Below are 55,180 nucleotides of genomic sequence, written 5' to 3' on the forward strand. Positions count from 1 at the left end.
CATGCTGGACACGCTATCGCGCGGCGCGTGCGCCGCGGGCGCTCAGCGCTCCAGCCGCAAAAACCGGTAGCGGACGCCGGTGCGGGACGTGTGCCAGCCGGTGTCCGGGTCGGATGCCACGGTCTGCCAGCCGTCGACATCCGGCGCGGTCGTGTCGCCGGCGACGTCGATGTCGAGCTCGGTGACCTCGAGGCGGTCCGCGCGTCTCATCGTCTCGCGGAAGATCTGTCCGCCGCCGATCACCCACGTCCACTCGGTCTGGGCGTCGGCCGCGAGGGCGAGGGCCTCGTCGAGGGATGCCGCGCGCTCAGCGCCGGCTTCGGCCCAGTCGTCGTTGCGGGTGACGACGATATTGCGCCGGCCGGGGAGGGGACGGAACCGGTCCGGGAAGGAGTCCCAGGTCCGCCGGCCCATCACGACCGGGGTGCCCATCGTGAGCTGCTTGAAGTGCGCCATGTCCTCGGGGACGTGCCACGGCATTCCCCCGTCGGCGCCGATGATGCCGCCGGAGGCCTGCGCCCAGATGAGTCCGATGCGCATGTCAGACGGCGACGGCGCCGCGGATCGTGGGGTGATGCTGGTAGTCCTCGAGAACGAAGTCGTCGTACTCGTAGTCGAAGATCGACGCCGGCGTGCGGGCCATCCGCAGCGTCGGGTACGGGTACGGGTCGCGGCTCAGCTGCTCGCGCACCTGCTCCCGGTGGTTGTCATAGATGTGGCAGTCGCCGCCGGTCCAGACGAACTCTCCGGGCTGAAGTCCCGTCTGCTGCGCGACCATGAGCGTGAGCAGCGCGTAGGAGGCGATGTTGAACGGGACGCCGAGGAAAAGGTCGGCACTGCGCTGGTACAGCTGGCACGAGAGCCGGCCGTCGGCGACGTAGAACTGGAACAGCGCGTGGCACGGCGCGAGCGCCATCTGCGGGATGTCGGCGGGGTTCCACGCCGACACGATGAGCCGCCGCGAGTCGGGGGTGTCGCGGATCTGCGCGATCACCTGCGCTATCTGGTCGATGCTTTCGCCGTTCGGGGACGGCCACGACCGCCACTGCACGCCGTACACGGGACCGAGCTCGCCCGCGGCATCCGCCCACTCATCCCAGATGGTGACGCCGCGCTCCTGCAGCCAGCGCACGTTCGACTCGCCGCGCAGGAACCACAGCAGCTCCAGGGCCAGCGAGCGGAAGTGGACGCGCTTGGTCGTGATCAGCGGAAACGACGCGGCCAGGTCGAACCGGATCTGGCGGCCGAACGCGCTGGTGGTGCCCGTCCCGGTGCGGTCGCTCTTGTGCGTGCCGTGCTCCAGCACGTCGCGCAGCAGGTCCTCATAGGGCGTGGGGATGCTCACACCGTCACGATACCGTCGACATACTCCGTCATCTCGACCCGCGCCGGGCGCGGCGCCGCTACCGTGGCTGAATGCCCGCCTGGATCGCCGTGCTCGCCGTCACCGGCCTCATCGCGGTGACGCTCGCGGCCGGGTGGGCGCTGCACCGCCGGGACGGGCGCGCCCGCACGGTGGACGCGGATGCCGCGGAGCCGACGCTCGTGGATTCGCAGCTGCGGGGCGCGAACGCCACGCTCGTGCAGTTCAGCACCCAGTTCTGCACGCGGTGCCCGCACGTGCGCCGGATGTTGGGCGCCATCGCGGATGCGACGGACGGCGTGGCGTTCGCCGAGATCGACCTCACCCACCGGCCGGACCTGGCCCGGCGCCTGCACATCCTGCAGACGCCGACCGTGTTCGTGCTCGACGGTGACGCGTACGTGCGCACCCGTTTCACCGGCGCACCCACACCCCGCGCGGTCACGGCCGCGCTCGACCGTGTGATCGGAGATCCCGCCCGTGTCTGACATCCCTGGCATCGACCCGCGCGGCCCGCGGTTCGGCGCGACGATCACCTCGGTGCTGCTGCTCGTGACGGTGGGCCTGGGCCTGACCGCGCTGCCGGGAGCGACGCTGTCGGCGCGCGTGACCGATCCGGCGTTCCTGCTGCTCGCGGCGGTGGCGCTCCTGTTCCTGTGGGGCGTCGCGTCGCCGCGCACGGCGCCGTGGGGCGTGCTGTACCGGCGGCTCGTGCAGCCGCGGCTGAGCCGGCCCGACGAGCTCGAGGACCCGCGCCCGCCGCGGTTCGCGCAGGGCGTGGGCCTGTTCGTCAGCGTGGTGGGGCTCGTGCTGCAGGTGGCCGGTGTGCCGTGGGCGCTGCCGATCGCGGCGGCCGCCGCGTTCGTCGCCGCGTTCCTCAACGCGGCGTTCGGCTTCTGCCTGGGCTGCCAGATGTATCTGCTCCTGCAGCGCGCCGGTGTGATCGGCCGCGCGACCGCGTAGGCGCCGCGGCGTCTCGCTGCACCTCACTTCGCGGTCCCGACATGCCGCATCCCCGCGCCGAAGCGACACCACGGGACGGCGAGTTCCGGCAGTGGCGGCAGCCGCGGGCCAGCGCCCGCGACGTCGGCCCCGCCGAGGGGCGAGGATGCCGATTAGGCTGAGCGGACACCGACGAGGGAGCAGATATGAGCGTCACGAGTGAAGCCACCGCCCAGTGGAAGGGAACACTTTTCGAGGGATCCGGGCAGGTGAGCCTCACGAGCTCCGGCCAGGGGCCGTACCCGGTGAACTGGAAGGCGCGCAGCGAGGGGTCCGACTCGGTGACCACCCCCGAGGAGCTCATCGCCGCCGCGCACGCCGCCTGCTACTGCATGGCGTTCTCGAACGCCCTGACGCAGAACGGCACCCCGCCGCAGAGCCTGGAGGCATCGGCATCCGTCACCTTCACGCCGGGCACCGGGATCACCGGAAGTCACCTGAACGTGTCGGCCGTGGTCCCGGGCATCGAGGAGGAGGACTTCGACCGCATCGCCGAGGAGGCGAAGGCCGGATGCCCCGTCTCGAAGGCGCTGGCCGGGATCGAGATCACCCTCGAGGCGTCGCTTGCCTGATGCCCCGTCGAGACCCCGCCGCGTCGTCGTGGCGGGGGCTTCCGGCCTCATCGGGCGTCACCTCGCGGCGTCCCTCCGAGCCGACGGCGTCACGGTCACCCGGCTCGTGCGCCACCCGGCACAGGAGCCGGACGAGGTCGAGTGGCTCACGGACGACCGGCCGCTGGATCCCGCCGTCCTGGACGGTGCCGACGCCGTCGTGGGGCTGAACGGCGCGAGCATCGGGCGGATGCCGTGGACCCGGCGTTACCGCAGCACGCTGCTGTGGTCGCGGATCACGCCCACCCGCACGCTGGCCGACGCCATCCGGCGGCTCGGCGAGCGCGCCCCGGCGTTCCTGAGCGCCTCGGCCGTCGGCTACTACGGCACCGCCCCAGGCCGGCGGCTGACCGAGCAGTCTCCCCGCGGCGACACGTTCCTGGCCGACCTGTGCGGCGAGTGGGAGCGCGCGGCACGCCGCGCCGGCGACCGCGCACGCGTCGTGCATCTGCGCACGGCGCCGGTGGTGCATCCGCGGGGCGTTCTCGCGCCGATGATGCTGCTCACGCGGCTGGGGCTGGCGGGGCCCATCGGGGGCGGCACGCAGGTGTGGCCGTGGATCTCGCTGGAGGACGAGGTGCGCGCTATCCGGCACGTGATGGATGCCGACATCGACGGCCCGGTGAACCTGGCCGGCCCGGCCCGGGCGACCGCGAACGACCTCGGCTTCGCGCTCGCGGTGCGGATGAACCGTCCGTACCTGCTGCGAGCTCCGCGGTGGGCGCTGCGGCTCGCACTCGGCGCCGACGCCGCGGACGCGGTGCTGCTCGCGGACGCCCACGTGGTGCCCCGCGTGCTGGAATCCCACGGTTTCGCGTTCCGGCATCCGAGTGTCGAGGCGGCGATCACCGCCGCGGTGCCGGGTCACGACCGGGAGCGGTCTCCGGCTTCGAGCCGCAGCGACTGACGGACGGCGCTACGCGCGCGCCGGCGGTCGCCGGCGGCGTCGTACGCGAGACCCAGCCGGTACCACGCCCGCCAGTCGTCCGGATGCTCCTGCACGTCGGCGCGGTAGCGGGGGAACACGGTGTCGGCGTCCCCGCGGACCACCCGTCCGCTGGGGTGGACGGCGACGTCGTCGTCGGGCAGGCCCCCCTCGGACTCGAGGCGCTTACCCACGCGTTCGGCGCGGACCCCGAACCAGATCTCCCGGCCCACGGCCCATGCCGCCACGAGCGGGATGACGATCAGCGCCGCCCCCATCGCTATCGCGACGGCCCGGCCGCTCGTCAGCAGAAGCCACGCCCACTGGGCGATCACCACGATGTACAGCACGAGGACGGCCGCGATAAGGGCGACCGAGACGCGCGTCTTCATGCCGACGGCGCCGTGCCGGGCGAGCGGATCCCGATGTCGAGGAAGCTGTCCAGGCCGACGACCACGCCCCGGGCGCCCACGGCGTGCCGCAGTGCGAGCCGGATGCCGGGGGCGTACGCGGCGGCGGCCTCGACGGTGTCGTGCACGATCGAGAGGGACTCGCCGGCGCCGGACAGGATGACCTCCTGCCGCGCGACGACTCCCGGTCGGCGCAGCGAGTGCACCGGCACGGACGCCACCTGCTGCCCGCGGGCCCGCTGGTCCACGTGCGGGGCGAGGACAGGACCCTGCGCGGTGCGCGCGGCGGCGATCATCTCCGCGGTGTGCACGGCCGTGCCGCTGGGCGAATCCACTTTGCTGTCGCGGTGGGCCTCGACGATCTCGACGGACGGGAAGAACGGCGCGGCGGCCGCGGCCAGGGCGGAACCGATCACCGATCCCAGCGAGAAGTTCGGGATGAAGACGGCGCCGGTGCCGGCGGCATCCACGAGCGGGCGGACCAGCGCTATCCGCTCGGACGACCAGCCGGACGTGCCGACGAGGATGTTGATGCCGCGTTCCACCGTCGCGCGCACGACGTCCACCGACACGGCCGGGGTGGAGGCATCCACGACCAGATCGGCGCCGTCGATGAGCGCTATGTCGTCGCGGGAAGACAGGGTGGCATGGACGACGTAGTCGGGTTCGGCCTCGACGACGGACGTGATGACACCGCCGAGCTTGCCGGTGCCGCCCACGATCGCCACACGTGTCGTCATGCGTCAAGCCTACGGCGCGCACCGTCGACCGCGGTGCACCGTAGGCTCGTCACATGGTGTCGCTGTCCCCCGTACCCGTCGACGATCCCGTGGCCCGAGCACTGCTCGACGAGTATGTGGCGATGCGGGCGGCGGCGTTCCCGGGGACGTACACGCCGGCGCACCCGCCGCGCGCGATGTTCGAGCCGCCGAACGGGGTGTTCCTCGTGGTCCGCGGCGACGACGAGGAGCCGGTGGGATGCGGCGGCATCCGGCGCCTCCCGGACGGGCCGGCCGGCATCCGCTACGAGGTCAAGCACCTGTTCCTGGAGCCCGCAACCCGCGGCCGCGGGTGGGGGCGCCTGCTGCTGGATGAACTCGAACGCTACGCGCGGGGGTGGGGAGCGGTCGAGCTCGTGCTCGACACCCACCACACGCTGGAGGCCGCGGGTGGCCTGTACGCGTCATCCGGGTTCGTCACGATCGAGCCGTACAACGACAACCCCAACGCGACGCGCTGGTACGGGAAGACGTTGTAGCTCAGCACTCGACCCAGAACACCCGAATGTCCGTCCCGGGGTGCCGCATCGCGGTGCTCATGCGGCACGACGGGACGGGAACTCCGTATCGCGGACCGGCAGATGCTCAGACCGGCAGCGGCTCGGGCAGGCCGGTCTGCAACTCGAACGGCAGGTGGGCGAGGTCGTTGTGGGTGACCAGGCTCCACGGGCGGCCGTTCTTCTGCGCGATGACGGTGAGCCCGCAGTGCGCCTGGTTCAGCGTCATCCAGCGCCACTCCGGCATCTGCAGCACCTCGCGCACGAACCAGCTGATCACGAAGTTGTGCGTGATCAGCAGCTCGTGGACCTCGCCGGGCTTGCGCACCAGGAACGCGCTGACGGCGTCGCTCATCTGGGCGCGGCCGGCCTCGATCTCGGCCTCGGTCACCGAGCCGAAGAACGGCTCGTACACCGCGGGCGTCTCGTCGGTCATCCCGGTCGGCACGCAGTCGAACAGGAGCGCAGAGGGCTGAGGATCGACGGACGGAAGCCGGTCGGCGACCGCGCGTGCGGTCTCGGCCGCCCGCTCGAGAGGAGAATGCCAGACCGCCGACAGCGGCAGTCCCGACAGCCGGTCGGCCAGCGCCTCGGCCTGCCGTCGGCCGCGCGCCGACAGCGGTCCGTCGGCCACTCCCTGTTCGGCGTCCTGGTGCTCACCGTGCCGCACGAGGTAGATGTAATGCGTCACGCCGTCTCTCTCTTCATCGGGAGCTTGCAAGGCCCACGGGCCCTGCTTCCACCCTATGCGAGGTTGGCGGCTGCGGCGCCGCGACGAGCGGATCCGTTCAGTCGGCGGCGCGAGAGATCTCGGCCAGCTGGGCGCGGCTGAGCCGGATGCCGACACCCTGCACCAGCTCGTCCACGTGCGCGGGAGCGAAAGCGTTCACGATGGGCGCGGTCACTATCCGCTGGGCGAGCAGCCATGCGACCGCGACCGCCGCCTGCGGCACCCCCAGCTCGGCACCGATGGCGTCCAGGGCCCGCAGGGTGCGGCCGCCGCGCTTGTTCATGCTCGAGGCGAGCTGCCGTCCGCGCACGGAGCGCCCGACATCGGTGCGCGTTCGATGGCGGCCGGCGAGGAAGCCGTGCTCTAGCGCGTGCGACGGCGTCACCGCCATCTGCTGCGCGCTCGCGACGAGGCGCAGGTCGCCGGTGAAATCCTGCCGGCGCAGCATGTTGTACGGCACGTCGAGCACCGTGATCCGCGGGTAGCCGGCGGACGCGAGGATGCGGGCTTCCACCAGCTGCTCCGCGGTGAACCCGTATGCCCCGATGGCACGCGCCTTGCCCGCCTCCACCAGCCACTCTGCGGTGGCCAGCGTGTCCTCCACGGCGGCGAGTCCGTCCGACGCGTTCAGGTAGAGCACGTCGATCCGGTCGGTGCCCAGACGGGTCAGGGATGCCTCGACCGCCCGGACGAGGTTGACCGGGTCCATTCCGGGGTTGTCCGGGTGCGCGCCGACGCGGATCGCGAGGACCATCTCGTCGCGGATGCCGCGGGTGCGCAGCCACTCGCCGATGATGTGCTCGCTGCGACCGCCGGCGAAGCTGTCGGACGTGTGCACCGCGTTGCCCCCGCGCGCCCGGTACGCGTCCAGGATCGAGTGACTGGCCGGAAGGTCGACGGTCCACCCGAACTCCGCGCCCCCCAGAAGGAGCGGGAACGCCGACAGCCCGGTCTCGCCGAGACCGATGCGGACCTGCGCGCCGACCGGTTCGCCCTGCACGGGGATCGGTGCGGACGGATGCGCCGAGGCGAGGGCTTGTCCCGGCTCGGTCGACGCCCGGCGCTCGCTGTGCGCCAGGATCTCGGACCCGTCGCCGATGGCCATCCTCGTCCCCCTCACGAATCGTCCCGATCCGCGGTTTCGCTGCGCGCCCCCGGCGCGTACTTCGAGGGTAGGTCACCCCTGCGACATCCCCAGACCGGGAGGCAACCGTCCGATAAACATTGCATAACTGTTTGATCACAGCTCGGCCCAGGCCTCGCACCGGGCCGCCCGGAAACGACGGATGCCCGCCCCGCGAGGGGACGGGCATCCGATCGGACCTGGCTCAGGCGTCGGCGGGAGCCTCGGCGGGCGTCTCCTGGTCGGCGGCCTCCTCGAGGACCGGCTCCAGCGACAGCTTGCCGCGGTCGTCGATCTTCGTGATGCGCACCAGCACCTTCTGGCCGACCGAGAGCACGTCGTCGACGTTCTCCACGCGCTTGCCGCCGGTGAGCTTGCGGACCTCGCTGACGTGCAGCAGTCCGTCCTTGCCCGGCAGCAGCGAGATGAACGCGCCGAACGTCGCGATCTTCACCACGGTGCCGAGGAACTGCTCGCCGACCTCCGGGTTCGTCGGGTTCGCTATGGCGTTCACCTGGGCGCGCGCGGCCTCCGCCGACGGGCCGTCGACGGCGCCGATGTAGACGGTGCCGTCCTCCTCGATGGAGATGTCGGCGCCGGTCTCGTCCTGGATCGCGTTGATCGTCTTGCCCTTCGGACCGATCAGCTCGCCGATCTTGTCGACGGGGATCTGCACGCTGATCACGCGGGGCGCGGTCGGGGCCATCTCGTCGGGCGCGTCGATCGCGGCGTTCAGCACGCCGAGGATCGTGATGCGGGCGTCGTGCGCCTGCTTCAGCGCGGCCGACAGCACCGACGACGGGATGCCGTCGAGCTTCGTGTCCAGCTGGATCGCGGTGACGAACTCGCTCGTGCCGGCGACCTTGAAGTCCATGTCGCCGAGGGCGTCCTCGGCTCCCAGGATGTCGGTCAGCGCCGCGTAACGGGTCTCGCCGTCCACCGTGTCGGAGACCAGGCCCATCGCGATGCCGGCGACCGGCGCGCGCAGCGGCACACCGGCGTTCAGCAGCGACAGCGTGGACGCGCAGACCGAGCCCATCGACGTCGAGCCGTTGGACCCGAGCGCCTCGGACACCTGACGGATGGCGTACGGGAACTCCTCACGCCCCGGCAGCACCGGCACCAGCGCCCGCTCGGCGAGGAACCCGTGGCCGATCTCGCGGCGCTTGGGGCTGCCGACCCGGCCGGTCTCACCGGTCGAGTAGGGCGGGAAGTTGTAGTGGTGGATGTACCGCTTGTGCGTGACCGGCGACAGCGAATCGATCTGCTGCTCCATCTTCAGCATGTTCAGCGTGGTGACACCCAGGATCTGGGTCTCGCCGCGCTGGAAGATGGCCGAGCCGTGCACGCGCGGGATGACCTGCACCTCGGCGTCCAGCGGACGGATGTCGGCAAGGCCGCGCCCGTCGATGCGCACACCGTCGGCGAGGATGCGCCCGCGGACGATCTTCTTCGTGACGGCCTTGTACGCGGCCGAGAACTCGGACGCGGCGATCTCGTCGAGCGTGCCGTCCGCGATCGCGGCCGACAGCTCGTCCTTCACACGGTCCTTGATCGCGTCGTCGGCATCCTGCCGCTCGATCTTGTCGGCGATCTGGTACACGCCCACCAGCTCGTCGTGGGCGCGCTGCGCGACGAAGTCGTACGTCGCCTGCGAGTAGGGAAGGAAGACCGGGTAGGACTGGATCTCCTTCGCGGCGGTGCGCGCCACGACGTTCTGCGCCGCGACGAGCTCCTTGATGAACGGCTTGGCAGCCTCCAGGCCGCCGGCGACGACCTCTTCGGACGGCTTGGTGGCGCCGCCCTTGATGAGGTTCCAGCTGTGCTCGGTGGCTTCGGCCTCGACCATCATGATCGCGACATCCCCGTCCGGAAGCACGCGGCCGGCGACGACGAGGTCGAACACGGCATCCTCGAGGAGCTTCGCGTTCGGGAACGCGACCCACTGGTCCGCGTGCTCGCCGTGACCGGGGACCAGCGCCAGGCGCACGCCCGCGATCGGGCCGGAGAACGGCAGACCGGAGATCTGCGTGGACAGTGACGCCGCGTTGATCGCGAGCGCGTCGTAGAACTCGCCCGGTGCTATCGACAGCACCGTGATGACGATCTGCACCTCGTTGCGAAGTCCCGTCACGAACGACGGACGCAGCGGGCGGTCGATCAGGCGGCACACCAGGATGGCGTCGGTCGAGGGGCGGCCCTCGCGGCGGAAGAACGAACCGGGGATCTTTCCGGCGGCGTAGGAGCGCTCTTCGACGTCGACGGTCAGCGGGAAGAAGTCAAAGCCTTCGCGGGGGTGCTTGCCGGCGCTGGTGGCCGACAGCAGCATGGTCTCGTCGTCCAGGTAAGCGGCGACGGAACCCTGCGACTGCTGGGCGAGGCGTCCGGTCTCGAACCGGACGGTGCGGGTGCCGAAGCGGCCGTTGTCCAAAACGGCCTCGGCGGCAGTGATCTCAGGACCTTCCAAGAGGTCTCTCCTTCTTTGTTTAGACTCGCCCGCGCGTTTCGCGCACGAGTGAAGCGAAGGAGCGGGAACGGGCAGATATCAGCGCGCGCCGACGCCATGACGTGCACAGCGTCGCCGCGAGGGCCGCTAGCGCTGGTCACCAGTAGAAGATCACCCTCCACGCGGAGAGGAACCCACCACAGGAGACCAGCTTTCCGCCGGCCTGCTCCGTGAGCTCGATGTTCGATTGAACGGATGCCGTATGGCAGCCTTCACGAGCCTATCAGGGGTTCCTGATTTAGCATCCTCTCCACGGGATGGCGGGTGTCCCGCACCTCGCCTAGGGTGGGGGCATGAGCGACGATGACACCGCGCAGTCCGCGGCATCCGATGAGATGAAGCGCAAGTTCCGCGACGCGCTCGAGAAGAAGAACGCCCGCCAGCGCGACGGCCAGAAGCACCTGGACGGGCAGGGCGCCGTGCACGAGCCGCACGGGCGCGCCGGCCAGAAGCGCGAGTTCCGCCGCAAGAGCGGCTGATTCCTGCGGCGAAGGGAAAGGGGAGCACGATGAGCGATTTCCGTGATATCGACCCCGACGACGAGCGCGAGGTCCCACTCGAAGACGAAGCCGAGTTCGACCCGCCACCGGCGACGATCGATCCCGAGGAGCGCGTCGAGCAGGACGGGGACGTCGAGGACGAGATCGACGAGTTCGAGGGCGGCTTCGAAGGCTGAGACCGCCGGCGTTCACTCCTGCTTCGTGCCGCCCAGCAGCTGCGCGAACGAGTCCGCGCCGTTCAGGTAGGTCGCCGGGTCGTACGGATCGGAGCCTGTCGCTGTGTCACGCCGGGCGATGGCGTCGGCGAGCTCGGCGGCGCCCTTCTTGATCCGGGCCGGCAGCGTCGCGACCTGGTCGCCGGTGCCGCCCCAGTCTGCGCTGGCGGCGAACACCCCCGTCGAGACGGCGTCGGCGTGCAGGTAGGCGAACAGCGGGCGGATCGCGTAGTCGATGGCAAGCGAGTGCCGCGGTGTGCCGGCGGTCGCTCCGATGAGCACAGGCGTGCCGATCAGCGACTCGGTGTCCAAGACGTCCACGAACGACTTGAACAGACCGGAGTAACTCGTCGAGAAGATCGGCGTCACGGCGATGACGGCGTCGGCCGAGACCACCGTGTTGATCATCGACTCGAGCCCGGCAGGCGCGAACCCCGTGAGCATGGCGTTCGTGATGTCGTGCGCGTAGTCGCGCAGCTCGAACGCATCGACGGACGCCGGGATGCCGCGCTCGGCCAGCTCGGCCACGACCGCCGCGCCCAGTCTGTCCGCGAGCATCCGGGTCGACGACGGGGTGGACAGGCCGGCGGAGACGACGGCGATCCGCCGGGCGGCGCTCATCGCCCACCGCCCAGGCCGAAGGCGGCGCCGGCGGGCGCGGGGGTGTCCTGGTACGGCGAGCCACCGGTGACGTTGTCGCCGCGGTTCGCGTTCGGGCGGGGCTCGCGCACCGGTCCGTCGCCGTAGGCTGCCGCCACGAGCGCGGTGTGGGTCGGGGCATCCGGGACCTCCGCCGGGCGATTCTTCGCGAGCTCACGCCGCAGTACCGGGACCACCTCGCCGCCGAGCAGGTCGAGCTGCTCGAGCACTGTCTTCAGCGGCAGTCCCGCGTGGTCCAGCAGGAACAGCTGCCGCTGGTAGTCGCCGAACAGATCCCGCATGCCGGCGTACCGGTCGATGACCTGCTGGGGCGAGCCGACCGTCAGCGGCGTCATCTGCGTGAAATCCTCCATCGCCGGACCGTGGCCGTAGACCGGGGCGTTGTCGAAGTACGGTCGGAACTCGTTCACCGCGTCCTGCGAGTTGCGGCGCATGAACGCCTGGCCGCCCAGGCCCACGATCGCCGTGGACGGCGCCCCGTGGCCGTAGTGCTCCCACCGCTGCCGGTACAGCTCGATAAGGCGCTGGTAGTGCTCGGCCGGCCAGAAGATGTTGTTCGCGAAGAAGCCGTCGCCGTAGTACGCCGCCTGCTCGGCGATCTCGGGAGTGCGGATCGATCCGTGCCACACGAACGGGGGCACGCCGTGAAGGGGTCGCGGCGTGGAGGTGAAGCCCTGCAGCGGCGTGCGGAATTTGCCGTCCCAGTCGACGACATCCTCCCGCCACAGCCGGTGCAGCAGCGCGTAGTTCTCGATCGCCAGCGGCAGCCCCTGACGGATGTCCTTGCCGAACCAGGGGTACACCGGGCCGGTGTTGCCACGGCCGAGCATCAGGTCCATCCGGCCGCCGGAGACGTGCTGCAGCATCGCGTAGTCCTCGGCGATCTTCACCGGGTCGTTCGTGGTGATCAGCGTCGTCGCCGTCGAGAGGATCAGCCGCTCGGTCTGCGCGGCGACCGCGGCCAGGAGCGTCGTCGGGCTCGACGACCAGAACGGCGGGTTGTGGTGTTCGCCGATCGCGAAGACATCCAGCCCCACCTCTTCGGCGTGCTTGGCGATCTGCAGGGTCGCCCGGATCCGCTCGCCCTCACTCGGGGTGATCCCGGTGGTCGGGTCCTGCGTGATGTCGCTGACCGAGAACAGTCCGAACTGCATCTCGGTGCCGGTCGTGCCGGTCTCGCTCATGGGAGTCTCGCTTTCGGGATGCCGCGACATCCGATTCTATGCAACTGAATGTATACGGTGAAACGCGCACGCGCCCGGATTATTCCCGGAACAGGCGGACCAGGTCGCGGGAGAACCGGTGCGGCGCGGTCTCCACCGGAGCATGACCGCCGGGGTACAGGGTGAGCCGCGCGCCGATGCTGTGCGCGTACGCGCGGTGCTGGGCCAGCGGCCACAGGTCGCGCCGCCCGACCGCGACGAGCTTGGGATGCCGGAGTGCGGCCAGGTCCGCGGTGACATCCGGGGTGTGCATCATGATCCTCATCACGTCGTCGACGCAGCCGCGCGGGATCCGGGCCAGGCGCTCGCGCACGAATTCGATCCGGCGGGTGGGCTCGCGGTTGAGGTTGTAGCGGATGCCCCACAGGATCAGGCCCGCGGCGCGGTGCGGGTCCATGTCGGAGAGCGGGCCGATGTGCGCGACGCCGCGGAACACCTGCCCGGTGGCCGGCGGCGACGCCAGCAGCGTGAGCGTGCGCACGAGGTCGGGCCGCGCGACGGCGACCAGCTGCGTGAGCAGCCCGCCGAAGCTGTAGCCGACGACGTGCGCGGGGGACGGGTCGGTCTGCAGCACCGCGATCAGGTCGTCCCGGTACTGGGCGAGGTCGTAGCGCTCGCGCAGCGGTCCGGCGCCATCGGACTCGTAGTGCCCGGCGAGGTCGAACGACTCGACGCGCAGCCCCTCGTCCGCCAGCAGCGGGAACACGCGGACGAAGTCCTCCTTGGACCCGACCAGGCCCGGCACCAGGACGACGCGCGGTGCACCCGCGGGGCCCAGGCGCACGCGGGCCAGCGCGCCGCTGGGCGCGTGCACGGTGTCGCGGACGGTGCCGGCGGGAAAGACGTGCCAGTCGATGTCGGCGAGCGCCAGGTCGCGGCGTGCGTCCTCGTCGGTCGTCGTCATCGCGCCTCCTCGCTGACCGAGGCTATCGCGGCGCTCCGGGTCAGCTGAACAGGCGCGCGACGCACTCTGCGTGCGCGCGGGATCGCGAAGAGCGCCCGCCCCACCTGCGCGCGGCACGACGAAGGCCGCCCCCGTCCACACGGACCCGGCGACATCGCCAGGCGATGTGCGAGCCTCCGGTGCGTGGCCGGGAACGGCCTTCAAGAAGTTCGGTGCGATTGAACGCTGGTGCGCGAGCTTATCGGCGAAGCCCCAGGCGCTCGATCAGCGAGCGGTAGCGCGCGATGTCGATGTCCTGGAGATAGCCGAGCAGACGACGGCGCTGACCGACGAGCAGGAACAGGCCACGACGCGAATGGTGGTCGTGCTTGTGCTCCTTCAGGTGCTCGGTCAGGTCCTTGATGCGCTGCGTCAGCATCGCGACCTGCACCTCAGGGGAACCGGTGTCACCCGGGTGCGTCGCGTACTCTTCGATGATCGCCTTCTTGACCTCTGCATCCAGTGCCATGTAGCGGTCCCCTTTCTCGTCGTTGCGCGGTGCCCGACGCCTTCTGCGTGAGCTCTCTTCATCCGCGGCCGATCGAACGGCAACCGAGCCAGTCTACAACATCCCCCGCCCGCCCCCGGGCCGGCGGATGCCGTCATGCGGCCGGGAACCGATAGCCTTCCCTGGTGCGGCGAGGAGTGCGGGCCCGGTGATGGCGAGACTGAGCCGCGAGCATTTCGTCGACCTGCGCCCGCTGACCACCTCCCCCGCGTTCGCGCGGATGTGGGCGGGTTCCACGCTGTCCGGCCTCGGCGGGCAGCTGACCCTCGTCGCGGTGATGCTGCAGATGTACGCGCTGACCGGCGACACCTTCGCGGTGTCGATGATCGCGGTGGCCGGTCTCGTGCCGATGATCCTTGCGGGGCTGTACGGCGGGATGCTCGCCGACGCGTTCGACCGGCGCGCCGTCGCGCTGCTCGCGGCATCCGTGACGTTCGCGTCCACGTTCGTGCTGGCCGTGCTCACCTGGGGCGGCTGGGAGACGCAGTGGTGGCTGTACGCCCTGAGCATCGTGAACGCGGCGGCGAACTCGATAGTGATGACCGCGCGGATGGCGATAGTGCCGCGGCTGCTTCCAGTGACCCTGCTGCCGGCGGCGTCGGCGCTGAACGGCATTGCGTTCGGCCTCATGGTGATGGCGGGACCGGCACTGGCCGGCGTGCTGGTGGCGACCACGGGCTACGCGTGGACGTACACGATCGACGTCGTGCTCATGACGTCCCTGTTCCTGGGGTTGTGGACGCTGCCCTCGATCCGCCCCGAGGGGACGACCGTGCGGCCCGGACTCGAGTCGCTGCGCGACGGGTGGCGGTTCCTGCGGCGCGCGTCCAACATCCGCGCCCAGTACCTGATGGACATCACCGCGATGACGTTCGGGCAGCCGCTGACCCTGTTCCCGGCGATCGGCGCGGTGCTGCTGGGCGGCGGTGCCATCACGACCGGCGTGCTCACGGCCGCGGTCGCGGCGGGCACGCTGCTGTCAAGCCTCTTCTCCGGGCCGATCGGACGCGTGCGCCACCACGGACTCGGCATCGAGCGAGCCGTTATCGCGTACGGCGCGGCGATCGCGGCGTTCGGGCTCGTCCTGGTGGCCGCGAACGCCGGCTGGTTCGCTCCCCCGCGGGCGGACGCGAACATCGCGCTGATCTGTGCGGCGGCGGTGCTCCTGGCGTGCTCCGGCGCGGCCGACAACATCAGCTCGATCTACCGGAACACGATGATGCAGTCGGCGGTGCCCGACGTCATGCGCGGCCGGCTGCAGGGCATCTTCGTCGTGGTGGTCGCCGGCGGCCCCCGGGTCGGCGCCCTGTACGCCGGAGCCCTCGCGACGTTCACCACGCTGTGGTTCCCGCCGCTGCTGGGCGGGCTCATCGTCATCGCGCTGGTGGCCACGCTCGCACGGTTGCACCCGCGGTTCCGCGCGTACGACGCGCTGAATCCCCAGCCCTGATACGACGAAAGGCGGATGCCGCAGCATCCGCCCTTCGTGTCGACGAGCCGCGAATCAGGCCTGCAGAGCGCCCTGCAGGTCGAGCTCGATCGTGACGTCCTTGCCGACCAGCACGCCGCCGGTCTCCAGCGCGGCGTTCCAGGTGAGGCCGAAGTCCTCACGGTTGATGACAGTCTTCGCCGTCGCGCCGGCCTTGTAGTTGCCGTACGGGTCGGCGCCGAACCCGCCGAAGTCGAAGTCGAAAGTGACCGGCTTGGTGACGCCGCGGATGGTGAGGTCGCCGTCGACGAGGAAGTCGCCGTCGTCGACGCGCACGCCCGTCGAGCGGAACTCCATCGTGGGGTGGTTCTCGGTGTCGAAGAAGTCGGCCGAACGCAGGTGACCATCCCGGTTCTGGTCGTTCGTGTCCAGGCTGGTGACGTCGACGCTGGCCTCGACGCGGGCCTGCAACGGGTTCTCCGGCGCGTACAGCGTGGCGCTCTTGACGCCGAACGTGCCGCGGACCTTGGAGATCATCATGTGGCGCACGCTGAAGTGGACCTCGCTGTGCGCGGGGTCGAGCACCCACGTGCCGGGCTTGTATCCTGCGATCTCGGGGGTGATCGTGGTGTCGGTCATGTCCGTCCTTCTGGGTCTGGCAGCGCCCCTGCGACGCCAACAGAGGTGTGTAACGGACCGACATCCAAGTCTATTCCTGTGAATAGGAAAAAAGATGGATGCCCCGGCGGGGCATCCATCTTCATGGTTCGGGCGCTCAGCCTACGGCGATCAAGTCGATCACGAAGATCAGGGTCTTCCCGCCCAGGAAGTGGCCGCCGGCAGGTCCGTAGGCCAAGTGCGGCGGGATCACGAGTTCGCGGCGGCCGCCGACCTTCATGCCCGGGATGCCGTCCTGCCATCCCTGGATGAGGCCGCGCAGCGGGAACTGGATGGACTCGCCGCGGTTCCACGACGAGTCGAACTCCTCGCCCGAGTCGAACTCGACGCCGAGGTAGTGCACGGTGACGGTGTCGCCGGCCTTCGCCTCGTCGCCGTCGCCGACGATGAGGTCGCGGATGACGAGGTCGGACGGTGCCGGCCCCTGGGGGGCGTCGATCTCGGGCTTCGTGCGGTTGTCTGTCATCCCCCCATCCAACCCGACGCACACGGTGCGGTCAAAGCCGGCAACCCTTGACCCGGTCGGGGGCCCGTGTCATCCTGATATCAGGTCAACTCAGCGCTCGGTAGACACGCAGGCATCGCCGCGGCACCGGGCGCTGAGTCTTGGATCGGGCGTCGCCGAAACAGGCGATGCGGCCAGAACAGGCACTTTTCCGGCGACATCCGCCTGTTCCCGCCCCATCGCCTGTTCTCGCGACGGCGGCGTCGGCGCATCGGCGCCTCCCCAGGCGGCGCTTCCGGGGCTGTTGTCCACCGATCCGCGGATCGGCGCCGGGTGAGGGGCCTCGGTGCGGGATGCTGACGCGATGTCCGGCATCCTTTTCACCGAATGGCTCGCCCACCATCACGGCATAGCGCACAGTTCCCAGGCGCGGGCGGCCGGGTTCTCATATCGCGATGTGGCCGCCGCCGTGGACCGCGGCGTGGTGCGACGGATCCGGCGCTCGTGGCTGGTCGCCGCGTCGTGCGACGAGCGGCGCCGGGCCGCTGCCGGCGTCGGCGGCCGCGTCACGTGCGTCAGCGCCGCCGAACTGCACGGGATCTGGGTCCCCGAGCACGCCGGGACGCACCTGGCGGTGCCCCACCATCAGTCCCGGATCGACACGACCGGTCCCACGTTGCACTGGGGCGCGGGTCCCGTGCCGGCCGCCGTCACCGACATCGACGATCCGCCCCTGAACATGCTGTTCCACACCGCGCGGTGCCTGGATCGCCGCGACGCCCTCGCCGTGTGGGAATCCGCGGTCCGCACGGGCCTCGTGATGCGAGAGCATCTGCCCCGCGTCCGATGGCATAGCAAGACAGCGGACGAGCTGGCCCGCGTGGTCGGCGCGCTCTCGGACTCGGGCTTGGAGACGGCTTTCATCGACGGCATCCGGCCCTACCGCCTCCCGCTGCGGCAGCAGGCGTTCGTCGCCGGGCACCGGGTCGACGTGCTGATCGGCGATCGGCTGGTCATCCAGCTCGACGGATTCCGCCACCACAGCTCCGCCGCCGACCGCCGCCGCGACATCCGTCACGATGCCGAGCTCGCGCTGCGCGGGTACACCGTGCTGCGGTTCGACTATTACCAGGTGATGTTCCTGTGGAGCGAGGTCCTTGCGACCGTGCTCGGTGCCGTCGCGCAGGGAGTGCATCTCGCCCGTTGAACGTCCCCACCGTCGCCAGAACAGGCGACGGGGCCAGAACAGGCGGATGTCGGGGAGAAGGCGCCTGTTCTGGCGCCATCGCCTGTTCTCAAGACACCGCCGGCGCGCCTCACGGGGCGAACAGGGCCTGCCGGGCGGCATGGGTGCGCGCAAGCAGCGCCTGCTGGTCGGCCGCGGCGCCCGGGTCGCGGCCGGTGGCCATCCGCTGCCGCACGGCGGCGAGCGCCGCGGCATCCGCGATGAAGTCCTTCATCACGGCGGTCCGATCACCGCGCAGCGTGCGGGCCCACGCCAGCGCCGCCCGGCGGCCTCGGGGCGTCGCGAGCATGTCCACCTCGGCGACCGTGAACCACCCGGCCGCCGCGTACTCCCCGAGACGCTTCCGGGTGAGCCGCCGCTCCTCGCGGCGCAGCAGCAGAATGCCGAGGATGAAAAGGACGAAAAGCGGCACCTGAAGCGTGACGTACAGACCGAAGAAGTCCAAGAACAGTGCGGAGCCGTTCCACAGCGCGTGCAGCAGAGCCGCCCCGGCCATTCCCAGCATCCACGTGGCCACCACGTCGCGCGCCGCCGCCCCGCGTCGGGCGGCCAGTCCCACCGCGAACCCGGTGATGCTCGCGAACATCACGTGCGCGAACGGGGAGAGGATGCCGCGCAGGATGAACGTCGTCGTGAGCTGCTGCGCGCCGCCCTCGATCATGCTCACGGCGAAGTACTGGATGTTCTCGGTGAACGCGAAGCCTGCCGCTATCAGCGCCCCGTACACGATCCCGTCCACCGGCCCGTCGAACGCGCGCCGCGCGGTGAGGAAGATCACGAGCACGCCGAGGCCCTTCGCGAACTCCTCGACCACGGGCGCCTGGACCACCGCGTGCAGCGCCTCGGCCGCGGGCGAATCGGCCGCGCCGAACAGCTCCCGCAGCACGAGGTCGACACCCAGGGCGATGCCGACCGCGGCTATGGCGCCCCACGCGAGGGCGAGGACGATGAGGCTGCGCGGTTCGGGCTCCCACCGGTCGATGAACCGGACGGCCAGGAGCACGGCCCCCAGGGGCAGCAGCGCGATGACCATGCCGGCGATCGAGGCGCCCGGCCCGAGCGCCTGGAGGAAGTAGGCGACCAGCGCGACCAGCGCCACCGCGAGGAGCGCGAACAGCCACGGCACCGCGCGGCGGCCCTTCGTCGCAAGCGGAGGAAGGGACGGTGCGGGGACCGCCGGTGCGGCGGGTGCCGCGCCGGCGGGCGCGCCGTCGCCGGCGCGCGCGAACGGCGACGGGAACGACATGGCGTTCAGCATAGGGGCCGCCGCGTGGGCACGGGACTCGACGGTAGCCTGAAAGGATGCGCTTCGCCCATGTCACCGTCCCCGGGAACCCCCATCCGATACTGGCTTTCGTGCAGGACGGGCAAGCGCATCCCGTCCGGGACATCGTGCCGGACGGACCGACGCGCCTGCAGGACCTCATCGCCGGCGGCGACCGGCTCCTGGATCGCGTGCGCGACGCGGCCGACACCGCCGCCGATGGGGTGCCGCTGGACGACGTCCGGTTCGCGTCGGCCATCCTCGACCCGCCGGTCGTGCTCGCGGTCGGCCTGAACTACGCGGCGCACGCGAGCGAGCTGAGCCTGAAGGCCGACACCGCGCCCACGGTGTTCACGCTGTGGCCGAACTCCCTGAGCGGTCACGAGGCGACCACGGCGTGGCCGCGGTCGCTGAGCGAGTCGATCGACTACGAGGCCGAGCTCGGCGTCGTGATCGGCCGCGACGCGAAGGACGTCGCCCCCGCGGACGCACTGGACCATGTCTGGGGGTACACCGTCGTGAACGACATCACCGCCCGCGACATCCAGTTCTCCGAGGCGCAGTGGTCGCGCTGCAAGTCGTTCGACGGGTTCACGCCGACGGGGCCGTTCGTGGTCACCGCCGATGAGATCCCCGACCCGCAGGACCTGCACATCTGGACGGTCGTGGACGGGCACCGGGTGCAGGATGCCTCGACCGGCCAGATGATCCGCCCGGTGTCGGCGCTCGTGTCGCACCTGTCGACGGCGGCGACCCTGCTGCCGGGAACGCTCATCTCGACGGGCTCGCCGGGCGGCGCCGGCTACTCGCGCGAGCCGCAGATCTTCCTGCGCGACCGCTCCACCGTCACCGTCGCCGTGGACGGCATCGGGGAGCTGACCACGCACTGCCGCATCCTGGACTGAGCGCGACGAAGGCGGCGGGCCGCAGCCACGCCGCCTTCGCTACGATGCGTCAGGAGCCGCTGCTGTGGAACTGCGAGCACTGGAACGGGATGCCCCAGATGGTCGTGACGCCGTTCGGGTCGGCCAGGCACGTCTGCGCGGCGCCGGCGAAGGACGCGAAGAACGCTATCGCCAGGATCAGCACGACGATCGACAGGACGGTGAGGATGGCGCCGATGATGATCGCCGCGACCGCCAGTCCGTTCTTCTGACCGGCCCGGCGACTCTGCACGAGGGCGACGATGCCGAGGATGAGACCGACCACGGCCGTGATGCTGGTGACGAATCCGAGCAGGGAGAGGATGAAGGCCACCAGGCCCATCGTCTTGCCGGGGTTCTCCGCGGCCGGCGCCTGCCCGTACGCCGGTGCCTGCGGGTACGCGGCGGGCTGGCCGTAGGCCGGTGCCTGCGCGTATGCCGGCGGCGGGGCGTACGCGGGCGCGGCGGCGGGCTGCTCGCCGGGTGTCGGCTGCGCGGGCGGTACCGGGGGCTGTGACGCCGGCGGCTGCGGATCGTTCTCGGAGTCGGGGACGTTGGTCATGGGACACCTCCGGTAGGCGGTTGAATGCCTCCACGCTAGTGGCGTCGGGTCCCCGACGGTATCCCCGTCGCCGGGGTGTCGGATCAGACCGTCTCGTCGACGACGTCCTCCGCCGCCACCACGACCGGGATCGCCGCCGTCATCGTCTCCAGGCCCGACAGGCGGGCCGGCGAGATCTGCTTCATGACCTCGTCGCGGGTCATCAGTCCCGCCTCCACCACCAGGTCGGCGATGTTGTGCCCGGTCAGCAGCGCCGTCTTGGCCAGGGCCGCCGAGGCCGCGTATCCGATGAACGGGGTCAGCGCGGTGACCACACCGACCGAGGAGCCGACCATGGCGCCCAGTCGCTCGCGGTTCGCGGTGATCCCCACGACGCAGTTCACGCGCAGGGTCCACATCGCCTGGCGCATCCAGGTGATGGACTGGAAGATCGAGTGCGCTATCACCGGCTCGAAAGCGTTCAGCTGCAGCTGGCCGCCTTCGACCGCCATCGTGACGGTGAGATCGGCTCCGGCAACCGAGAAGGCCACCTGATTGACGACCTCGGGGATCACCGGGTTGACCTTGCCGGGCATGATCGAGGACCCCGCCTGCATCGCCGGCAGGTTGATCTCGCCCAGGCCCGCCTGCGGGCCGGAGGACAGCAGCCGCAGGTCGTTGCAGATCTTGGAGAGCTTGATCGCGCTGCGCTTGAGGGATGCCGAGAACGACATGAACGAGCCGGTGTCGCTCGTGGACTCGACCAGGTCCGCCGCGGTGGCGAGGTCCAGGCCCGTGATCTCGCGCAGGTGCCGCAGCACGGCCGGTGCGTAGTCGGCGTGCGTGGTGATTCCGGTGCCGATCGCGGTGGCGCCCATGTTTATCTCGTAGAGGAGGTACGCGTTCTCGTTCAGGCGCTGCAGGTCGTAGCCGAGCGTCGTCGCGAACCCGTGGAACTCCTGGCCCAGCGTCATCGGCACGGCATCCTGCAGCTGCGTGCGGCCGACCTTGAGGATGTCGTGGAACTCGGCGGCCTTGTCCAGGAACGCGCCGCGCAGCAGGTCCAGCTCCTCGAGCAGGCTCTTCAGCGTCAGCGACAGTCCTATCTTGATCGCCGTCGGATAGACGTCGTTCGTGGACTGGCTGCGGTTCGTGTCGTCGATCGGACCGAGGAACGCGTAGTCGCCCTTCTCGCGCCCGGCCAGCTCAAGCGCGATGTTGGTGATCACCTCGTTCGCGTTCATGTTCGTCGAGGTGCCCGCACCGCCCTGGATGACGCCCACCACGAACTGGTCGTGGTACTTGCCGTCGATCACCAGCTGCGCGGCCCGGTCGATGAGGTCGGCCTTCTCGGTCGACAGCACGCCGATCTCCCCGTTCGCGCGGGCCGAGGCCTGTTTGACCATCGCGAGAGCACGCACGAAGTCGCTGTAGACGGAGATCGGCCGCTTCGCTATCGGGAAGTTCTCCAGGGCCCGGGCGGTGTGAATGCCCCAATAGGCGTCCGCCGGGATCTCCATCGAGCCGAGTGAGTCGGTCTCGGTGCGTGTGCGCATCGTTGCGTCCAATGCCATGTTCTTGCGTCCTTGTGGGTCACAGCGGAGTCGGGATGCTCCGAGCCTACCCGCCCCGCGCACCACTGCCGTTGTACACGGCGTACAGTGCGGGCGGTCGTTCTGTCCTCAGCGGCGGTCGGGTTTGCGGGAGAACGCCTCGAGGCGCTCGGCGGGGCTCAGCGCCGCCATCCGCTGCGCCCACGCTTCGTCGAAGAAGTCCGCGGTGGGCGCGTCCACGACGGGGACCACGGCGTGCGTGATGGTGTCGTCGTAGACGTGGACGAGGTGGAAGGACTGCCCGGCATCCATGCCGTTGACCCGGAGCGCGGGGCGGGCGAGGTTCATCGTGTAGCACGTGGCGGCCGCGACGCTGACGTCGACGCCGGCGAACATCCCGTGCGTGGAGTAGTGCAGGTGCCCGGCGAGGATGCCGCGCACATCGGTGCCGGCGATCGCGTCGGCCAGCCGGTCCTGATGCCTCAGTTCGAGGATGTCGAACAGCGGCAGATGGCTCGGCAGCGGCGGGTGGTGCATGGCGAGCAGGGTCCCCAGCGGCGCCGGGGTCGCCAGCACGTCGCGCAGCCACGCGAGCTGCGCGTCGTCCAGGTCGCCGTGGTGCCAGCCGGGGACGGACGTGTCCAGGGCGAGAAGGCGCAGCCCGCCGAGGTCCCATTCTCCGGTCACCGGCTCCAGCGTCGGCGCTCCGCCGAGGAGGCTCGCACGCAACTCGGGTCGTTCATCGTGGTTGCCGGCCACCCAGACCAGGGCGGCGTCCAGGCGTGCGGCCACCGGTTCGACGGCGGCCTTCAGCGCCGCGTACGCCTCCGGCTCGCCGAGGTCGGTGAGATCGCCCGTGAACAGGATGGCGTCCGGGCGCACCGCGAGATTCTCGATCGCCGCGAGGGTGCGCTGCAGGTTCGATGCGGTGTCGTAGCGGCCGCCGAGGCGCCGGTCGCCCCCGAGCAGGTGGGTGTCGCTGACGTGCACGAGAGTGCGCAGAGGCGGCGGGTACGACCCGAATCGGACGGCGGCGGCATCCATCCCCTCAGCCTAGGGGCCACCTCCTCGGTGGCGGTCAGTGGTTGAACACGATGAGCAGGATGCCGCCGAGCACGGCGAGTCCGCACAGCGTGAACGACCCGCACGCACCGATGAACGCCACCGTCTTCTGCCCGGTCGTGAGCGGGCTCTTGCGCGCGGCCTTCGCGGCCGCCTTCGCGGCGCGGGCGGACGCCTTCGGCGTGATCACGGTGATGGCGTCGGTGAACTCAGCCGGGGCGACGACCGGCACGCGCCCGGCGCGCACCAGCAGCCGCAGCCCTATCGCATACAGCCCGACCACCAGCAGCCCGCCGACCAGCGCGACCATGAACACCTGGAGGAACGCGAACCAGTCGATCGAGATGCTCATTCCGCGTCCTTCCCGGCCGACGTCGGCTGCACACTCGTGACGGACTCACCGGGGCGCCCGGCGGTGGCGGCATCCCGTCGGGTATCCGCGGTGCCGGACGTCTTGGCGCCGCTCTTCGTGGCGCCGCCCTTCGTGGCGCCGGACTTCTTCTTCTTCGCGTCGACCTTCTTCTTCGCGTCGGCCTTCTTCTGCGCACTGTCCGACTTCTTCGCGTCGGCCTTCGCCTTCGCCTTCTTCTCGGCGCGGAACCGCGTCTCCTCCTCGGCGCGGCGGCGCTCGCGCTCCCGCTCCTGCGCCTTGCGGCGGGCCTTCTCCTCGGCCTTGCGGCGCTCTTGCTCGCGGATGATCGCGCGCTGGCGGCGGGTGGGCGGCGGGTTCTTCTTGACCTTCACGGCACGGCCGGACTCGGCGACATCGCTCATGGCGTTCGACGCCGTGACCCGGGTGCTGCGCGACCGCGCGAAAAGCCCGATGATGACGGCGAGCGCGAGCAGCGCGTCCGCGAGGATGCCCCACGGTCCGAGCCACCGCACGATGAGGGCCGCGAACGCCCCGACCGCGCCGGCGGCGGGAAGGGTCAGCAGCCACCCGAGGGCGATGCGGCCAGCCATGCGCCACCGCACCTTCGAGCCGCGGCGCCCCAGTCCCGAGCCGATCACGGAACCGGAGGCGACCTGCGTGGTCGACAGCGCGAAGCCGAGGGCGCTGGAGGCCAGGATCGTCGCAGCCGTCGAGGTCTCGGCGGAGAACCCCTGCGCGGGCTTGACATCGGTCAGGCCCCGGCCGAGCGTGCGGATGATGCGCCATCCGCCCATGTAGGTGCCGAGCGCAATGGCTATGGCGCACGCGAAGATCACCCAGACCTGCGGATCGTCGTGGCTCGGGTCCTGCATCCCGCCCATGATCAGCGCGAGCGTGATGATGCCCATCGTCTTCTGCGCGTCGTTGGTGCCGTGCGCGAGAGCCACCATCGACGAGGTGAGGATCTGGCCCCACCGGAATCCGCTGCGCCCGTCGGGCTTGCCGTCGTAGCGGCGGGTGAGCGCGTACGCCATCCGGGTGATGAGGAACGCTATCAGGCCCGCGGTCAGCGGCGAGATGATTGCCGGCAGGATCACCTTGCTGAGCACGACGCCGAAGTCGACGCCGATGCCGCCGAAACCGACGAGCGTGGCGCCGATGAGGCCGCCGAACAGGGCGTGCGACGAGCTGGACGGCAGGCCCAGCAGCCACGTCAGCATATTCCAGGCGACAGCGCCGATAAGGCCCGCGAAGATCAGCGGCAGGAACGCCTCATGGCTTATCTGGTCCTCGCGGATGATCCCGTGCGAGACGGTCTTGGACACCTCCGTGGACAGGAACGCGCCGACGAGGTTCAGCATCGCCGCCAGCGCCACCGCCACCTTCGGCTTGAGCGCGCCGGTGGCGATGGGCGTCGCCATGGCGTTGGCGGTGTCGTGGAATCCGTTGGTGAAATCGAAGAACAGTGCCAGTGCGACGACCAGCACGACGATCAGGGCTGCGGTTTCCACCGTTCGCTTTCCGGGGTCGGGGAGAGGGGGATGCCGACGGGATCGGCGGTGCGAACGAAGAGTTCACGGAGCGGACCGGCCCCGGCTACCCGGGCCTGGGGAAATCCTCTCACGATCGCGCGGCATCCGAGAACCGGCGCCGTCCGGGCCCGGCGACTAGCGTGGTCTACCGTGACCGATCAGAAGGCCGCGATCGCGGCATCCTCCTCCGCACCCATCGCCGCCCGCCGTCCCGCGACGCGCACGCATCACGGCGACGCGTTCGACGACCCGTACGAGTGGCTGCGCGCGAAGGACGATCCCGAGGTCACCGCGCTGCTGACCGCCGAGAACGCGTACACCGAGGAGCGCACCGCGCACCTGGCGGGACTGCGCGAGCGGATCTTCGGCGAGATAAAGGACCGCACCCAGGAGACCGACCTGTCCGTGCCGACCCGGCGCGGCGGGTGGTGGTACTACGGACGGACCGTGGAGGGCAAGCAGTACGGCATCCAGTGCCGCGCCCCGCTCGCCGGCCCCGACGACTGGACGCCGCCGGAGCTCGCGCCGGACGTCGAGGTGCCCGGGGAGCAGGTGCTGCTGGACGCGAACGTCGAGGCGGACGGGCACGAGTTCTTCTCCCTGGGCAGCTTCGAGGTGTCCGACGACGGCGCCCTCATGCTGTACGGGGTGGATGTCGCCGGCGACGAGCGGTACACGCTGCGGGTGCGCGACCTGCACGGCGGGACGGACCTGCCCGACGTCATTCCGGACACTTTCGCGGGGGCGTCCTTCTCGCCGGACGGCCGCTTCGTCGTGTACACGACGGTGGATGACGCGTGGCGGCCGGACACGGTGTGGCTGCATGAGCTCGGCACGCCGGTGGACGCCGACGCGCAGCTGTTCCACGAACCCGACGAGCGGTTCTGGGTCGGCGCGGGGTTCACCCGCAGCGAGAAGTACCTCGTGATCGGGGTCGGCTCGTCGATCACGAGCGAGGAGTGGCTGCTGGATGCCGCGGACCTGCGGGGGCAGCCGCGTGTGGTGTGGCCGCGGGTCGAGGGCGTCGAATACGACAGCGACCATGCCGTCGTGGACGGCGAGGACGTGCTGTACATCCTGCACAACGAGGGGGCTGTGGACTTCGAGCTCGTGCGGGTCGCGGCATCCGACCCCTCCGGCGCCCGTGAGGTCGTCGTCCCGCACGAGCCCGGCCGGCGGTTGCTGGGCCTGTCCACGTTCCGGGACTGGGCGGTCCTGGGCTACCGCCGCGAGGGACTCGCGCGCCTGGGCATGTTCGACTACGCGACGGCCGCGGTGCGCGAGCTCGCGTTCGACGAGCCGCTGTACGCCGCCGGCACCGCGGGGAACCCGGAGTGGGCGCCGCCGGTGGTCCGCCTCGGCTATGCGTCGTTCGTGACCCCCGGCACCGTGTACGACTACGACGTGGCCAGCGGGCAGATGCTGCTGCGCAAACGCCAGCCGGTGCTCGGCGGGTACGATCCCGCGGACTACGACCAGGACCGGGTGTGGGCGACGGCGGCCGACGGGACCCGGGTGCCGGTGTCGCTCGTGTGGAAGCGCTCGTTCGGCCGGCCCGGCGACGCGCCGCGTCCGGTGCACCTGTACGGATACGGATCGTACGAGCACTCCATCGAGCCGGGGTTCTCGGTCGCGCGACTGAGCGAGCTGGACCGCGGAGTCGTCTTCGCGGTCGCGCACGTGCGCGGCGGCGGGGAGATGGGGCGGCAGTGGTACGAGGACGGCAAGCTGCTGCGCAAGCGCAACACGTTCACGGACTTCGTGGACTGCGCGCGGCACCTCGTGGCGGCGGGGATCACGACCCCGGACCGGATGGTGGCCGAGGGCGGGTCGGCGGGCGGTCTGCTGATGGGCGCGGTCGCGAACCTCGCACCGGAGCTGTTCGCCGGTGTGCTGGCCGACGTGCCGTTCGTGGATGCGCTGACGACGATCCTGGACCCGTCGCTGCCGCTGACGGTGATCGAGTGGGACGAGTGGGGCGACCCGCTGCACGACGCCGACGTGTACGCGTACATGAAGTCGTACACGCCGTACGAGAACGTGCGGGCGGGGGTGGCGTATCCGCGGATCCTTGCGGTCACTTCGCTCAATGACACGCGCGTGCTGTACGTGGAGCCGGCGAAGTGGGTGGCGCGGCTGCGCGAGGTCGGCGCGGACGCGCTGCTGAAGTGCGAGATGGTGGCCGGGCACGGCGGCGTCAGCGGCCGCTATAACGCGTGGCGGGAGCGTGCGTTCGAGCTCGCGTGGCTGTTCGACGTGCTCGGCGTCGCCGACGCCTGACCCACCCCGAACTCCGCGAGGCATCCCCCAACTCCGCGAGGCATCCCCGAGATCCGCGAGGCATCCCTCAAACTCGCGAGACATCCCCGAAATCCGCGAGGCAGCCTCCCCTGCCGCAGGGATGCCTCGCGAGTTTGAGGGATGCCTCGCGAGTTTGAGGGATGCCTCGCGAGTTTGAGGGATGCCTCGCGAGTTTGAGGGATGCCTCGCGCGCGAGAGAGGGGTCAGCCGAAGAGGGCGGCGGCCTCGTCGTAGCGGTAGCGCGGGACGGTGTTCAGCTCGCCGAGCGCTTCCGCGAACGGCACCCGCACGATGTCGGTGCCGCGCATCGCCAGCATCTGCCCCCATCCACCCTCCACGACCGCGTCGGCGGCGTGCAGCCCGAGCCGCGTCGCGAGGACCCGGTCGAACGCGGACGGCGAGCCGCCGCGCTGGATGTGCCCGAGGACCGTCGAGCGCGTCTCGATCCCGGTGATCCGCTCGATCTGGGGCGCGAGGACGTCGCCGATCCCGCCGAGTCGCGGCCGGTTGAACGCGTCCAGGCCCTTGTCGCTGTACGCCTCGTCCATCCCGGTCAGCGTGAACCCCTCCGACACCACGACGAGAGGGGCGCGACCGCGGTCGTGCGCCTTCGTCACGAGGTCGCAGATCTCGTCGATCGACATCGGCACCTCGGGAATGCAGATGGCATGCGCCCCGGCCGCCATTCCCGCGTGCAGCGCTATCCATCCGACGTGCCGGCCCATCACCTCGGCGATCATGCATCGCTGATGCGAGTCGCCGGTGGTGCGCAGCCGGTCCATCGCATCGGTCGCTATGTTCACGGCGGTGTCGAACCCGAACGAGTAGTCGGTGGCCCGCAGGTCGTTGTCGATCGTCTTCGGCACGCCGAGCACATTCAGGCCGTCCTTCGCCAGCCGATCCGCGGCGGCCAGAGTGCCCTCGCCGCCGATGGCGATGATGCCGTCGATCCGGTGCCCGTACAGGGTCTTGGCGATGTTCTCCGCCCCGCCGCGCGGCCCATCGTACGGGTTCGTGCGGCTCGTGCCGAGGATCGTCCCGCCCACCTTGGACAGGCCCTTGACCTCGTACCGGGTCAGCGGGAAGAAGTCGCCCTCCACGACGCCGCGCCAGCCGTCGCGGACCCCCACGAACTCGAGATCGTACGCCGTGGTGCCCTTCAGGACCGTGCCCCGGATCACCGCGTTCAGGCCCGGGCAGTCGCCACCGCTGGTCAGGATGCCGATCTTCATGCTTCGTCCTTCATCGAAAAGGGGAGGGATGTCGGCGACGCTGCCGAGATCGACACTAGCGCCGCAGCCGACGACATCCCGCCTCGACGACCGGCTACTCCGCGCCCAGCGCCTGCCGGGTCAGGTGCATGAGCGCCGCCAGCTGCACCGAGTCGCTCGAGGTCTCCTCGACCGCGGCGCCGTCCAGGGCGCGCGCGGCCAGACCCTGCTTCGAGTCGATGAGCTCGGCGATCTTCGTGTCGATCGTGTGCGCGGCGATGATCCGCCACGCGGTGACCGGCTCGTCCTGGCCGATGCGGTGCACGCGGTCGATGGCCTGCGTCTGCTCGGCGGCCGTCCAGCTGAGCTCGGCGAGCACGACGTTGGACGCGGCCTGCATGTTCAGGCCGACACCCGCCGCGGTCAGCGAGCACACCGCCATCCCCACCGAGGGGTCGTTGTTGAAAGCGTCGATGGCGTCCTGACGCGCCGGGGTGGACTGGTCCCCGCGGATCGAGACGGACTTGAGGCCGGATGCCGCGAAGTGCTGCTCCGCGGCATCCATCACGTCGATGTGCTTGGCGAAGAACACCACCTTGCCGACCGACCGGTGCAGCTGCACCGCGTAGTCGGCGGCCAGCAGCGCCTTGGCCTGGCCGATGCGACGGACCATCGTGAAGACGTTCTCGGTGCCGGCGCCGGCGGCCTTGGACTCCTCGAGCTCGTTCTGTGCGACGAGCCGCACGATGTCGTCGTCCACCTCGCCGGGGGCCAGGGCCAGGCCCCGGTCGCCGCGCGCCTGGATGATGCGGCGGTAGCGGGCCGCGAGGCGCTCGCCGAGTTCGCGCTCGGCCTGACGGATCGAGCGGCCGTATTCGTCGTCCAGCTCGACCGGGAGGTCGGCGATGAGCTTGTCGGGCAGGTCCTTCGCGACATCCTTCTTCTTGCGCCGGACGATCCCCATCGAGATCACGGCGCTGCGCGCCTCCGGGTAGAACGCCTTGTCGGCGGGGGTGAGGCCGGTCGCGTCGAGCTTGGCCATCAGCTCGGGGCCCGGCTTCTGCCCGGTCGTCCAGCCCAGGAACCGCCAGATGGCGTCGAAGTCCTCGACATCGTTGATCAGGGGCGTGCCGGTGAGGGCCAGCAGCAGCGGGTCGCGCACCTGCTCGCGGATACGGGTGGCCAGCGCGAGCACGTTCTGCGAGCGCTGCGACGTGAGGTTCTTGATGAAGTGCGCCTCGTCGACGACCATGCCCTTAAGGCCGATCTGGCCGAGCCAGGACAGGTGCCGGTCGAGGATCTCGTAGTTCACGATGAACACGTCTGCGAAAGCGTCGATGTCCTCGCCGTCGCCGGAGACGACGGTGGCGCGACGCTGCGGCGTCCACCGCTCGACCTCGCGGGCCCAGTTCATCTTCACGACGTTCGGCACGACAGCCAGCAGCGGGTACGCGCCGGCGACGGATGCCGCGAGCACCGACTCCGCCGTCTTACCCAGTCCCGGCTCGTCGGCGAGCAGGAACGTGCGGTGCCCGGCGCGCACAGACTCGAGGAACCGCGACTGGTGCCGCATGATCTCCAGGCCCTTCGGCGAGAGACGGTCGAACTCCGGCATCTCGGGCAGGTCCATCGTGGCCGCTCCCCCGCCGGCGCCGGATTCGAACGCCTTGTAGAGTGGGCCCATCAGCTCCCAGCTGTCCAGGCGCCGTCGGGGCGTGGCCCCGCCCGCGTGCAGCGCGAGGTCGGGGGCCAGGAACGGGTTCGACTCGCGGCGCGCCTCGATCTGGGCCGGGACGACCTGGCGCTCGGCCAGGGCGGCCGGCACCACGGGCGCCTGAACCGGCGCCACGTCGGTGATGATCAGCTCGTCGGGCGCGAGCTCGGCACCCGACTCGAGCAGCCAGTCGCGGCGCATGCGCTTGGCGACCGGGGAGGTGGCCTGGTCGGCCTCGAGCAGCTGGATCAGCGACGTGTCGCGCGCGGCGGTCTTCGCGAGGATCGTGGCGACCCCGTCGAGCCTCTTCAGCAGTTCGGCGCGCACGCCGTCGGCCAGGTCCGTGTCGGCCTTGACCCGGGCGCGCTCCTCGCGGACGAGGAACGCTATCACCTGGAACTTGACGCGGTTCGTGGGTCCGAGCTTGCCGCGCTGGGCCTTGGCTTCGACCTCGCGGACCTTGCGGGCGAGGATCGGGATGATGGGCGCCTCGTCCTCCCGGTGCGCCGACGACGTGCGTCGGCGTGCGGACGGCTTGGTGGCGGTCGCCGTGGTCGGCATGCTCCTCCTGAGCGTGGATGACCGGTCGGCCCGCTGGGCGCCGGATCGGTTCTGCAGCCTCCGCGGACGAGTGCAGACGGGCGCGGAGTGGGCGGGCGTGCGGCGTACCTCGCTTCAGCGAGTGCCGGTCCCCGCGTGTCATTCTAGTGCATTCCGGCCCGATTCCCCGAGCGGCGGCGCCGGATGGGGATGTGGCCCCGCCGGGTACCGGCGTAGTGTTTCGATGTGGACGACACGATGGCGGGTCCCGAGGCGCTCAGCACGCGCACGGAGCGCCTCGTGCTGTGGGTTGCGATCCTCGCCTCGTTCGTCAGCTTCCTGGACGGCACCGTCGTCAACGTCGCTCTGCCCGCGATCCAGCGGGAGCTCGGCGGCGGGCTGGTGACGCAGCAGTGGGTGGTGGATGCCTACCTCATCACGCTGGGCGCGCTGATCCTCGTGGCGGGGTCGCTCAGCGACGTGTTCGGGCGCATCGTGGTACTGCGCGTGGGCCTGGTCGGCTTCGGCATAGCGTCGGTGGCGATCGCCGCCGCGCCCGATCCGCTGCTGCTCGTGCTGTTCCGCGGCGTGCAGGGGATCGCGGGGGCGCTGCTGGTGCCCAGTTCGCTGGCCCTGATCATGTCGACGTTCCGCGGGGCCGCGCAGAGCAAGGCCATCGGCACGTGGACCGGCGCGACCACGGCGGCCCTGGTCGTCGGGCCGGTGCTGGGCGGCGTGTTCGTGGACCTCATGACGTGGCGGCTCGTGTTCCTCATCAACGTCCTGCCGATCGCCGTGACGCTGTGGCTGCTGGTCATGCTCGGTCAGCGCGACAAGCGGGATCCCGGCGCCCGGGTGGACTGGACCGGCGCCGTGCTGTGCACGGTGGGCCTGGCCGGGACTGTATTCGCGCTGATCGAGCAGGAGCGGATGGGATGGGCATCCCCCGCCATCTGGGGCACCATGACGGTCGGCTCGCTGTGCGTCATTGCGTTCGTGGTCCGGCAGCGATTCGCGGCCCGGCCGATGATGCCGCTGGGACTGTTCCGCATCCGCAACTTCTCCGCCGGAAACCTGGCGACCGCGTTCGTGTACGGCGCGCTGGCGCTGAACGGGCTCGTGCTCACGGTGTACCTGCAGCAGGGCGCCGGGCTGCCGGCGACGCTCGCGGGGCTGGCGGGTCTGCCGCTGACGATCATCATGATCCTCTTCAGCTCGTACGTGGGCGGATGGTCGGGGAAGATCGGTCCGCGCCTTTTCATGACGGTGGGTCCGCTCGTGATGGCCGGCGGCGCCGCCCTGCTGCTGACGGTGCGGGAGGACTTCAACTACTGGACGCAGGTGCTGCCGGCGGTCATCGTGTTCGGCATCGGACTGACCCTCACCGTGGCCCCGCTGACCGCGGCCATCCTCGGGGCCATCGAACCGGCGCGCTCGGGCATTGCGTCTGCCGTGAACAACGCCGTCGCGCGGGTCGCGGGGCTGATAGCGGTGGCCCTCCTCGGCGTGATCGCCGGCGGCGTGCTGAACCTGGAGGGCTTCTACCGCGCGGCGATCGTCACGGCCGCGCTGATGGCGGTCGGCGGCGTCGTGTCGTTCATCGGCATCCGCAACCCCGAAGCCGCCGACGCTTAGCGGCATCCGACATCCTCACCGCCGTGTCGAGAACAGGCGATGGGGCGAGAACAGGCGGTCTGCGCGACCGATCCGCCTGTTTTGACCCCATCGCCTGTTTTCAGGACGAGGGATGCCGGGTCAGAGCATGCTCTTGGGGTGCCACACCGTCTTTATCTCGGTGAACGCGGCGATCCGCTGCGGAGAGGGCACCGGGTCGCCGGGCACCAGGACGCGCTTGAGCGTCTCGGCGGCCCGGATCTGCAGGTCGACCCAGTCGATGCCGCCGGCGCCGGCCAGGTCCAGCGCGTTCACGTCGGCGTGGTCGGCGAGCCAGGGGGCGAGTTCGGCCGGCGACCCGGTGAGCACGTTGACGACACCGCCGGGGACGTCGCTGGTGGCGAGCACTTCGGCCAGGCTCACGGCCGACAGGGGATGCCGCTCGCTGGCGACCACCACGACGGCGTTCCCGGCCACCAGCGCCGGCGCCACCGCCGCGGACAGGCCCAGCAGTGCGGAGTCCTGCGGCGCGATGATGGCGACCACGCCGCTGGGCTCGGGGGCGGAGATGTTGAAGTAGGCGCCGGCCACCGGGTTCAGGCCCCCGGCCACCTGCGCGTATTTGTCGCACCATCCCGCGTACCAGACCCACAGGTCGATCGCCGCGTCCACCTGGGCTCCGGCGGCCGAGGCCGACACGCCCTCCTGCGCGACGATCTCGTCGGCGAACTGGCCGCGGCGGCCCTCGAGCAGCTCGGCGACCCGGTACAGCACCTGGCCGCGGTTGTACGCCGTTGCGCCGGCCCAGCCGCCCTGCGCGGCGCGGGCCGCGCGCACGGCGTCGCGGGCGTCCTTGCGCGATGCCTTCGCCGCGTTCGCGAGGAACCCTCCGGTGGCGGAGAGCACCTCGTACGTGCGGCCGGACTCGCTGCGCGGGAACGCTCCGCCGATAGCGAGCTTGTACGTCTTCGGGACCGTCAGGCGGGCGCTCATCGGGTGACCTCCTTGCGGGTCCGGCGGGCGATCGGGGTGGCGGCCTTCGGCGCGGCCAGGGCGGGCTTGAGGTACGCGGTCAGGCCGTGCCGGCCGCCCTCGCGGCCGTACCCGGACTCCTTGTACCCGCCGAACGGGCTGGACGGATCGAACCTATTGAAAGTGTTCGCCCACACGACGCCGGCGCGCAGCTTGTCGGCGACGGCGAGGATCCGCGAGCCCTTGTCGCTCCAGATGCCGGCGGACAGGCCGTACGGCGTGTTGTTGGCCTTCGCTATCGCCTCGGCGGGCGTGCGGAACGTGAGCACCGACAGCACCGGTCCGAACACCTCCTCGCGCGCTATCCGGTGGGATGCCTCGACCCGCGTGAACACGGTGGGGGCGAACCAGAACCCCTTGTCGGGGATGGCGCACTCCGCGGTCCAGCGCTGTGCGCCCTCCTGCTCGCCGACGGCGGTCAGCATCCGGATGCGCTCGAGCTGCTCGGCCGAGTTGATGGCGCCGATGTCGGTGTTCTTGTCGAGCGGATCGCCCAGCCGCAGCGTGGACAGCCGCGTCTTGAGCCGGTCGATGACCTCGTCGTGGATCGACTCCTGCACGAGCAGGCGGCTGCCCGCGCAGCACACGTGGCCCTGGTTGAAGAAGATGCCGTTGACGATGCCCTCGATCGCCTGGTCGATGGGAGCGTCGTCGAAGACGATGTTCGCGGCCTTGCCGCCCAGCTCCAGCGTCACCGACTTGCCGGTGCCGGCGACCGTGCGCGCAATCTCGCGCCCCACGGCGGTCGAGCCGGTGAACGCGACCTTGTCGACATCCGGATGCCGCACGAGCGCCGCCCCGGTCGCGCCCGCGCCGGTCACGATGTTCACGACCCCCGCGGGCAGGTCGGCCTGCTGCAGGATCTCGGCGAAGATCAACGCCGTCAGCGGCGTCGTCTCGGCGGGCTTGAGCACCACGGTGTTCCCGGCCGCGAGGGCCGGCGCGAGCTTCCACGCGAGCATCAGCAGCGGGAAGTTCCACGGGATGATCTGCCCCGCCACGCCGTGCGCGCGCGGGTCGGCGCCGAGCCCGGCGTAGTCCAGCTTGTCGGCCCAACCGGCGTAGTAGAAGAACCAGGCCGCCACCAGCGGCACGTCGACGTCGCGGCTCTCCTTGATCGGCTTGCCGTTGTCCAGGCTCTCGGCGACCGCGAGCTCACGGGCTCGCTCCTGCACGAGCCGGGCGATGCGGAAAAGGTACTTCCCGCGGTCGCGGCCGCTCATCTTGCCCCACACCTTCGTGTGGGCGCGGCGGGCGGCCGCCACGGCGGCATCCACATCCGCGTCGGAGCCGAGCGCTATCTCGGCGATCGGCGATTCGTCGGCCGGGGAGATGGTGGTGAAAGTGCCGCCGGTGCCGTCGACGAACTCACCGTCGATGAAGAGACCGTACGCGTCCTTGAGGGTCAGGATGCCGCGCGATTCCGGCGCGGGTGCGTAGTCGAGGAATCCCATGATGTCTCTCAGTCCAGGGTGACGTAGTCGGGGCCGGAGTACCGGCCGGTGGCGACCTTCTGCCGCTGCAGAAGGACGTCGTTGAGAAGGCTCGAGGCGCCGAAGCGGAAAAGGTGCGGCGCGAGCCAGTCCTCGCCGGCGGTCTCGGCGACCGTGACGAGGTACTTCACGGCGTCCTTCGAGCTGCGGATGCCGCCGGCCGGCTTCACGCCGATCCGCTCGCCGGACAGGCGGTGCCAGTCGCGGACGACCTCGAGCATCAGCAGCGTGACCGGCAGGGTGGCCGCCGGCGCCACCTTCCCGGTGGACGTCTTGATGAAGTCGCCGCCGGCGAGGATCGCCAGCCACGACGCGCGCTTGACGTTGTCGTACGTGTTCAACTCGCCGGTCTCCAGGATCACCTTCAGCGCGGCCGTGCTGCCGTCGGCGCGGCGGCAGGCCTCCTTCACCTGCACTATCTGGTCGAACACCTGCGAGTACCGGCCGGCCAGGAATGCGCCCCGGTCGATCACCATGTCGATCTCGTCGGCGCCGGCCTCCACGGCGTCCCGGGTGTCGGCGAGCTTGACCTGCAGCGAGGCGCGGCCGCTCGGGAACGCGGTGGCCACCGCGGCCACCGCGATGCCGCCGGTGTCGGGATCGCCGTGCCGGTCGCCGAGTGCCGCGACAGCGTGCGGCACCATGTCGCCGTACACGCAGACGGCCGCGACGGGCGGGCAGGTGGAATCCGCGGCATCCGGGTGCGCGGCCTTCGCGACGAGGGAGCGGACCTTGCCGGGCGTGTCGGCGCCCTCCAGGGTCGTCAGGTCGATGAGGCCGATGATGCGGTCCAGCGCCCACGCCTTCGACGTCGTCTTGATCGAGCGGGTGCCCAGGGCCGCGGCGCGCTGTTCCAGGCCGACGGCGTCGACGCCGGGCAGGCCGTGCAGGAAGCGGCGCAGCGTGGTGTTGTCGGGTGCGCCGCCGAGGACATCCACCGCCGTCCGGCGGCTCAGTTCACGGGTTGTCATGATTCCTCCAGGGACGCCGGGGCGTCGCGCACGAGCGTCGCGACGTAGGCGTCGGGTTCCAGCCCGCGACGGCGGGCCTCGTCTTCGATGCGGGCTATCGCCGCGGGCGACAGCGTGCCGGCTGCGCCGCCGCGGGGGTCGGGCAGCAGCAGGGACAGCACGGGGACGACGACGGCACCGAGCGCGGCGAGGATGGCGGCGACGCCGAGCACGCGCGGGTACACCTGGTCGTCGACGGTGTCCGATCCCCAGATCAAATACACGATCATGCCGACCACGACCGCGAACAGCGCGAGCGTGATCCACAGCCCCACCCGCACCGGCATCCGGCGGCGGTCCGACAGCAGCAGCAGCAGGCTGCCGAGCGCCAGGGCGGCGGACAGCGCGATCGCGGTGCCGGTGATCTTCCACACCGTCTCCCACGCGTCGCCGTACGGCCCGTCGTACCAGATGGTCCAGATCACGAGGGCGCCCGCGACGATCGAGACGACGACGCCCGCCATGCCGACCGGCGCCAGCACGCGGCCCAGGAGCGCCGCGCAGCACAGCACCGCCACGCTGAAAGCGCCGACGGTGGCGGTCGTGCCGATCACGCGTCCGGCGGTCTCGCCGAGGTCGCCGCCCAGGAGCACGACGATGCCGCCGGCGGCGGCCAGAGTGAACGCCACGACGATCACGGCGACGACGATCCGGCGCAGCCGGGAGACGGGAGAGCGGGGCAAGGTGACAGTGGTCATGCGTCCTCCAGGAGGGCTCGGGCGGTGGCCTCGTCGGTCACGACCACGGTACACAGGCCCGCGGTCACGACGGTGCGCGCGAGGTCGTGTTTGGCCGCGCCGGCCGTCACGAAGATGGCGGTGTCGGCTTCGCGCAGGCGCGCCAGCGGCATCCCGACGGTGCGCGCATCAAGGGCGGGATCGACGATCCCCGCCTCCGCGTCGATGTAGCGGCCCAGCACGTCGCCGACCGCGCCGCGCTGCTGCAGGCGCCGGATGTCGTCGGCGTCGAGATATCCGTTCTCGACGTGTGCCGACGTGGCGTCGCACACCCCCGCGGCGAACATGTACGCCTGCGCATGGGCGGCGGCGTCCAGCACCGCCGCGACGGTGCGGTCGGACTGGATGGCGCGCGCCGTCTCCTCCTGCTCGAGGATCGCCGGGCTCGGCAGCAGGACGGCCTGGCCGGACGCGCGCTCGGCGATGGTGGCGGCCAGGTGCGCGGCGCCGCCCGGGCGCCGGTTCACGCTGACGCCGCCGTTGACCTGCACGACGGTGACGCCGTGCGCCCACCCGGCCGGAAGGTGCTCGCCGACGGCGGTCAGCGTCCTCCCCCAGCTCACGCCGAGCGTCCGCGGGACGGGGCGCAGGGCGCGCAGGTGGTCGGCGGCGGCCTGCGCGACCCGGTCGATGCCCGCGCCGTCGTCGCCCGCAGGCACCACGACCGCGTCCGTCAGGCGCGGGTAGCGCTGGACGAGCGCGCGTTCCAGCCCGAGCCGGCGGGCGCTGGGATGCACTATCTCGATGCGCACTATCCCGCTGTCGCGGGCGCGGGTCAGAAGCCGGCCGACCTTGAACCGCGAGATGTCCAGGAGCGCCCCGATCTCGTCCTGCGTCTTGCCGGCGTCGTAGTACAGCTCGGCGACGCGGACCGACAGCAGTTCGTCGTCCACGGGTCTCCTCCTCGACGACGAGGATACGCCGCGCCGAGCATCTGTGCACGAGCGTGCACAGATGAGCACTCGGACGTGCGCGGCGTGCTCAGGTGTCAGCCGAGCAGGTCGCGCACCCGTCGCACGTCGTCGGCCATCTGCGCCGTGAGCGCGTCGACGCCGTCGAACGCCACCATGCCGCGGACCCGGTGGGTGAACTCGATCTGGACGTCGTGCCCGTACAGGTCGAGGTCGGTCTCGTCCAGCACATGCGCCTCCACGACCCGCTGGGGGACGTCGTCGAACGTGGGGTTGGTGCCCACGCTGATCGCCGCCGGGTAGCGTGTGCTGCGCGACATGCCGGAGGTCGGCCGGCCCATCCGCGGCGCCTGGTCGATGAGCCACCCGGCGTACACGCCGTCGGCCGGGACGAAGCCTTCCATCCGCGGGGACAGGTTCGCGGTCGGGAAGCCGAGTTCGCGCCCGCGCTTGAGCCCGTGCACCACTTCACCCCACACCGCATGCGGCCGTCCCAGCAGCTTCGCCGCGGTCTGCACGTCCCCGTCGGCGAGCGCCTCGCGGATCCACGTGGAGGACACCCGGCGCGCGGTCGTGATGGCGCGCACGTCGTCGATGAGATCGACCCGGTATCCGAGTCGCTCGCCCATACGCTGCAGCAGCTCCAGGTTGCCGGCGCCGCCGCGCCCGAAACGGAAGTCGCGGCCGACCATCACGGTCTGCACATGGAGGGCGTCAACGAGCACGCTCTGGACGAAGTCCTCGGCCGGCACCGCGGCCATCCGCTCATCGAAGCGGAGCATCAGCGTCGCGTCGATCCCGGTCTGCGCGAGCAGCTGCAGCTTCTGATTGATGCCGATGACGTCCTCGGGACACAGTTCGGGCCGCAGGACCGCCAGCGGGTTCCGGTCGAACGTGACCGCCACGACCTTCGCCGCGCGGTCCGCGGCGTCCACCCTCGCCCGCGCGAGCACTCCGCGGTGCCCGGCGTGGACGCCGTCGAACTTCCCGATCGCCACCACGGACGGCCCGAAACCGGCGGGCACCTCGGCGGGGTCGCGGAAAACGATCATGACACGGTGGGCGCCGCCTCGCCCGCGGCGACGGTCACGGGGCGGTGGGCGACGAGCCACCACAGACCCAGGAACGGCAGGACCAGGGGCACGAACACGTATCCGATGCCGTAGAACGACCACACCGTCGGCTCCGGGAACAGGTCCGGGCGCACAAGACTGAGCGTTCCGATCGCGAGGACGCCCACGAGTTCGAACGAGATGGCGACCCACGCGATCCGGTACCACGGGCGCGACGCCGAGAAGACCAGTGCCAGCGTCGCGAGGATGTAGACGAGAGCCGAGACGGCCGACAGCGTGAAAGCGAGCGGCGCGTGAGCGAACCGCTCGATGATCTGCACGAGGGAGCGGCCGGCGGCGGCGAGCGCGAGCACCGCGTACACGACGACGAGGACGCGACCGATACCCGTCATGCGGCGAGGGCGGGATAGCGATGACATGACACTCGATCCTACGTCGACCGCGTCGGCCTCACTCACACCATCCGTCTCATACACCTCATCCATCTCGGCAGTGGACAGACACACCAGGAAGTGACACCATTTGCAGACGGCACCCGACCGCAGTCCCTGTCCGCCCTCTCACCGAAGTGCAGCCCATGCGATCGATCCGTCCCGCCATCCCTGTCGCCCTTGCGACCGCCGCCCTCGTCGTGGCCCTGGCCCTTCCCGTCTCCCCCGCGACGGCAGCGCCCCTGGCCGCGTCGGCCGTCGAACCGACGCCGCCCGCCGCGACCGTGTTCCTGACCCCGCTGAAGGCGAAGACGTACAACGTCTCGTCGTACTACGGGCCGCGGTGCATGCCGATGGCGGGCGCGTCGACATTCCACCTCGGCCTGGATATGGCGGCGCCCGGCGGCGCGCCGATCTCCGCCGTCGCGGGCGGCGTCGTGGTGGCGACCGTCGACGGCACCGCGGCCCGGGCGGGGTACATAAAGGTGCGCCATCTGGTGGACGGGACGACGTACACGTCGATCTACTACCACATCTGGAAATCCACGACCCACGTCGTCGTCGGTCAGATTGTGACCGCCGGCCAGCGCATCAGCGAGGTGGGCACCAGCGGCGTCTCCGGCGGCAACCACCTGCACCTGGAGATCTGGGAGGGCGCGCCGGGAGCCGCGCACTCCGTCGACCCGGCGCGGTTCATGACCGCGCACGGCGTCGACCTGCACCACGGCGCGACAGCGGTCACCGCGGCGAAGACGCCGGCCACGTGCACGTACTACGCGGCGGCCCCGCTGAACTTCCGCAGCGGCCCGTCGCTGGCATCCGGCGTCATCCGCACCCTGCCCGCGCGCACCGCGGTGATCCATGTGCCCGGCGAAGAGTCGGGAGGCTTCGTGCCGGTGCGGGTTGGCGGGCAGAGCGGCTGGGTGTCGGCCCTGTACGTGTCGCCCACGCTTCCGCCGGTGGTTGTCCCTCGCCCCGCACCGGCCGCGGTGGCGGCGCACCCCCTGAAGCCGCCCACCTACCGGACGACCAGCGCGCTGAACCTGCGGAAATCCTCGTCGCTGACCGGCGCTCGGATCCTCGTGATCCCCAAGGGTGCCGACGTCGGAGCCGTGAAGGCCTCGAAGGGCGTGCGGCGGCAGGTGGTCTACAAGGGCAGGACCGGCTGGGTGCACTCCGCATACCTCGCGCGGCGGTGAGCCTGCTCAGGCGAGCTGGATCGTCCAGATCACCTGCATCCGCCACACCATCACGGCCACCGCCAGGGCGGCGATGCCCATGATCACGGTGCTCCAGCGGCTGCGCTCCAGCAGCGCCCAGACCACGCCCGCCGGCGGCAGCAGCACCGCGGAGACGAGGTACACCCAGTATTCGAGCAGGCTCCCGGTGGGCGGGTTGCCGGCCAGCGGCGCGACGACGGCGATGACGACCTGGGCTATCAGCAGCACCTCGAGCACGGCCACCGCGCCGACCGTCAGGTCGCTGGGCCGGCGCCCAGCGAGCCCGAGCACGACGCACAGCACGCCGCCGATCGCCGCGACGGCCACCGTGACGATCGTGAACCACAGGATCATGCGCTCTCCTCGGGCATGTTCATGACGCTTTTCACGTCGTCGCCGCGCCGCTCGATCACGCCGACGAGCCGGCCCTCCGGGTCGACAGCGGCGGCGCGCGGTCCGGTGAAGGCGTCCGCGAGTCCCGGGACGCGCTTGCCGTGGCGCAGGTCCCGCGCCTGGTCGGCGTCCGGGTGCACCTCGGGCATCACGAGGGCGGCGGCGCGGGCGGGGGGCAACAGCGGGGCGTGCGCGAGGTCGTCGGCGGATGCCGCGTCCGCCACCGGGAACGGGCCGATGCGGGTGCGCCGCAGGGCCGTGAGATGCCCGCCGACGCCGAGGTGCTCGCCCAGATCGCGGGCGAGCGCCCGCACGTAGGTGCCGCTGGAGCAGGTGACGGCGACGTCGACGTCGCGGCATCCGTCGCCGTCCCGGACCGCGAGCACGTCGAACGAGGAGATGACGACGTCGCGGGCCTTCAACGCGACATCCTGCCCCGCCCGCGCAAGATCGTACGCGCGGCGGCCGTCGACCTTGATCGCCGAGACACGGCTGGGCACCTGCGCGATGGGCCCGGTCAGGCCGGCGACGCCCGCGTCGATGCGCTCACGGGTGACGGCGGCGAGGGCGGATGCCGCAGCCGTGGCCGTGATCTGCCCGTCGGCGTCGTCGGTGTCGGTGGCGGCGCCGAGCCGGATAGTGGCGGTGTAGTCCTTGTCGAGCCCGACGACGAACGTGAGCAGGCGGGTCGCGGCGCCCACGCCGAGGATCAGCAGGCCCGTGGCCATCGGGTCCAGGGTGCCGGCGTGACCGATCTTCCGGGTGTCCAGCGCCCGGCGCGCGCGGGCGACGACGTCGTGACTGGTGATCCCGCCCGGCTTGTCCACGAGCAGGATGCCGTCCGGCTGCGCCATCAGCAGGAGTCCCGGAAGACCTGGACCGGATGCTGCGGATCGGTCACGTCGACCAAAGCCGACGCGCGCTGCACCGGCTGCTCGCGCAGGTAGGCGAGCTCGGTCCGGCTGTACGGCGCGTCCATCGAGCGGCCCTCGCGGGCGGCCAGGGCGCTGTCGGCGACCTCGAGCCACACCGAGAAGTGCCAGATGCCGCGCAGCGCCGGCGTGTTCAGGAACGGCCCGTCCACGACGATCACGGCGTCCTCGGGCGCCGTCACCCAGCGGGCCTCGGCGGGCCGCTCGCGGCGCGGATCCCACGCGGCCAGCTGGAAGCCCGTCGTCGCCGAGGTGTGCACGCCGCCGCGGAACGGATCGACGAGCACCCGCCGGAACGTCTCCTCGTCGAACCAGGCGGGCTCGCGGGAGTGCCCGGGGCGCGCCCTCGGCGGCAGCAGGAATCCGTCCGCGCCGGCACGGAACACGGCCGTGCCGTCCTCCGCGACGACGTCGGCGAAAGCGTCCGCGAACGCGGCAGTGGCAACGCTCGGCAGCGCGTCGACGGCCACGAGCAGGCGCCCGCCCGGATGGTTCTGCCGCAGCTGTCCGCGCAGGTCGCGCAGCAGCGTGTTGACGGGCGTGATCGGCAGGCGCATGCCTCCACTGTATTCGGACTGCATAGGGTGGATGCCGTGCCCGACCCCGATCTCGCGACGCCGCTGGTGGCCTGGTACCGTGCCGCGGCGCGGGATCTGCCGTGGCGGCGCGCGGCGTTCCACGAGCGGTACGGCGCGTGGGGTGTGCTCGTGAGCGAGTTCATGCTGCAGCAGACGCCGGCGTCCCGCGTCATCCCGCACCTGGAGGCGTGGCTGAACCGGTGGCCGACGCCCGCCGCGCTGGCCGCCGAGCCGCCGGCGGCGGCCGTGCACCAGTGGGCGAACCTCGGGTATCCGCGGCGCGCGCTGTGGCTGCACCGCGCCGCCGCGCAGATAGCCGAGCAGCACGGCGGCACGGTGCCGCGCGACGTGGATGCGCTGCGTGCGCTGTCGGGCGTCGGCGACTACACCGCCCGGGCCGTGGCGGTGTTCGCGTTCGGCGACCGGCATCCGGTCGTGGACACGAACACCCGCCGCGTCCTCGCGCGCGCCCTCGACGGACGGTCGCAGCCCGGTCCGCCGTCAGCACACGATCTGACGCGGATGGCGGGCGCCCTCCCCGCGGGCGACGCGGATGCCGCGACGACGAACGCCGCGACGATGGAGCTCGGTGCCGTGGTGTGCACGGCCCGCGCGCCGCGATGCGGCGCCTGTCCGATCGCGGATGTGTGCGCGTGGCGCGCGGCCGGGTACCCGGACACCGGCGACACGCGGCGCCGGCAGGCGCGGTACGAGGGCAGCGACCGGCAGGCGCGCGGGGCGGTGCTGGCGGTGCTGCGGGATGCCGCGGCCCACACCGTCGGCCAGGCCGACGTGATCGCGGACTGGCCGGATGCGCGTCAGCGCGATCGGGCCATCGATTCGCTGATCGCCGATGGGCTCATCGAGGCCCGGGACGGGATGCTGCGGCTCCCCCACTGAGGGGGCGCCGCGTCACTGCACGTCGTCGTATTCGCGGGGCTTCTGGTACGGGTCGGCGTCGCCGGCGTACGCGGCGCCGACGGCCAGGCCCGCCACGGCGGCGTCGCGCTCGGCCGCCTCGCGCAGCAGGTCCTCGATGTGGCCCGCGTTCTCCGGGATGGCGTCGGCGATGAACTCCAGCGTCGGGGTGAGCCGCACGCCGAGCCCGCGGCCGACTTCGCTGCGCAGCATCCCGGTGGCCGCCCGCAGCGCGTCGGCGGTGTCGTTGCGCGCCTTCTCGTCGCCGAGCACCGTGTAGAACACCGAGGCGTGCTGCAGGTCACCGGTCACGCGCACGTCGGTGATGGTGACGAACCCGAGCCGGGGGTCGCGCAGGCCCTTCTCCAGCCGCTGCGCGATAAGCACGCGGATGCGGTCGGCCAGGCGCGCCTGTCGCTCTGTAGCCATGATTCCTCCTGTGCGTGAGGGGGCGCCGGGGCGCCCCCTCACGATCCGTCAGCGGCGGGGTCAGCCGCGGGGCTTCTCCACCATCTCGATGGTCTCGATCTCGTCGCCCACCTGGATGTCGTTGTACTTGCCCAGGCCGATGCCGGCCTCGAAGTCCGTGCGCACCTCGGTGACGTCGTCCTTGAAGCGACGCAGCGACTCGATGGCCAGGCCGTCGGCGACGACCACGCCGTCGCGGATGACGCGGGCCTTCGCGTTGCGGGTGATTGTTCCCGAACGCACCAGCACACCGGCGATGTTGCCGAACTTCGAGGAGCGGAACACCTCGCGGACCTCGGCGACACCGGACTGGACCTCTTCGAACTCGGGCTTGAGCATGCCCTTCAGCGAGTTCTCGATGTCCTCCAGTGCCGAGTAGATCACCGAGTAGAACCGGATGTCGACGCCCTCGCGCTGTGCGCGCTCGCGGGCCTTCTGGTCCGGCCGGACGTTGAACCCGACGATGATCGCACTGTCGATCGTGGCCAGGTCGACATCCGACTCGGTGATGGCACCCACACCGCGGTGCAGGATCCGCAGCTGGACGGAGTCATCCACCTCGATCTTCAGCAGGGACTCCTCCAGCGCCTCGACGGCACCGGAGACGTCGCCCTTGATGATGAGGTTGAGCGACTCGACCTTGCCCTCCTCGAGAGCCTTCGTGAAGTCCTCGAGCGTGATGCGCTTGCGGGCCTTCGCGAGCTGCGCGTTGCGCTCGGCGGCCTCGCGCTTCTCGGCGATCTGGCGGGCGGTGCGGTCCTCGTCGGTCACGATGAACGTGTCGCCGGCGCGCGGCACCGAGTTCAGGCCCTGCACCTGCACCGGACGGGACGGGGCAGCCTCCTCGACCGCGTCGCCGTTCTCGTCCACCATCGCGCGGACCCGGCCGTACGCGGTGCCCGCGACGATGGCGTCGCCGACGCGCAGCGTCCCGGACTGGATCAGCACCGTGGCGACCGAGCCGCGGCCCTTGTCGAGCTTCGCCTCGATAGCGACGCCGCGGGCGTCCTTGTTCGGGTTGGCCCGCAGGTCGAGCCCGGCATCCGCGGTCAGCAGCACCGCGTCCAGGAGCTCCTGGATGCCGATGTTCTCGCGCGCCGACACGTCCACGAACATGACGTCCCCGCCGTACTCCTCGGCGACCAGCCCGTACTCGGTGAGCTGCTGGCGCACCTTGGCCGGGTTCGCGTCGGGCTTGTCGATCTTGTTCACCGCGACCACGATCGGCACGCCGGCCGCCTGGGCGTGGTTCAGAGCCTCCACCGTCTGCGGCATGATGCCGTCGTCGGCGGCGACCACGAGGATCGCTATGTCGGTCACCTGCGCGCCGCGGGCACGCATGGCGGTGAACGCCTCGTGACCGGGAGTGTCGATGAATGTGACGGCCCGCTCGATCTCGTCGTGCTCGGTCCAGATCTGGTACGCGCCGATGTGCTGCGTGATGCCGCCGGCCTCGCCCGCGACCACGTTCGTCTGCCGGATGGCGTCCAGCAGACGGGTCTTGCCGTGGTCGACGTGGCCCATGACGGTGACCACGGGGGGCCGGATCTCCAGATCCGCGTCGTCCTCTTCGGCCAGCTCCTGCTCGAGGTCCAGACCGAAGCCCTCCAGGAGCTCTTTGTCCTCGTCCTCGGGCGAGACCATCTGGACCTTGTAGCCCAGCTCCTCGCCGAGCACCTCGAACGTGGCCTCGTCCAGCGACTCGGTCGCGGTGGCCATCTCACCGAGGTTGAAAAGGATCGTCACGAGCGTGCCGGGCTGCACGGTGTAGCCCTTGAGCGCCTCGAGCTTGTCGGCGAAGTCGGAGATCGACGCGCCGCGGCGCAGCCGGATGATCTCGCCGTTGCCCTTCTGGACGTTGACGCCGCCGACGACCGGCGCCGACCGCATCTCGAATTCCTGGCGCTTCGCGCGCCTCGACTTGCGCTGCTTCGACTTGCCGCCGCCCTTGCCGAACGCGCCGGCGGTGCCGCCGCCGGGTCCGCGGCCACGGCCGCCGCCACCCGGGCGGCCGGCGAAGCCGCCCCCGGGACGACCGGCGAAACCGCCGCCGGTACCGGTACCGGTTCCGGCGCCGGCACCGGGACGACCGGGACGCTGCTGGAACGGGGCGCCGCCACCGGGACGACCGGGACGGCCGGCGCCGCCGGGACGCGCGCCGGGACGCGGAGCGCCGGGGCGCGGGGCACCCGGGCGCGGCGGCTGCGGCCGCGGCGCCTGGGGGCGCGGGATGTTGCCGGGGCTCGGGCGCTGACCCATCCCCTGCGACGGGGCGAACGGGTTGTTGCCCGGGCGGGGACCGGCCGGACGCTGGCCCATGCCCTGCGCGGACGAGAACGGGTTGTTCCCGGGGCGGGCGCCGCCCGGACGCGGGGCGGGCGCCGAACCGCTGCCGTCGGGGGCGGGCGCGGCGGATGCCGCGGCCGGCTCGGGCGCGGCGGGTGCTGCCGGGGCGGCGGGTGCTGCGGGGGCTGGGGCCTCCGCGGGCGCGCTCGCGGCCGCCGGCTTGGGCGCGGCCGGGCGCGCAGGGCCGGGCTTGGCGCCGGTGGATCCTGCACCGGCGGCCTTGGCGCCGGCGGCCTTGGCCGGTGCGCTCGCGGCGGGCTTGCCGCCGTCACCGGAGGTCTTCGCGCCGTCCGCCGCGAGGGCGGCACGGAGCTTGCGGGCCACCGGAGGTTCGATGGTCGAGGACGGGCTCTTGACGAACTCGCCGAGCTCCTTCAGCTTCGCGAGGGCGACCTTGCTGTCGACGCCGAGCTCGGAAGCAATCTCGTGCACGCGTGGTTTTGCCACAATTCTCCTGTCTGAGGTCTCCCCCAGGCAGGGCAGACCGTTACTTGCGGACGGGTCTCATTTCGAGCCGTTCACTTTGATTCCATAGCCGTTCAGCCTTTTCGCTGGATGTGCTGTTCGATGGTCTGCGTGTCAAGCGGGCCTGACACACGCAATGCGCGTACGAAGGCATGGCGCCGCATCGCGGCCTCCAGGCACTCCTGCGTGTCGTGCACCCACGCTCCCCGCCCGGGCATCACCGCACGCTCGTCAAGAACGAGCCGGGAATCGACCGCCACGACCCGGAGGAGCGTGGACCGCGGGGAGCGTCGGCGGCAGCCGACGCACGTTCGTACAGGTTCCATTCTACACCCCGGCACCGCGGCGCCCGGCCCGGTCAGGCCTCGTCGAGGACCGAGTCCGGCTGGATGTCGATCTTCGCTCCGGTGAGCTTGGCGGCCAGTCTCGCGTTCTGGCCCTCCTTGCCGATCGCCAGCGACAGCTGGTAGTCCGGCACCAGCGCGCGCACCGCCTTGGTGGTGGCATCCAGGATGAAACTGGAGGTGACCTTCGCCGGCGACAGGGCGTTGGCGACGAAGCGCGCGAGCTCCGGGTCGTAGTCGACGATGTCGATCTTCTCGCCGCTGAGCTCCTCGGTGACCGCGCGCACGCGGCGTCCCATCTCGCCGATGCACGCGCCCTTCGCGTTCACGGACGGTTCATTGGCCCGGACGGCGATCTTCGTGCGGTGGCCGGCCTCGCGGGCCAGGGAGACGATCTCGACGAGACCGGAGGCTATCTCGGGCACCTCGAGGGCGAACAGCTTGCGGACCAGGCCGGGATGCGTGCGGGACACCGTGATCGACGGGCCCTTCAGGCCCTTGGCCACGCTCGTCACGTACACGCGCAGGCGCGCGCCGTGCGCATAGTCCTCGCCGGGCACCTGCTCCTCGGGGGGCAGGATGGCCTCGACGGTGCCGAGGTCGACGTGCACCATTCGCGGATTCGGTCCCTGTTGCACAACGCCGGCGACGATGTCGCCCTCCTTGCCGCGGAACTCGCCGAGCACGGCATCGTCGGCGATGTCGCGCAGCCGCTGGCTGATCACCTGCTTCGCGGCGAACGCGGCGATGCGGCCGAAGTCCTCGGGGGTGCTCTCCTCCTCGCCGATCACCGCGCCCTCGTCGTCCAGGAGGGGGATGTACACGGCGACGTGTCCGGTCTTGCGGTCAAGGAGCGCGCGGGCGCCGTCGGGAAGGGTGCCCGCGGTGGAGGTGTGCTTGGCATAGGCGGTCAGGATCGCCTGCTCGATGATGCGCACGAGCTCGTCGAAGGGGATCTCCTTCTCGCGCTCGACCGTCCGCAGCAGTCCCAGATCGATATCCATCGCGACCTCCCATGTTCAGCTTTCGCAGGCGCGCGGGCGCGCCGACATCGTTACCACGCTACCGGATGCCGCGATGGGCAGACCTGTGAGGATGCCGGTGCGTCAGCACTGCGAGCGCGGAGGGGTGCGGTGCGCGAACAGGCCCGCGGTCCAGTCGACGAGCTTGGGCAGCAGCGGCGACGCCGGCTGCAGGATGTCCTGGTGCCCGACTGTGGAGTAGTCGATCCACTGCACGCTGTTGCCGGCCTTGCACAGCCGCTTCACGAACGCCACCTGCTGGCTGGAGGGGATCACCTGGTCGCGCTGGCCCCACGCGATCAGCAGCGGCGTGCTCCACGCGCCCCTCGCGCCGTTCTCGCCCAGCCGCCGGCCGAGCGCGCCGGCGGTCAGGTCGCCGATGTACAGGGGTCGATCCTCCGCGACACCCAGTGCCGCGACCACCGACACTATGACGCCGGGCTCGGTGGGGCAGCGCTGCGCCATCTCGCGGACGATGGCGCGGGCGCCCGGCGAGACGTAGTCGACGATGCGCACATCGGGGTACGTCTCGGAGTACGGGACGAGCACCCAGGCCGTCAGCACCGTCAGCTGGACGCTCGCGTATCCGGCGGCGAGGTCCCGCGCGAGCGCCTGCGGCTCGGCGGCCGGTGCGAGCGCGGCGGTGCCGAGGATGCGCAGGCCCGGGCTGTATGTGCGCGCGGTCTGCGCCGCCCACAGCGCCGCGTGCCCGCCCTGCGAGTGCCCCCAGACCACGACCTCGTCGGACGGCCACACGTGCGGCAGCCGCTGCGCGGCCAGGACCGCGTCCAGCGCCGAGTGCGCCTCGCCGCGGCCGATCAGGTACGGGAAGACGCCGGGGGCGCCCTGGCCGGCGTAGTCCGGGGCGACGACGATCCATCCGTGGGCGATAGCGGAATCCAGGGCGGGAATGGCCCAGCGGGTCGCCGACGCGTCGCGCAGGCTGGGCGCGCAACCGCGGGCCACCCCCGTCGTCCCGTGGTTCCAGAGCACTATCGGCATCGGCGCGAACGGCGTGGCATCCGGGATGATCACGAGCCCGCTCGCGGCGACCGGGACCCCGTGCGCATCCGTGGTGGTGTACAGGATCCGCTTGACCGCGGCTCCCGGCGGCAGCGTGCCGACGTAGTCGTCGGCGCGGATGAGCTGTCCGTGCCCGGACGGGAGGACCGCGGGCGGGTCGTAGAACGCGTCGACGACCGGGGCGCCGTCCTGCAGCCAGACGTTCAGGAACCCGCCGGCGACCGTCACGACCACGAGCAGCACCGCCAGCGCGTACCGCCCCGCGTCCAGCAGCGTGACGTGCGGGCGGCGGATCCAGGACGCGGGTCCGCCGCGATCCGGACGGCGGGCGAGCGCGGTGACGCCGCGGGCGAGCTGGACGACGCCGAACAGGAGCGTGCGCACGCCGAAGACGACGGCGACCGCGAGGACCGTGACGTCCGGCCAGGTGAGGGACAGGACGCCCAGGCCCACCTGCGCGCCGCCCCAGACCGCCGCCAGCACCCGGCTGCTGGCGCGCACCCGCTCGCCGCGCCGGCGCCGCACGACGGCCTCCGCGAGCGAGTCGACGCCGCCGAGCAGGAGCAGGATGGCGAGGATGCTGGGCAGGAGGTTCAGGCTCGCGCCGATCCAGATCAGCACCACGAGGCCCAGGGCTATCCACGCGATGCCGAACAGCCGCGTCCACCAGTCCGGGGAGCGGTGCGCAGAGACGAGCTCGAGCACGCCCGAGACGATCGCGCTGACACCGACGTAGACGCCCAGGAGCAGCAGAGAGGTCAGCGGCCGGGCGACGATGAGCACGCCGAGCACGGCGATGGCGATGCCGACGACGATCAGCAGCCGCGGTGGCGCCTGGGCGAGCAGGCGCGGGAGGACGCTCCACCTGCGTGCCTTGCCCGTCGCGACCACCGGCCCCATGATAGGTCGGTCCCGTGGACGCGGGCCAGGAGCCGGCGGCCGGTCAGGCCGCGGATGCCAGCGCGTTGATGACCCGGATCAGCCGGTGCAGGTCGCCGACCTGGAACGGGTCCATGTCCAGCATCAGCCGGGGCAGGTCCAGGCGGTCGTCATCGGCGCGCTCCGGGGACAGCGGCGCGGAGCGCTCGATCCGGCCCGAGCGCAGCAGGTGGCCGAAGCGGTCGTTCAGGGCCTGGATCTCGGCATCCGTGGGCTCGTGGCGAAGCCGCAGCACCAGGTGGTCGCCCACCCAGCGCAGCGAGTCGTAGTTGTGCCAGAAGCCGGTGATCTCGGCGACGGTCGCCTCCACCGAGTCTGTGACCAGAACCCGGTCGAGGTCGTCGGCGGCGATGTAACCGCCGGCGGCCAGGTGCTCGGTCACGAACGCCGCCAGCCCCGTCCAATATGAGCCGCCCGGCGCATCCAGCAGCACTATCGGCATCGGCTCGGCCTTGCCGGTCTGCTGCAGCGTGAGCAGCTCGAACATCTCGTCCATCGTGCCGAACCCACCGGGCAGGCACACGAACCCGCGCGACTCCTTCATCAGCATGAGCTTGCGGGTGAAGAAGTACTTCATCGCGACGTGGTTGGGCTCGGAGGCGACGATGGCGTTCGGCTTCTCCTCGAACGGCAGCCGGATCGACACGCCGATCGACAGCGTGGGGCCGGCGCCCTCGGCGGCGGCCTGCATGATGCCGGGGCCGGCGCCGGTGACCACCATCCAGCCCTGCTCCGCGAGGGCGGCCGCCACGTGCACGGCCTGCCCGTACAGCGGGTCGTGGTCCTTCGTGCGGGCCGAGCCGAACACCGTGACCTTCGGCACGTCGCGGAACGGCGCGAAAAGCTCGAACGCCGCGCGCATCTCGCCGAGGGCGGCCGAGCTGATCTTCAGGTCGAGCCGGTCGGTGTCGTCAAGGCCCAGGCCGATCCCGGTGGCGAGGATCCGTGCGACGAGGTCGCGCTGCTCGGTGATGCCGGCGGCATCCATCACCTGCCGCAGCTTCTCGGTGACCGCCGCGGGGATCCTGTGCTCAGCCATGCTTCCACCTTCCCACGCCGCGTGCGCCGCGGCCGCGCGCGCCCGCCGAACCCACCCCGTGTTGCCGAACCCACTCGCTGCAGCGCGTGGGTTCGGCAACCACGGGTGGGTTCGGCGCGGGGGTCAGGCGGTGAGGCGCGCGACGGCGTCGGGGGCGGACAGCGTCTCGCGGGCGCCGGTGCGCCGGTCCCACAGCTCGACCTGGCCGTCGGCGGCGCCGCGGCCGGACACGAGCACGCGCGGCACGCCGATGAGCTCGGCGTCGGCGAACTTCACGCCCGGCGAGACCTTCGGCCGGTCGTCGTACAGGATGTCCAGACCCGCGGACTCGAGCTGCGCGGACAGCTGCTCGGCGAGCGCGAAGGCCGCGGCATCCTTCCCCGTGGCGACCACGTGCACGTCGAACGGGGCGACCGAGGCCGGCCAGACCAGGCCCTTCGCGTCGTTGTTGAGCTCGGCGATGATAGCGAGGATGCGCGTGACGCCGATGCCGTACGAGCCCATCGTGACGGTGACGAGCTTGCCGTTCTCGTCCAGCACCTTCAGACCCAGCGCGTCCGCGTACTTGCGGCCGAGCTGGAACACGTGCCCTATCTCCATCCCGCGCGCGAGCGACACGGGGCCCGAGCCGTCGGGGGCGGGATCGCCCTCGCGCACGCTCGCGACCTCGACGACGCCGTCGGCGGTGAAGTCCCGCCCGGCCACGAGCGAGTGCACGTGCTTCTGATCGATGTTGGCGCCGGTGATCCAGCTGGTGCCGTCCACGACCCGGGGGTCCAGCAGGTATCGGATGCCGGTGGCCGACTCCTCGCCGAGCACCGGGCCGGTCTGCGACCAGGGTCCGATGTAGCCCTTCACCAGCAGCGGATTGCGCTCGAAGTCCTCGGGAGTGGCCGCCTCGACCTCGGCGGGTGCGAAGGCGACCTCGGCGCGCTTGTCGTCGACATCCCGATCCCCGGGGAGCCCCACGACGACGAGCTCGCGGGTGCCGTCCAGGTGGGTGAGGGCGAGCACCACGTTCTTGAGGGTGTCCGCGGCGGTGTAGTCGCCGTCGAGCACGGCGTTGGAGTGCGCGACGAGCGTCTCGATCGTGGGCGTGTTCGGCGAGTCGAAGATGACAGGCTGCGGCTGCCCGTCGACGGGGATCGGGTCGGGGACCACCGTCGTGAAGGCCTCGACGTTCGCGGCGTAGCCGCCCGCGGAGCGGACGAACGTGTCCTCGCCGACCGCGGTCGGGTGCAGGAACTCCTCGCTGCGCGAGCCGCCCATGGCGCCGGCATCCGCCTGCACTATCACGTATTCAAGGCCCAGGCGCGCGAAGATGCGCTCGTACGCATCGCGCTGCGCCATATAGGAGGTATCCAGGCCCTCGTCCGTGTAGTCGAACGAGTACGCGTCCTTCATCGTGAACTCGCGGCCGCGCAGCAGGCCCGCGCGCGGGCGGGCCTCGTCGCGGTACTTGTCCTGGATCTGGTAGATCGACAGCGGCAGGTCCTTGTACGACGAGTACAGGTCCTTCACGAGCAGGGTGAAAGCCTCCTCGTGGGTCGGGGCAAGCAGGTAATCGCCGCCCTTGCGGTCCTGTAGCCGGAACAGCAGATCGCCGTACTCCTCCCAGCGGCCGGTCGCCTCGTAGGGCTCGCGGGGCATGAGCGCGGGGAAGTGGACCTCCTGCGCGCCGGCGGCATCCATCTCGTCGCGGATGATCTGCTCGATCTTCGCCTTGACGCGCAGCCCCAGCGGCAGCCACGCGAACACGCCGGCGGCCTGCCGGCGGATGTAGCCGGCGCGCACGAGCAGCCGGTGGCTGGCGACCTCCGCGTCGGCGGGGTCTTCCCGGAGCGTGCGGACGAAGAACTTCGATAGACGAGTGACCACGGTCCCCAGTGTAGGGGCGGCGGATGCCGCGCCCCGGCGCCGCCGTACGGCGGCGGATCTCTCGCCCGGCGCCGCCGTACGGCGGCGGATCTCTCGCCCGGCGCCGCCGTACACTGACCGGATGACCGGTCGTCGTCCCCGCCTCGTCTCCGCGGCCGCCGAGAACGCTCTCGCCGCGGCCCTGTCCGCGCTGCGCCGCGAGCTCGAGCTGCCGGGCGACTTCGACCCGGCGGTGGAGGCGGAGGCCGGGGCCGCCGCCCGCTCGGTGAGCGCGGCGCCGGGCGACGCGCTCGCGGATCTGCGGGATGTCGAGTTCCTCACCATCGATCCCCCCGGCACCCGCGACCTCGATCAGGCGCTGCACCTGGAACGGAGGCCGGGCGGCGGCATCCTGCACTATGCGATAGCGGACGTGCCCGCGTTCGTGGCCCCCGGCGGGGCGGTGGATACGGCGGCGCGCGCCCGTGGTGAGACGCTGTACGCCGTGGACGGGACCATCCCGCTGCACCCGCGGGTACTCAGCGAAGGGGCGGCGTCGCTGCTGCCCGATCAGGATCGCCGCGCGTTCGTATGGCGCTTCGAGCTGGACGAGCGCGCCGAGCCGGTGAACGTGACCCTCACCCGGGCTGTCGTGCGCTCGCGGCGGCAGTGGACGTACGCGGACGCGCAGCGCGCCGTCGAGGACGGATCGGCTCCCCCGTCGCTGGCGGCGCTGGCCTGGTTCGGCGATCAGCGCGCGCAGCGCGAGCAGGAGCGGGGCGGGGCGAGCCTGAACTCGCCGGAGATCGAGGTGGTCGCGGTACCCGGCGGCTACGAGTTGCAGCGGCGCCCGACCCGGCCGATCGAGGACTGGAACGCGCAGGTGTCGCTGCTGACCGGGATGGCGGCGGCCGACATCATGATCGCCGGTCGGGTCGGGATCCTGCGCACCATGCCGGAGGCGGACCCGGATGACATCGCCGCGTTCCGCGCGCAGACGGTGGCGCTGGGGCGGCCATGGTCGGACGGGATCGGGTACGGGCAGTACCTGCGGGGGCTCACCGGCGCCGACGCGAAGACGCTCGCGATCCGGGATGCCGCGACCCGGCTGTTCCGCGGCGCCGGCTACACCGCATTCGACGGGGATATCCCTCAGGACACCATGCAGTCGGCGATCGCCGCGCCGTACGCGCACACGACCGCGCCGCTGCGGCGACTCGTGGACCGCTGGTCGCTTGTGGTGTGCGAGGCACTCGCGAACGGACGCGAGGTCCCCGCGTGGGCGCGCGAGAGCCTGCCCGATCTGCCGAAGATCATGGGGCGCAGCAACGGGCTGGCCGGGCGGATGGATGCCGCGAGCATCGACCGCGTGGAGGCGGCGGTGCTGCACGGCCGGGAGGGGCAGACGTTCCGCGGTGTGGTGCTCGGGGCCCGCAACGGCGGGATGCGGGTGCAGCTGGGCGGGCCTCTCGTGACCGTGGTGGTCGACGGACTGCGGGCCGACCCCAGTTCGGTCGTGGATGTCGTGCTGCAGCGCGCCCGCATAGCAACCGGCGAGATAGTGCTGGTGCCGGCGGGTGCCGGAGTCGGGGAACCGCTCCGATCGCCGAGCGGGCACAGCGAGACGACGCCGCCGGAAGCCGACGCTGATGCCGCGCGTGCTCCTCACCGGTTTCGCGCCGGACGCGGGTGACGCGGCGAACCCGTCCGGGGACGCCGTGCGCCTGGTCCCTGCGCTGTGGGGGCGGCGGGAGCCGCTCGTCGTCGACGTGCTCCCGGTCACGTTCTCCGGGGCCGCGCAGCGGCTGCGCGCCCTCATCGCCCTGATCGCGCGGGCGCTCATGATCGCCGCCCGCACCGCGCTCGATGTGCGCGAGGACGCGGCAGCGCCCGGCGGCACGCTGCACTGACCGTCCAGGACTCCGCCGAAACCGACGGCGCCCATGCAGGATCGGGCCGGATCCGGTGCCTGCGCGACGGATGAGCTGAGTTCTCCACCGCCGGCGGCCGGCACCGTTTCGCGCCAGTACGCTGTCACGGTGGCGGGGATCCCGGAGGCGGAGGTCGAGGTGGATCTCGGCCTCGTGGCGCGACTGCTCGGGGCGCAGCATCCCGACCTCCTGGGCAGGCCGATGCGAATCGCGGCGAACGGCTGGGACAACGTCATGGTGCGGCTCGGACACGACCTGGCCGTGCGGGTGCCGCGCCGGGCGGCTGCCGCCGTGCTGGTGGAGCATGAGCAGCGGGTGCTGCCACGGATCGCTCCCCTGTTGCCGCTGGCGGTGCCGGTGCCGCTGCGGGTCGGGCGCCCGACCGCCTTCTACCCCTGGTCGTGGTCGGTCGTCCCGTGGCTGCGGGGTGAGGTCGCGGCATCCGTCCTTCCGTCGGTGCGGGATGCCTGGGCGGTGCCGCTCGCGGAGGCGCTGGCGGCGCTGCACGTGCCGGCCGATGCCGACGCGCCCGCGAATCCGGTGCGCGGAGTGCCGTTGGCGGCGCGCGGCGAGGCGATCCGTGCGCGGATGCGGGCG

General features: G+C 71.3%; 56 protein-coding genes (2 of these 56 cut by a window edge). 17 read left to right on the forward strand and 39 right to left on the reverse strand.

Translation table 11 applies throughout. The features are described from left to right. The 3 genes in view from GH740_RS07995 to GH740_RS08005 are tightly spaced (at most 39 nt apart) and all read right to left on the reverse strand, a layout consistent with a single transcriptional unit that may run on beyond the window. Positions 1-3, reverse strand: partial view of an SDR family oxidoreductase gene (locus tag GH740_RS07995; protein WP_153745602.1) — the 5' portion only. 768 nt of this gene lie to the left of the window's left edge; the window shows 3 of its 771 coding nt (coding positions 1-3); the start codon lies at positions 1-3; its stop codon lies beyond the left edge, outside the window. A 39-nt stretch (positions 4-42) separates the two neighbouring features. Next, positions 43-540: a dihydrofolate reductase gene (locus tag GH740_RS08000; RefSeq protein ID WP_153745603.1), complete on the reverse strand. Its 498-nt coding sequence runs from the start codon at positions 538-540 to the stop codon at positions 43-45. Position 541: 1 nt separating this feature from the next. Further along, entirely contained in the window at positions 542-1,345 is an 804-nt protein-coding gene (locus tag GH740_RS08005) for a thymidylate synthase (protein WP_367641111.1), read from the reverse strand. 71 nt (positions 1,346-1,416) lie between these two features. Here GH740_RS08005 and GH740_RS08010 point away from each other — a divergent pair, with 71 nt between their 5' ends. The 4 genes from GH740_RS08010 (at position 1,417) to GH740_RS08025 (ending at position 3,883) form a co-directional block, all read left to right on the forward strand. Next, positions 1,417-1,851: a thioredoxin family protein gene (locus GH740_RS08010; protein WP_153745604.1), complete on the forward strand. Its 435-nt coding sequence runs from the start codon at positions 1,417-1,419 to the stop codon at positions 1,849-1,851. Beyond that, positions 1,844-2,326, forward strand: a complete 483-nt coding sequence (locus tag GH740_RS08015) for a DUF4395 domain-containing protein (protein ID WP_367641115.1) — start codon at positions 1,844-1,846, stop codon at positions 2,324-2,326. The genes GH740_RS08010 and GH740_RS08015 overlap by 8 nt, the downstream gene beginning before the upstream one ends. 185 nt (positions 2,327-2,511) lie before the next feature. Then, entirely contained in the window at positions 2,512-2,937 is a 426-nt protein-coding gene (locus GH740_RS08020; RefSeq protein ID WP_153745605.1) for an OsmC family peroxiredoxin, read from the forward strand. Continuing rightward, positions 2,930-3,883: a TIGR01777 family oxidoreductase gene (locus GH740_RS08025; RefSeq protein WP_153745606.1), complete on the forward strand. Its 954-nt coding sequence runs from the start codon at positions 2,930-2,932 to the stop codon at positions 3,881-3,883. The genes GH740_RS08020 and GH740_RS08025 overlap by 8 nt, the downstream gene beginning before the upstream one ends. Here GH740_RS08025 and GH740_RS08030 read toward each other — a convergent pair. After that, a complete protein-coding gene (locus tag GH740_RS08030) occupies positions 3,841-4,293 on the reverse strand; it encodes a hypothetical protein (RefSeq protein ID WP_153745607.1) in 453 nt (150 codons plus the stop codon). The two genes, GH740_RS08025 and GH740_RS08030, sit on opposite strands and share 43 nt — an antisense overlap. Beyond that, positions 4,290-5,051, reverse strand: coding sequence for a 4-hydroxy-tetrahydrodipicolinate reductase (dapB, locus tag GH740_RS08035; RefSeq protein WP_153745608.1), 762 nt, complete (start codon positions 5,049-5,051; stop codon positions 4,290-4,292). The genes GH740_RS08030 and dapB overlap by 4 nt, the downstream gene beginning before the upstream one ends. Before the next feature lie 53 nt (positions 5,052-5,104). Here dapB and GH740_RS08040 point away from each other — a divergent pair, with 53 nt between their 5' ends. Next, entirely contained in the window at positions 5,105-5,569 is a 465-nt protein-coding gene (locus GH740_RS08040) for a GNAT family N-acetyltransferase (protein WP_153745609.1), read from the forward strand. A 106-nt stretch (positions 5,570-5,675) separates the two neighbouring features. Here GH740_RS08040 and GH740_RS08045 read toward each other — a convergent pair whose 3' ends face one another. The 3 genes from GH740_RS08045 to GH740_RS08055 all read right to left on the reverse strand — a co-directional run bounded on the left by GH740_RS08045 (position 5,676) and on the right by GH740_RS08055 (position 9,907). Further along, entirely contained in the window at positions 5,676-6,278 is a 603-nt protein-coding gene (locus GH740_RS08045; RefSeq protein WP_367641118.1) for a histidine phosphatase family protein, read from the reverse strand. 97 nt (positions 6,279-6,375) lie between these two features. Then, complete coding sequence (locus GH740_RS08050) at positions 6,376-7,422, reverse strand: aldo/keto reductase (protein WP_153745611.1); 1,047 nt, start codon at positions 7,420-7,422, stop codon at positions 6,376-6,378. A gap of 223 nt (positions 7,423-7,645) precedes the next feature. Beyond that, the gene (locus GH740_RS08055; protein WP_153745612.1) at positions 7,646-9,907 is read right to left on the reverse strand and encodes a polyribonucleotide nucleotidyltransferase; all 2,262 of its coding nucleotides are present in this window, start codon (positions 9,905-9,907) and stop codon (positions 7,646-7,648) included. Between the two features lie 332 nt (positions 9,908-10,239). On the opposite strand from GH740_RS08055, the gene GH740_RS08060 reads away from it, so the two are divergent. Beyond that, positions 10,240-10,425 carry a DUF5302 domain-containing protein gene (locus GH740_RS08060; RefSeq protein ID WP_153745613.1) on the forward strand — a complete coding sequence of 62 codons (186 nt, stop codon included), beginning with the start codon at positions 10,240-10,242 and terminating at the stop codon, positions 10,423-10,425. 29 nt (positions 10,426-10,454) lie between these two features. Then, positions 10,455-10,622, forward strand: coding sequence for a hypothetical protein (locus GH740_RS13870; protein WP_172978335.1), 168 nt, complete (start codon positions 10,455-10,457; stop codon positions 10,620-10,622). A 12-nt stretch (positions 10,623-10,634) separates the two neighbouring features. Here GH740_RS13870 and GH740_RS08065 read toward each other — a convergent pair whose 3' ends face one another. The 4 genes from GH740_RS08065 to rpsO all read right to left on the reverse strand — a co-directional run bounded on the left by GH740_RS08065 (position 10,635) and on the right by rpsO (position 13,956). Beyond that, complete coding sequence (locus GH740_RS08065; RefSeq protein ID WP_153745614.1) at positions 10,635-11,282, reverse strand: FMN reductase; 648 nt, start codon at positions 11,280-11,282, stop codon at positions 10,635-10,637. Beyond that, the gene (locus GH740_RS08070) at positions 11,279-12,505 is read right to left on the reverse strand and encodes an LLM class flavin-dependent oxidoreductase (protein ID WP_172978336.1); all 1,227 of its coding nucleotides are present in this window, start codon (positions 12,503-12,505) and stop codon (positions 11,279-11,281) included. Before GH740_RS08070 ends, GH740_RS08065 begins: the two co-directional genes overlap by 4 nt. Before the next feature lie 79 nt (positions 12,506-12,584). Then, positions 12,585-13,448, reverse strand: a complete 864-nt coding sequence (locus GH740_RS08075) for an alpha/beta fold hydrolase (protein WP_153745615.1) — start codon at positions 13,446-13,448, stop codon at positions 12,585-12,587. A gap of 238 nt (positions 13,449-13,686) precedes the next feature. Continuing rightward, positions 13,687-13,956: a 30S ribosomal protein S15 gene (gene rpsO, locus GH740_RS08080; protein ID WP_153745616.1), complete on the reverse strand. Its 270-nt coding sequence runs from the start codon at positions 13,954-13,956 to the stop codon at positions 13,687-13,689. A 190-nt stretch (positions 13,957-14,146) separates the two neighbouring features. On the opposite strand from rpsO, the gene GH740_RS08085 reads away from it, so the two are divergent. Further along, entirely contained in the window at positions 14,147-15,445 is a 1,299-nt protein-coding gene (locus GH740_RS08085) for an MFS transporter (RefSeq protein WP_153745617.1), read from the forward strand. 54 nt (positions 15,446-15,499) lie between these two features. Here the strand turns inward: GH740_RS08085 and GH740_RS08090 are convergent, their stop codons facing one another. Together GH740_RS08090 and GH740_RS08095 are read right to left on the reverse strand one after the other, a co-directional pair. Then, a complete protein-coding gene (locus tag GH740_RS08090; RefSeq protein WP_153745618.1) occupies positions 15,500-16,063 on the reverse strand; it encodes a YceI family protein in 564 nt (187 codons plus the stop codon). Between the two features lie 136 nt (positions 16,064-16,199). Further along, the gene (locus GH740_RS08095; protein ID WP_153745619.1) at positions 16,200-16,568 is read right to left on the reverse strand and encodes an FKBP-type peptidyl-prolyl cis-trans isomerase; all 369 of its coding nucleotides are present in this window, start codon (positions 16,566-16,568) and stop codon (positions 16,200-16,202) included. Between the two features lie 343 nt (positions 16,569-16,911). Here GH740_RS08095 and GH740_RS08100 point away from each other — a divergent pair, with 343 nt between their 5' ends. Beyond that, positions 16,912-17,754: a type IV toxin-antitoxin system AbiEi family antitoxin domain-containing protein gene (locus GH740_RS08100; protein WP_153745620.1), complete on the forward strand. Its 843-nt coding sequence runs from the start codon at positions 16,912-16,914 to the stop codon at positions 17,752-17,754. A 109-nt stretch (positions 17,755-17,863) separates the two neighbouring features. On the opposite strand, the gene GH740_RS08105 is transcribed toward GH740_RS08100, so the two are convergent. Next, complete coding sequence (locus GH740_RS08105) at positions 17,864-19,039, reverse strand: PrsW family intramembrane metalloprotease (protein ID WP_153745621.1); 1,176 nt, start codon at positions 19,037-19,039, stop codon at positions 17,864-17,866. Between the two features lie 56 nt (positions 19,040-19,095). Between GH740_RS08105 and GH740_RS08110 the strand changes: the two genes are divergently transcribed. Further along, on the forward strand, positions 19,096-19,962 hold the full coding sequence (locus GH740_RS08110) for a fumarylacetoacetate hydrolase family protein (protein ID WP_153745622.1): 867 nt from the start codon (positions 19,096-19,098) through the stop codon (positions 19,960-19,962). 49 nt (positions 19,963-20,011) lie between these two features. Here the strand turns inward: GH740_RS08110 and GH740_RS08115 are convergent, their stop codons facing one another. The 5 genes from GH740_RS08115 to GH740_RS08135 form a co-directional block, all read right to left on the reverse strand. After that, positions 20,012-20,542, reverse strand: a complete 531-nt coding sequence (locus GH740_RS08115; protein ID WP_153745623.1) for a DUF4190 domain-containing protein — start codon at positions 20,540-20,542, stop codon at positions 20,012-20,014. Between the two features lie 83 nt (positions 20,543-20,625). After that, positions 20,626-22,095, reverse strand: coding sequence for an aspartate ammonia-lyase (locus tag GH740_RS08120; protein ID WP_153745624.1), 1,470 nt, complete (start codon positions 22,093-22,095; stop codon positions 20,626-20,628). A 108-nt stretch (positions 22,096-22,203) separates the two neighbouring features. After that, the gene (locus GH740_RS08125; RefSeq protein WP_153745625.1) at positions 22,204-23,118 is read right to left on the reverse strand and encodes a phosphodiesterase; all 915 of its coding nucleotides are present in this window, start codon (positions 23,116-23,118) and stop codon (positions 22,204-22,206) included. A gap of 34 nt (positions 23,119-23,152) precedes the next feature. Beyond that, complete coding sequence (locus GH740_RS08130) at positions 23,153-23,488, reverse strand: peptidase (RefSeq protein WP_153745626.1); 336 nt, start codon at positions 23,486-23,488, stop codon at positions 23,153-23,155. Continuing rightward, a complete protein-coding gene (locus GH740_RS08135; protein WP_367641126.1) occupies positions 23,485-25,020 on the reverse strand; it encodes an anion permease in 1,536 nt (511 codons plus the stop codon). Before GH740_RS08135 ends, GH740_RS08130 begins: the two co-directional genes overlap by 4 nt. A 171-nt stretch (positions 25,021-25,191) precedes the next feature. Between GH740_RS08135 and GH740_RS08140 the strand changes: the two genes are divergently transcribed. After that, a complete protein-coding gene (locus tag GH740_RS08140; RefSeq protein WP_367641127.1) occupies positions 25,192-27,321 on the forward strand; it encodes a S9 family peptidase in 2,130 nt (709 codons plus the stop codon). Positions 27,322-27,545: 224 nt separating this feature from the next. On the opposite strand, the gene GH740_RS08145 is transcribed toward GH740_RS08140, so the two are convergent. Both GH740_RS08145 and GH740_RS08150 read right to left on the reverse strand, forming a co-directional pair. Beyond that, complete coding sequence (locus GH740_RS08145; RefSeq protein WP_153745628.1) at positions 27,546-28,574, reverse strand: ATP-dependent 6-phosphofructokinase; 1,029 nt, start codon at positions 28,572-28,574, stop codon at positions 27,546-27,548. 94 nt (positions 28,575-28,668) lie between these two features. Continuing rightward, positions 28,669-30,828, reverse strand: a complete 2,160-nt coding sequence (locus GH740_RS08150) for a DEAD/DEAH box helicase (protein WP_153745629.1) — start codon at positions 30,826-30,828, stop codon at positions 28,669-28,671. 237 nt (positions 30,829-31,065) lie between these two features. Here GH740_RS08150 and GH740_RS08155 point away from each other — a divergent pair, with 237 nt between their 5' ends. Next, positions 31,066-32,442 carry an MFS transporter gene (locus tag GH740_RS08155; RefSeq protein ID WP_153745782.1) on the forward strand — a complete coding sequence of 459 codons (1,377 nt, stop codon included), beginning with the start codon at positions 31,066-31,068 and terminating at the stop codon, positions 32,440-32,442. A gap of 120 nt (positions 32,443-32,562) precedes the next feature. Here GH740_RS08155 and GH740_RS08160 read toward each other — a convergent pair whose 3' ends face one another. From GH740_RS08160 to GH740_RS08190, 7 genes are all read right to left on the reverse strand, one after another. Beyond that, entirely contained in the window at positions 32,563-33,414 is an 852-nt protein-coding gene (locus GH740_RS08160; protein WP_153745630.1) for an aldehyde dehydrogenase family protein, read from the reverse strand. After that, the gene (locus tag GH740_RS08165; protein ID WP_153745631.1) at positions 33,411-34,907 is read right to left on the reverse strand and encodes an aldehyde dehydrogenase family protein; all 1,497 of its coding nucleotides are present in this window, start codon (positions 34,905-34,907) and stop codon (positions 33,411-33,413) included. Before GH740_RS08165 ends, GH740_RS08160 begins: the two co-directional genes overlap by 4 nt. Before the next feature lie 8 nt (positions 34,908-34,915). Next, the gene (gene deoC / locus GH740_RS08170) at positions 34,916-35,917 is read right to left on the reverse strand and encodes a deoxyribose-phosphate aldolase (protein WP_153745632.1); all 1,002 of its coding nucleotides are present in this window, start codon (positions 35,915-35,917) and stop codon (positions 34,916-34,918) included. Next, positions 35,914-36,654: a hypothetical protein gene (locus tag GH740_RS08175; RefSeq protein ID WP_153745633.1), complete on the reverse strand. Its 741-nt coding sequence runs from the start codon at positions 36,652-36,654 to the stop codon at positions 35,914-35,916. Before GH740_RS08175 ends, deoC begins: the two co-directional genes overlap by 4 nt. Continuing rightward, positions 36,651-37,586: a sugar-binding transcriptional regulator gene (locus tag GH740_RS08180; protein WP_367641131.1), complete on the reverse strand. Its 936-nt coding sequence runs from the start codon at positions 37,584-37,586 to the stop codon at positions 36,651-36,653. The genes GH740_RS08175 and GH740_RS08180 overlap by 4 nt, the downstream gene beginning before the upstream one ends. A 95-nt stretch (positions 37,587-37,681) precedes the next feature. Continuing rightward, a complete protein-coding gene (locus GH740_RS08185) occupies positions 37,682-38,656 on the reverse strand; it encodes a bifunctional riboflavin kinase/FAD synthetase (protein WP_153745634.1) in 975 nt (324 codons plus the stop codon). Next, positions 38,653-39,069, reverse strand: coding sequence for a hypothetical protein (locus GH740_RS08190; RefSeq protein ID WP_172978337.1), 417 nt, complete (start codon positions 39,067-39,069; stop codon positions 38,653-38,655). Before GH740_RS08190 ends, GH740_RS08185 begins: the two co-directional genes overlap by 4 nt. A 185-nt stretch (positions 39,070-39,254) precedes the next feature. Between GH740_RS08190 and GH740_RS08195 the strand changes: the two genes are divergently transcribed. After that, positions 39,255-40,307, forward strand: a complete 1,053-nt coding sequence (locus tag GH740_RS08195; RefSeq protein WP_153745636.1) for a peptidoglycan DD-metalloendopeptidase family protein — start codon at positions 39,255-39,257, stop codon at positions 40,305-40,307. Between the two features lie 6 nt (positions 40,308-40,313). On the opposite strand, the gene GH740_RS08200 is transcribed toward GH740_RS08195, so the two are convergent. The 3 genes from GH740_RS08200 to GH740_RS08210 are packed head-to-tail and all read right to left on the reverse strand — an operon-like array spanning position 40,314 to position 42,210. Beyond that, positions 40,314-40,682 (reverse strand): hypothetical protein, encoded by a 369-nt coding sequence (locus GH740_RS08200; protein WP_153745637.1) that lies wholly within the window; start codon positions 40,680-40,682, stop codon positions 40,314-40,316. Then, the gene (gene truB / locus GH740_RS08205) at positions 40,679-41,575 is read right to left on the reverse strand and encodes a tRNA pseudouridine(55) synthase TruB (RefSeq protein WP_153745638.1); all 897 of its coding nucleotides are present in this window, start codon (positions 41,573-41,575) and stop codon (positions 40,679-40,681) included. Before truB ends, GH740_RS08200 begins: the two co-directional genes overlap by 4 nt. Continuing rightward, positions 41,575-42,210: a uridine kinase gene (locus GH740_RS08210; RefSeq protein WP_153745639.1), complete on the reverse strand. Its 636-nt coding sequence runs from the start codon at positions 42,208-42,210 to the stop codon at positions 41,575-41,577. Before GH740_RS08210 ends, truB begins: the two co-directional genes overlap by 1 nt. Positions 42,211-42,246: 36 nt before the next feature. Here GH740_RS08210 and GH740_RS08215 point away from each other — a divergent pair, with 36 nt between their 5' ends. Further along, the gene (locus GH740_RS08215; RefSeq protein WP_367641135.1) at positions 42,247-43,131 is read left to right on the forward strand and encodes an A/G-specific adenine glycosylase; all 885 of its coding nucleotides are present in this window, start codon (positions 42,247-42,249) and stop codon (positions 43,129-43,131) included. A 12-nt stretch (positions 43,132-43,143) separates the two neighbouring features. Here the strand turns inward: GH740_RS08215 and rbfA are convergent, their stop codons facing one another. The 7 genes from rbfA to GH740_RS08250 all read right to left on the reverse strand — a co-directional run bounded on the left by rbfA (position 43,144) and on the right by GH740_RS08250 (position 52,673). Then, positions 43,144-43,578 carry a 30S ribosome-binding factor RbfA gene (gene rbfA / locus GH740_RS08220; protein ID WP_153745641.1) on the reverse strand — a complete coding sequence of 145 codons (435 nt, stop codon included), beginning with the start codon at positions 43,576-43,578 and terminating at the stop codon, positions 43,144-43,146. A 60-nt stretch (positions 43,579-43,638) separates the two neighbouring features. Continuing rightward, on the reverse strand, positions 43,639-46,410 hold the full coding sequence (gene infB / locus GH740_RS08225) for a translation initiation factor IF-2 (protein ID WP_367641137.1): 2,772 nt from the start codon (positions 46,408-46,410) through the stop codon (positions 43,639-43,641). A 92-nt stretch (positions 46,411-46,502) separates the two neighbouring features. Further along, a complete protein-coding gene (locus GH740_RS08230; RefSeq protein WP_153745643.1) occupies positions 46,503-46,754 on the reverse strand; it encodes a YlxR family protein in 252 nt (83 codons plus the stop codon). A 32-nt stretch (positions 46,755-46,786) separates the two neighbouring features. Then, positions 46,787-47,776 (reverse strand): transcription termination factor NusA, encoded by a 990-nt coding sequence (gene nusA / locus GH740_RS08235; protein ID WP_153745644.1) that lies wholly within the window; start codon positions 47,774-47,776, stop codon positions 46,787-46,789. Between the two features lie 102 nt (positions 47,777-47,878). Beyond that, a complete protein-coding gene (locus GH740_RS08240; protein ID WP_367641140.1) occupies positions 47,879-49,708 on the reverse strand; it encodes a lipase family protein in 1,830 nt (609 codons plus the stop codon). A 52-nt stretch (positions 49,709-49,760) separates the two neighbouring features. After that, positions 49,761-50,795 carry a TIGR00730 family Rossman fold protein gene (locus tag GH740_RS08245; protein ID WP_153745646.1) on the reverse strand — a complete coding sequence of 345 codons (1,035 nt, stop codon included), beginning with the start codon at positions 50,793-50,795 and terminating at the stop codon, positions 49,761-49,763. A gap of 123 nt (positions 50,796-50,918) precedes the next feature. After that, positions 50,919-52,673 carry a proline--tRNA ligase gene (locus GH740_RS08250; protein WP_367641142.1) on the reverse strand — a complete coding sequence of 585 codons (1,755 nt, stop codon included), beginning with the start codon at positions 52,671-52,673 and terminating at the stop codon, positions 50,919-50,921. Between the two features lie 121 nt (positions 52,674-52,794). Between GH740_RS08250 and GH740_RS08255 the strand changes: the two genes are divergently transcribed. The 3 genes from GH740_RS08255 to GH740_RS08265 form a co-directional block, all read left to right on the forward strand. Then, positions 52,795-54,345 (forward strand): RNB domain-containing ribonuclease, encoded by a 1,551-nt coding sequence (locus GH740_RS08255; protein ID WP_153745647.1) that lies wholly within the window; start codon positions 52,795-52,797, stop codon positions 54,343-54,345. Next, positions 54,302-54,562 (forward strand): hypothetical protein, encoded by a 261-nt coding sequence (locus tag GH740_RS08260; RefSeq protein WP_153745648.1) that lies wholly within the window; start codon positions 54,302-54,304, stop codon positions 54,560-54,562. The genes GH740_RS08255 and GH740_RS08260 overlap by 44 nt, the downstream gene beginning before the upstream one ends. A gap of 129 nt (positions 54,563-54,691) precedes the next feature. After that, a protein-coding gene (locus GH740_RS08265; protein ID WP_367641145.1) for an aminoglycoside phosphotransferase family protein crosses the window boundary here: on the forward strand, positions 54,692-55,180 show its 5' portion. The gene runs 408 nt beyond the window's last position; only the first 489 of its 897 coding nucleotides appear in the window; the start codon lies at positions 54,692-54,694; its stop codon lies off the right edge, out of view.

Origin of the sequence: Microbacterium sp. SYP-A9085, assembly GCF_009649635.1 — a bacterium.
Classification (GTDB): Bacteria; Actinomycetota; Actinomycetes; order Actinomycetales; family Microbacteriaceae; genus Microbacterium.

Coding starts and splice junctions, on each gene's coding strand:
- GH740_RS08200 (WP_153745637.1), bottom strand. CDS start 40,682: ATGATCCTGTGGTTCACGATCGTCACGGTGGCCGTCGCGGCGATCGGC.
- GH740_RS08165 (WP_153745631.1), bottom strand. CDS start 34,907: ATGGGATTCCTCGACTACGCACCCGCGCCGGAATCGCGCGGCATCCTG.
- GH740_RS08160 (WP_153745630.1), bottom strand. CDS start 33,414: ATGAGCGCCCGCCTGACGGTCCCGAAGACGTACAAGCTCGCTATCGGC.
- GH740_RS08090 (WP_153745618.1), bottom strand. CDS start 16,063: ATGACCGACACCACGATCACCCCCGAGATCGCAGGATACAAGCCCGGC.
- GH740_RS08020 (WP_153745605.1), top strand. CDS start 2,512: ATGAGCGTCACGAGTGAAGCCACCGCCCAGTGGAAGGGAACACTTTTC.
- GH740_RS08155 (WP_153745782.1), top strand. CDS start 31,066: ATGGCGGGTCCCGAGGCGCTCAGCACGCGCACGGAGCGCCTCGTGCTG.
- GH740_RS08150 (WP_153745629.1), bottom strand. CDS start 30,828: ATGCCGACCACGGCGACCGCCACCAAGCCGTCCGCACGCCGACGCACG.
- GH740_RS08060 (WP_153745613.1), top strand. CDS start 10,240: ATGAGCGACGATGACACCGCGCAGTCCGCGGCATCCGATGAGATGAAG.
- GH740_RS08190 (WP_172978337.1), bottom strand. CDS start 39,069: ATGACGGGTATCGGTCGCGTCCTCGTCGTCGTGTACGCGGTGCTCGCG.
- GH740_RS08040 (WP_153745609.1), top strand. CDS start 5,105: ATGGTGTCGCTGTCCCCCGTACCCGTCGACGATCCCGTGGCCCGAGCA.
- GH740_RS08105 (WP_153745621.1), bottom strand. CDS start 19,039: ATGTCGTTCCCGTCGCCGTTCGCGCGCGCCGGCGACGGCGCGCCCGCC.
- GH740_RS08120 (WP_153745624.1), bottom strand. CDS start 22,095: ATGGCATTGGACGCAACGATGCGCACACGCACCGAGACCGACTCACTC.
- GH740_RS08085 (WP_153745617.1), top strand. CDS start 14,147: ATGGCGAGACTGAGCCGCGAGCATTTCGTCGACCTGCGCCCGCTGACC.
- nusA (WP_153745644.1), bottom strand. CDS start 47,776: ATGGATATCGATCTGGGACTGCTGCGGACGGTCGAGCGCGAGAAGGAG.
- GH740_RS08145 (WP_153745628.1), bottom strand. CDS start 28,574: ATGAAGATCGGCATCCTGACCAGCGGTGGCGACTGCCCGGGCCTGAAC.
- GH740_RS08230 (WP_153745643.1), bottom strand. CDS start 46,754: ATGGAACCTGTACGAACGTGCGTCGGCTGCCGCCGACGCTCCCCGCGG.
- GH740_RS08245 (WP_153745646.1), bottom strand. CDS start 50,795: ATGGCTGAGCACAGGATCCCCGCGGCGGTCACCGAGAAGCTGCGGCAG.
- GH740_RS08075 (WP_153745615.1), bottom strand. CDS start 13,448: ATGACGACGACCGACGAGGACGCACGCCGCGACCTGGCGCTCGCCGAC.
- truB (WP_153745638.1), bottom strand. CDS start 41,575: ATGGCGCAGCCGGACGGCATCCTGCTCGTGGACAAGCCGGGCGGGATC.
- GH740_RS08115 (WP_153745623.1), bottom strand. CDS start 20,542: ATGACCAACGTCCCCGACTCCGAGAACGATCCGCAGCCGCCGGCGTCA.
- rpsO (WP_153745616.1), bottom strand. CDS start 13,956: ATGGCACTGGATGCAGAGGTCAAGAAGGCGATCATCGAAGAGTACGCG.
- GH740_RS08210 (WP_153745639.1), bottom strand. CDS start 42,210: ATGCGCCTGCCGATCACGCCCGTCAACACGCTGCTGCGCGACCTGCGC.
- GH740_RS08030 (WP_153745607.1), bottom strand. CDS start 4,293: ATGAAGACGCGCGTCTCGGTCGCCCTTATCGCGGCCGTCCTCGTGCTG.
- deoC (WP_153745632.1), bottom strand. CDS start 35,917: ATGACAACCCGTGAACTGAGCCGCCGGACGGCGGTGGATGTCCTCGGC.
- GH740_RS08125 (WP_153745625.1), bottom strand. CDS start 23,118: ATGGATGCCGCCGCCGTCCGATTCGGGTCGTACCCGCCGCCTCTGCGC.
- GH740_RS08255 (WP_153745647.1), top strand. CDS start 52,795: ATGACCGGTCGTCGTCCCCGCCTCGTCTCCGCGGCCGCCGAGAACGCT.
- dapB (WP_153745608.1), bottom strand. CDS start 5,051: ATGACGACACGTGTGGCGATCGTGGGCGGCACCGGCAAGCTCGGCGGT.
- GH740_RS08110 (WP_153745622.1), top strand. CDS start 19,096: ATGCGCTTCGCCCATGTCACCGTCCCCGGGAACCCCCATCCGATACTG.
- GH740_RS13870 (WP_172978335.1), top strand. CDS start 10,455: ATGAGCGATTTCCGTGATATCGACCCCGACGACGAGCGCGAGGTCCCA.
- GH740_RS08010 (WP_153745604.1), top strand. CDS start 1,417: ATGCCCGCCTGGATCGCCGTGCTCGCCGTCACCGGCCTCATCGCGGTG.
- GH740_RS08175 (WP_153745633.1), bottom strand. CDS start 36,654: ATGACCACTGTCACCTTGCCCCGCTCTCCCGTCTCCCGGCTGCGCCGG.
- GH740_RS08095 (WP_153745619.1), bottom strand. CDS start 16,568: ATGACAGACAACCGCACGAAGCCCGAGATCGACGCCCCCCAGGGGCCG.
- GH740_RS08130 (WP_153745626.1), bottom strand. CDS start 23,488: ATGAGCATCTCGATCGACTGGTTCGCGTTCCTCCAGGTGTTCATGGTC.
- GH740_RS08195 (WP_153745636.1), top strand. CDS start 39,255: ATGCGATCGATCCGTCCCGCCATCCCTGTCGCCCTTGCGACCGCCGCC.
- GH740_RS08100 (WP_153745620.1), top strand. CDS start 16,912: ATGTCCGGCATCCTTTTCACCGAATGGCTCGCCCACCATCACGGCATA.
- GH740_RS08260 (WP_153745648.1), top strand. CDS start 54,302: ATGCCGCGCGTGCTCCTCACCGGTTTCGCGCCGGACGCGGGTGACGCG.
- GH740_RS08000 (WP_153745603.1), bottom strand. CDS start 540: ATGCGCATCGGACTCATCTGGGCGCAGGCCTCCGGCGGCATCATCGGC.
- GH740_RS08185 (WP_153745634.1), bottom strand. CDS start 38,656: ATGATCGTTTTCCGCGACCCCGCCGAGGTGCCCGCCGGTTTCGGGCCG.
- GH740_RS08050 (WP_153745611.1), bottom strand. CDS start 7,422: ATGGCCATCGGCGACGGGTCCGAGATCCTGGCGCACAGCGAGCGCCGG.
- GH740_RS08065 (WP_153745614.1), bottom strand. CDS start 11,282: ATGAGCGCCGCCCGGCGGATCGCCGTCGTCTCCGCCGGCCTGTCCACC.
- GH740_RS08070 (WP_172978336.1), bottom strand. CDS start 12,505: ATGAGCGAGACCGGCACGACCGGCACCGAGATGCAGTTCGGACTGTTC.
- rbfA (WP_153745641.1), bottom strand. CDS start 43,578: ATGGCTACAGAGCGACAGGCGCGCCTGGCCGACCGCATCCGCGTGCTT.